At 45.3% G+C, this 57,671-nt stretch carries 52 protein-coding genes (1 of these 52 running past the window's edge); 32 read left to right on the forward strand and 20 right to left on the reverse strand.

Annotated features, from left to right (window positions below):
• Window positions 1–72: 72 nt before the first annotated feature.
• From QUB66_RS13500 to QUB66_RS13510, 3 genes are all read right to left on the reverse strand, one after another.
• Window positions 73–471: a hypothetical protein gene (locus QUB66_RS13500; RefSeq protein WP_332968194.1), complete on the reverse strand. Its 399-nt coding sequence runs from the start codon at window positions 469–471 to the stop codon at window positions 73–75.
• 223 nt (window positions 472–694) lie between these two features.
• Window positions 695–2,614, reverse strand: coding sequence for a response regulator (locus tag QUB66_RS13505; RefSeq protein WP_265233818.1), 1,920 nt, complete (start codon window positions 2,612–2,614; stop codon window positions 695–697).
• A 464-nt stretch (window positions 2,615–3,078) separates the two neighbouring features.
• Window positions 3,079–4,368: a chemotaxis protein gene (locus QUB66_RS13510; protein ID WP_332968197.1), complete on the reverse strand. Its 1,290-nt coding sequence runs from the start codon at window positions 4,366–4,368 to the stop codon at window positions 3,079–3,081.
• Between the two features lie 251 nt (window positions 4,369–4,619).
• Here QUB66_RS13510 and QUB66_RS13515 point away from each other — a divergent pair, with 251 nt between their 5' ends.
• The 3 genes from QUB66_RS13515 to QUB66_RS13525 are packed head-to-tail and all read left to right on the forward strand — an operon-like array spanning window position 4,620 to window position 7,684.
• Window positions 4,620–7,163, forward strand: coding sequence for a hybrid sensor histidine kinase/response regulator (locus QUB66_RS13515; protein ID WP_375339781.1), 2,544 nt, complete (start codon window positions 4,620–4,622; stop codon window positions 7,161–7,163).
• On the forward strand, window positions 7,156–7,338 hold the full coding sequence (locus tag QUB66_RS13520) for a hypothetical protein (RefSeq protein WP_332968200.1): 183 nt from the start codon (window positions 7,156–7,158) through the stop codon (window positions 7,336–7,338). The genes QUB66_RS13515 and QUB66_RS13520 overlap by 8 nt, the downstream gene beginning before the upstream one ends.
• A 19-nt stretch (window positions 7,339–7,357) precedes the next feature.
• Window positions 7,358–7,684: a four helix bundle protein gene (locus QUB66_RS13525; protein ID WP_332968201.1), complete on the forward strand. Its 327-nt coding sequence runs from the start codon at window positions 7,358–7,360 to the stop codon at window positions 7,682–7,684.
• Between the two features lie 40 nt (window positions 7,685–7,724).
• On the opposite strand, the gene QUB66_RS13530 is transcribed toward QUB66_RS13525, so the two are convergent.
• Window positions 7,725–7,862, reverse strand: coding sequence for a hypothetical protein (locus QUB66_RS13530; RefSeq protein WP_332968203.1), 138 nt, complete (start codon window positions 7,860–7,862; stop codon window positions 7,725–7,727).
• Between QUB66_RS13530 and QUB66_RS13535 the strand changes: the two genes are divergently transcribed.
• Together QUB66_RS13535 and mrdA are read left to right on the forward strand one after the other, a co-directional pair.
• Window positions 7,854–8,570 (forward strand): N-acetylmannosamine-6-phosphate 2-epimerase, encoded by a 717-nt coding sequence (locus tag QUB66_RS13535; RefSeq protein WP_442923475.1) that lies wholly within the window; start codon window positions 7,854–7,856, stop codon window positions 8,568–8,570. The genes QUB66_RS13530 and QUB66_RS13535 overlap by 9 nt on opposite strands.
• A gap of 250 nt (window positions 8,571–8,820) precedes the next feature.
• A complete protein-coding gene (gene mrdA, locus QUB66_RS13540; protein ID WP_332968204.1) occupies window positions 8,821–10,635 on the forward strand; it encodes a penicillin-binding protein 2 in 1,815 nt (604 codons plus the stop codon).
• Between the two features lie 91 nt (window positions 10,636–10,726).
• Here mrdA and QUB66_RS13545 read toward each other — a convergent pair whose 3' ends face one another.
• A complete protein-coding gene (locus QUB66_RS13545) occupies window positions 10,727–11,500 on the reverse strand; it encodes a Uma2 family endonuclease (protein WP_332968205.1) in 774 nt (257 codons plus the stop codon).
• Between the two features lie 182 nt (window positions 11,501–11,682).
• Window positions 11,683–12,720: a hypothetical protein gene (locus QUB66_RS13550; RefSeq protein ID WP_332968207.1), complete on the reverse strand. Its 1,038-nt coding sequence runs from the start codon at window positions 12,718–12,720 to the stop codon at window positions 11,683–11,685.
• Window positions 12,721–12,822: 102 nt separating this feature from the next.
• On the opposite strand from QUB66_RS13550, the gene QUB66_RS13555 reads away from it, so the two are divergent.
• Together QUB66_RS13555 and QUB66_RS13560 are read left to right on the forward strand one after the other, a co-directional pair.
• Window positions 12,823–13,758, forward strand: coding sequence for a metallophosphoesterase (locus QUB66_RS13555; protein WP_332968208.1), 936 nt, complete (start codon window positions 12,823–12,825; stop codon window positions 13,756–13,758).
• A 27-nt stretch (window positions 13,759–13,785) separates the two neighbouring features.
• Window positions 13,786–14,268 (forward strand): PD-(D/E)XK nuclease superfamily protein, encoded by a 483-nt coding sequence (locus QUB66_RS13560; protein WP_265233828.1) that lies wholly within the window; start codon window positions 13,786–13,788, stop codon window positions 14,266–14,268.
• A gap of 385 nt (window positions 14,269–14,653) precedes the next feature.
• Here the strand turns inward: QUB66_RS13560 and QUB66_RS13565 are convergent, their stop codons facing one another.
• Window positions 14,654–15,559 (reverse strand): DNA adenine methylase, encoded by a 906-nt coding sequence (locus tag QUB66_RS13565; protein WP_265233830.1) that lies wholly within the window; start codon window positions 15,557–15,559, stop codon window positions 14,654–14,656.
• 281 nt (window positions 15,560–15,840) lie between these two features.
• On the opposite strand from QUB66_RS13565, the gene QUB66_RS13570 reads away from it, so the two are divergent.
• The 4 genes from QUB66_RS13570 (at window position 15,841) to QUB66_RS13585 (ending at window position 17,693) form a co-directional block, all read left to right on the forward strand.
• Window positions 15,841–16,044 carry a DUF751 family protein gene (locus QUB66_RS13570; protein WP_265233831.1) on the forward strand — a complete coding sequence of 68 codons (204 nt, stop codon included), beginning with the start codon at window positions 15,841–15,843 and terminating at the stop codon, window positions 16,042–16,044.
• A gap of 126 nt (window positions 16,045–16,170) precedes the next feature.
• A complete protein-coding gene (locus tag QUB66_RS13575) occupies window positions 16,171–16,368 on the forward strand; it encodes a hypothetical protein (protein ID WP_265233832.1) in 198 nt (65 codons plus the stop codon).
• An 83-nt stretch (window positions 16,369–16,451) separates the two neighbouring features.
• Window positions 16,452–16,844, forward strand: a complete 393-nt coding sequence (locus tag QUB66_RS13580; protein ID WP_265233833.1) for a PadR family transcriptional regulator — start codon at window positions 16,452–16,454, stop codon at window positions 16,842–16,844.
• A 312-nt stretch (window positions 16,845–17,156) separates the two neighbouring features.
• Window positions 17,157–17,693 carry a cofactor assembly of complex C subunit B gene (locus QUB66_RS13585; protein ID WP_265233834.1) on the forward strand — a complete coding sequence of 179 codons (537 nt, stop codon included), beginning with the start codon at window positions 17,157–17,159 and terminating at the stop codon, window positions 17,691–17,693.
• Between the two features lie 454 nt (window positions 17,694–18,147).
• Here the strand turns inward: QUB66_RS13585 and QUB66_RS13590 are convergent, their stop codons facing one another.
• Window positions 18,148–18,471 (reverse strand): DUF3155 domain-containing protein, encoded by a 324-nt coding sequence (locus tag QUB66_RS13590; RefSeq protein ID WP_265233835.1) that lies wholly within the window; start codon window positions 18,469–18,471, stop codon window positions 18,148–18,150.
• Window positions 18,472–19,109: 638 nt separating this feature from the next.
• On the opposite strand from QUB66_RS13590, the gene QUB66_RS13595 reads away from it, so the two are divergent.
• Together QUB66_RS13595 and QUB66_RS13600 are read left to right on the forward strand one after the other, a co-directional pair.
• On the forward strand, window positions 19,110–20,480 hold the full coding sequence (locus QUB66_RS13595) for a GAF domain-containing sensor histidine kinase (protein ID WP_265233836.1): 1,371 nt from the start codon (window positions 19,110–19,112) through the stop codon (window positions 20,478–20,480).
• 231 nt (window positions 20,481–20,711) lie between these two features.
• A complete protein-coding gene (locus tag QUB66_RS13600; protein ID WP_265233837.1) occupies window positions 20,712–21,404 on the forward strand; it encodes a hypothetical protein in 693 nt (230 codons plus the stop codon).
• A gap of 207 nt (window positions 21,405–21,611) precedes the next feature.
• On the opposite strand, the gene QUB66_RS13605 is transcribed toward QUB66_RS13600, so the two are convergent.
• Window positions 21,612–26,486, reverse strand: coding sequence for a CHAT domain-containing protein (locus tag QUB66_RS13605; RefSeq protein ID WP_332968213.1), 4,875 nt, complete (start codon window positions 26,484–26,486; stop codon window positions 21,612–21,614).
• Window positions 26,487–26,923: 437 nt separating this feature from the next.
• Between QUB66_RS13605 and QUB66_RS13610 the strand changes: the two genes are divergently transcribed.
• Window positions 26,924–27,118, forward strand: a complete 195-nt coding sequence (locus QUB66_RS13610) for a hypothetical protein (RefSeq protein WP_265233839.1) — start codon at window positions 26,924–26,926, stop codon at window positions 27,116–27,118.
• A gap of 82 nt (window positions 27,119–27,200) precedes the next feature.
• On the opposite strand, the gene QUB66_RS13615 is transcribed toward QUB66_RS13610, so the two are convergent.
• Window positions 27,201–27,479 (reverse strand): hypothetical protein, encoded by a 279-nt coding sequence (locus QUB66_RS13615; RefSeq protein WP_265233840.1) that lies wholly within the window; start codon window positions 27,477–27,479, stop codon window positions 27,201–27,203.
• A gap of 220 nt (window positions 27,480–27,699) precedes the next feature.
• Here QUB66_RS13615 and QUB66_RS13620 point away from each other — a divergent pair, with 220 nt between their 5' ends.
• A complete protein-coding gene (locus QUB66_RS13620) occupies window positions 27,700–29,274 on the forward strand; it encodes a NupC/NupG family nucleoside CNT transporter (protein ID WP_332968215.1) in 1,575 nt (524 codons plus the stop codon).
• A 434-nt stretch (window positions 29,275–29,708) separates the two neighbouring features.
• Here QUB66_RS13620 and QUB66_RS13625 read toward each other — a convergent pair whose 3' ends face one another.
• The gene (locus QUB66_RS13625; protein ID WP_332968298.1) at window positions 29,709–29,831 is read right to left on the reverse strand and encodes a hypothetical protein; all 123 of its coding nucleotides are present in this window, start codon (window positions 29,829–29,831) and stop codon (window positions 29,709–29,711) included.
• Here QUB66_RS13625 and QUB66_RS13630 point away from each other — a divergent pair.
• On the forward strand, window positions 29,773–30,378 hold the full coding sequence (locus QUB66_RS13630) for a DUF3318 domain-containing protein (protein ID WP_332968217.1): 606 nt from the start codon (window positions 29,773–29,775) through the stop codon (window positions 30,376–30,378). The two genes, QUB66_RS13625 and QUB66_RS13630, sit on opposite strands and share 59 nt — an antisense overlap.
• 386 nt (window positions 30,379–30,764) lie before the next feature.
• Here the strand turns inward: QUB66_RS13630 and QUB66_RS13635 are convergent, their stop codons facing one another.
• Both QUB66_RS13635 and QUB66_RS13640 read right to left on the reverse strand, forming a co-directional pair.
• Window positions 30,765–32,687, reverse strand: a complete 1,923-nt coding sequence (locus tag QUB66_RS13635) for a glycosyltransferase family 39 protein (RefSeq protein WP_332968219.1) — start codon at window positions 32,685–32,687, stop codon at window positions 30,765–30,767.
• 162 nt (window positions 32,688–32,849) lie between these two features.
• On the reverse strand, window positions 32,850–34,067 hold the full coding sequence (locus QUB66_RS13640; protein ID WP_332968220.1) for a glycosyltransferase: 1,218 nt from the start codon (window positions 34,065–34,067) through the stop codon (window positions 32,850–32,852).
• A 142-nt stretch (window positions 34,068–34,209) separates the two neighbouring features.
• Here QUB66_RS13640 and cofH point away from each other — a divergent pair, with 142 nt between their 5' ends.
• Entirely contained in the window at window positions 34,210–35,355 is a 1,146-nt protein-coding gene (gene cofH / locus QUB66_RS13645; protein WP_332968221.1) for a 7,8-didemethyl-8-hydroxy-5-deazariboflavin synthase subunit CofH, read from the forward strand.
• 178 nt (window positions 35,356–35,533) lie between these two features.
• On the opposite strand, the gene QUB66_RS13650 is transcribed toward cofH, so the two are convergent.
• Window positions 35,534–36,181, reverse strand: coding sequence for a Uma2 family endonuclease (locus QUB66_RS13650; RefSeq protein WP_332968223.1), 648 nt, complete (start codon window positions 36,179–36,181; stop codon window positions 35,534–35,536).
• A gap of 145 nt (window positions 36,182–36,326) precedes the next feature.
• Entirely contained in the window at window positions 36,327–36,593 is a 267-nt protein-coding gene (locus QUB66_RS13655) for a hypothetical protein (protein WP_332968225.1), read from the reverse strand.
• 215 nt (window positions 36,594–36,808) lie between these two features.
• On the opposite strand from QUB66_RS13655, the gene QUB66_RS13660 reads away from it, so the two are divergent.
• Window positions 36,809–37,051 (forward strand): helix-turn-helix domain-containing protein, encoded by a 243-nt coding sequence (locus QUB66_RS13660; RefSeq protein ID WP_332968226.1) that lies wholly within the window; start codon window positions 36,809–36,811, stop codon window positions 37,049–37,051.
• Window positions 37,052–37,062: 11 nt separating this feature from the next.
• Here QUB66_RS13660 and QUB66_RS13665 read toward each other — a convergent pair whose 3' ends face one another.
• From QUB66_RS13665 to QUB66_RS13675, 3 genes are all read right to left on the reverse strand, one after another.
• On the reverse strand, window positions 37,063–38,064 hold the full coding sequence (locus QUB66_RS13665) for a hypothetical protein (RefSeq protein WP_332968227.1): 1,002 nt from the start codon (window positions 38,062–38,064) through the stop codon (window positions 37,063–37,065).
• Between the two features lie 8 nt (window positions 38,065–38,072).
• Complete coding sequence (locus QUB66_RS13670) at window positions 38,073–39,218, reverse strand: AAA family ATPase (protein WP_332968228.1); 1,146 nt, start codon at window positions 39,216–39,218, stop codon at window positions 38,073–38,075.
• 207 nt (window positions 39,219–39,425) lie between these two features.
• Complete coding sequence (locus QUB66_RS13675; protein WP_332968229.1) at window positions 39,426–40,664, reverse strand: LL-diaminopimelate aminotransferase; 1,239 nt, start codon at window positions 40,662–40,664, stop codon at window positions 39,426–39,428.
• 114 nt (window positions 40,665–40,778) lie between these two features.
• Between QUB66_RS13675 and QUB66_RS13680 the strand changes: the two genes are divergently transcribed.
• The 8 genes from QUB66_RS13680 (at window position 40,779) to QUB66_RS13715 (ending at window position 49,933) form a co-directional block, all read left to right on the forward strand.
• Window positions 40,779–41,036 (forward strand): hypothetical protein, encoded by a 258-nt coding sequence (locus tag QUB66_RS13680; protein WP_332968231.1) that lies wholly within the window; start codon window positions 40,779–40,781, stop codon window positions 41,034–41,036.
• Window positions 41,037–41,065: 29 nt separating this feature from the next.
• Complete coding sequence (locus QUB66_RS13685) at window positions 41,066–42,157, forward strand: hypothetical protein (RefSeq protein WP_332968233.1); 1,092 nt, start codon at window positions 41,066–41,068, stop codon at window positions 42,155–42,157.
• A gap of 285 nt (window positions 42,158–42,442) precedes the next feature.
• Window positions 42,443–44,197 (forward strand): DUF3352 domain-containing protein, encoded by a 1,755-nt coding sequence (locus QUB66_RS13690; protein WP_332968235.1) that lies wholly within the window; start codon window positions 42,443–42,445, stop codon window positions 44,195–44,197.
• Between the two features lie 975 nt (window positions 44,198–45,172).
• On the forward strand, window positions 45,173–46,495 hold the full coding sequence (locus QUB66_RS13695; RefSeq protein ID WP_321161519.1) for a 3-isopropylmalate dehydratase large subunit: 1,323 nt from the start codon (window positions 45,173–45,175) through the stop codon (window positions 46,493–46,495).
• A 34-nt stretch (window positions 46,496–46,529) separates the two neighbouring features.
• Window positions 46,530–47,438 carry a hypothetical protein gene (locus QUB66_RS13700; RefSeq protein ID WP_332968239.1) on the forward strand — a complete coding sequence of 303 codons (909 nt, stop codon included), beginning with the start codon at window positions 46,530–46,532 and terminating at the stop codon, window positions 47,436–47,438.
• Window positions 47,435–48,214 (forward strand): HIRAN domain-containing protein, encoded by a 780-nt coding sequence (locus tag QUB66_RS13705; RefSeq protein ID WP_332968241.1) that lies wholly within the window; start codon window positions 47,435–47,437, stop codon window positions 48,212–48,214. The genes QUB66_RS13700 and QUB66_RS13705 overlap by 4 nt, the downstream gene beginning before the upstream one ends.
• A gap of 404 nt (window positions 48,215–48,618) precedes the next feature.
• Window positions 48,619–49,317, forward strand: a complete 699-nt coding sequence (aqpZ, locus tag QUB66_RS13710) for an aquaporin Z (protein WP_332968242.1) — start codon at window positions 48,619–48,621, stop codon at window positions 49,315–49,317.
• A 127-nt stretch (window positions 49,318–49,444) separates the two neighbouring features.
• Window positions 49,445–49,933, forward strand: coding sequence for a gluconokinase (locus QUB66_RS13715; RefSeq protein ID WP_332968244.1), 489 nt, complete (start codon window positions 49,445–49,447; stop codon window positions 49,931–49,933).
• Between the two features lie 74 nt (window positions 49,934–50,007).
• On the opposite strand, the gene QUB66_RS13720 is transcribed toward QUB66_RS13715, so the two are convergent.
• On the reverse strand, window positions 50,008–51,003 hold the full coding sequence (locus QUB66_RS13720) for a carbohydrate kinase family protein (RefSeq protein ID WP_332968246.1): 996 nt from the start codon (window positions 51,001–51,003) through the stop codon (window positions 50,008–50,010).
• Window positions 51,004–51,484: 481 nt separating this feature from the next.
• On the opposite strand from QUB66_RS13720, the gene QUB66_RS13725 reads away from it, so the two are divergent.
• The 6 genes from QUB66_RS13725 (at window position 51,485) to QUB66_RS13750 (ending at window position 56,787) form a co-directional block, all read left to right on the forward strand.
• Complete coding sequence (locus tag QUB66_RS13725; RefSeq protein ID WP_265233862.1) at window positions 51,485–51,760, forward strand: helix-turn-helix domain-containing protein; 276 nt, start codon at window positions 51,485–51,487, stop codon at window positions 51,758–51,760.
• A 34-nt stretch (window positions 51,761–51,794) separates the two neighbouring features.
• On the forward strand, window positions 51,795–52,088 hold the full coding sequence (locus tag QUB66_RS13730) for a hypothetical protein (protein WP_332968297.1): 294 nt from the start codon (window positions 51,795–51,797) through the stop codon (window positions 52,086–52,088).
• Between the two features lie 123 nt (window positions 52,089–52,211).
• On the forward strand, window positions 52,212–53,486 hold the full coding sequence (hisS, locus tag QUB66_RS13735) for a histidine--tRNA ligase (RefSeq protein WP_332968248.1): 1,275 nt from the start codon (window positions 52,212–52,214) through the stop codon (window positions 53,484–53,486).
• A gap of 350 nt (window positions 53,487–53,836) precedes the next feature.
• The gene (locus tag QUB66_RS13740; RefSeq protein ID WP_332968249.1) at window positions 53,837–54,649 is read left to right on the forward strand and encodes a Uma2 family endonuclease; all 813 of its coding nucleotides are present in this window, start codon (window positions 53,837–53,839) and stop codon (window positions 54,647–54,649) included.
• Between the two features lie 120 nt (window positions 54,650–54,769).
• Window positions 54,770–55,879 (forward strand): DNA cytosine methyltransferase, encoded by a 1,110-nt coding sequence (locus tag QUB66_RS13745; protein ID WP_332968251.1) that lies wholly within the window; start codon window positions 54,770–54,772, stop codon window positions 55,877–55,879.
• A 260-nt stretch (window positions 55,880–56,139) separates the two neighbouring features.
• A complete protein-coding gene (locus tag QUB66_RS13750) occupies window positions 56,140–56,787 on the forward strand; it encodes a hypothetical protein (protein WP_332968252.1) in 648 nt (215 codons plus the stop codon).
• A gap of 26 nt (window positions 56,788–56,813) precedes the next feature.
• Here QUB66_RS13750 and QUB66_RS13755 read toward each other — a convergent pair whose 3' ends face one another.
• A protein-coding gene (locus QUB66_RS13755; RefSeq protein ID WP_332968253.1) for a class I SAM-dependent methyltransferase crosses the window boundary here: on the reverse strand, window positions 56,814–57,671 show its 3' portion. The gene runs 357 nt beyond the window's last position; 858 of the gene's 1,215 nt are visible here — the last part of the coding sequence; the start codon falls outside the window, past its right edge; the stop codon is at window positions 56,814–56,816.

A 57,671-nucleotide genomic window follows, 5' to 3' on the forward strand; every position in this document is an offset into this window, starting at 1 on the left:
GCTAATTTACAACTCTAAACGCCTACTTTCTTTGAATTCAGTTTAATTCTCTTGATCCTTTCCTTCAGGGCACTACCAAGAATTGAAACAATCGCTACTTTTTGGGGCAACAACCTGTTCTAGTTCCATAATTAATACTGAACTTGATTGATGCAGCGTCCCCTGAAAAAAAGACTTGCGTTTTTGACTTGTGAATGATAAATTGATACTGTCATTTTGATAGCTGTTTTCAAATAAAGCTTTTTCAACAGCCTCAATTTCCTCAGTCACGACAAATTCATGTAAAAACTTGCCTAAAAGTGCTTCGGGGTAAATGCCGATCGCCTCAAAAGTATTGTTGCTAACTTGCAAAATTTTCAACACCGGAGATTCCAGCACCAACAGGATGCCGTGAGGTTGAATCGAAGCGGGATCGTAAATTAATTCGCAGTCACTGTCATTGCGATCGCCTGTGTTTGAGGTTAATACCATTGCTTTCTTGTTATTGTAAATACTTTTCTAAATTAGTCAGTGTTTTTGACGATCGGGCAAATATCAATCAATGCCACCACCTCCGAATTCTAGAATCTAATAATCCCCTGAAAACCTTTGTATCTCTCGTTTACCATCGAGGCCAGATCCCCTAAATCCCCCGAAAGAAAGGGGGACTTTGATCCGCCCTAAATCCCCAGCCTAAAAACTTCGCTGTCAACTGTTAACGCTGTGTCAGAGCAAGTTTGTGCCGGAGTTGAGTCCGCTCCAAACGATTCAGGATGCGAGCAATTAATTCCGGTTCCACGATCGGCTTATTCACGTAGTCATCAGCACCAGCGACAAACATTTGGCGTACTATTTCTGACTCAGAATGAGCGGTCAAAAATAGCACAGGCAGCTTGCTCCACCGCAAATCATTCCGCACCGCCAAACACAGCTCGATCCCGCTGTAACCGGGCATCTCCACATCTAAAATCAGCAAATCTGGACAAGTGGTTTCGAGTACCTCCCAGAACTTTTCGGGCTCATCCAATGTTGTGACTTGCAATCCCCAAGGTTGTAGAATCATGCTCAGTGCAGCCAATAGATGCACGTCATCATCTACCACCATAACTTTGGCTTCAGCAGGGCCTGTCTGGTCGAGGAGTTGGGCGACTGCTTTGAGTATATCTGCTGGGGGGATAGATTTGTGTAAAAAGCCGGAAGCTCCCAAACGAGCAACTTCTATTCGATCGCTCAATTGATTGTTCCCGCTAAAAATCATCACCGGAATATCTGGTTTTTCACTGCGGAGTTCGGCTAGCAGAGTAAGTCCGTTTTCCTGAATTCTGGAAAAGGTCAAATCCAGCAAAATCGCGTCGGGAGGCTGTTGAGAAATCGCATTTCTTGCCGCTTCGGGAGAGTTGGCGACTTCTATCTGGAAGCCGGAACCGGATGCTGCTATTTTTAGTCGATCGCTCTGAACACTATCATCATCCACGATCAAGATGCGGCGCTGTTGCAAAACCGCAGTAACCAGCTCGCTTTCAGGTTCCGGCGGGCGATCGAATATCTGTTTCAGCTTATGCAGCAATCCCTCAATCTGCTGAGCAGTCCCCGGTTTCAAGACGTTTTGGGCCTTGAACAAATCTTCGATTTTACGCGCAACTATCGAACCTTTCGGCAGCCCCAAAGTACCCAAAGAACCCACTAATTTATGAGCTTGCTCCTGGGCTTCCTGCCGCAGTTCGTTGTCCAAGGTTCCGGTTTTCAGTTGGGCGATCGCGCGATCGAATATCACCACCTTTTCGATAAAATTAGCTCTTAACTTGCCCCTAATTTCCGCAACCACATTCAGGACTTGGAGACGGCGCTCATCGTTGCTTAATTCCGGGTTCTGCCCGCTAGATTCAGCAGATAAAGTCTCTTGACTTTTAGCAGTTTCTGCCGTCGCCCTGGCAACTTTTGGACTCTCAATCTCCTCCGGCAGACTTTTCAGCCGATAGCCCAATCCGTACACGGTTTCCACTAAATCTACAGTCATCCCGGCTGCTTTCAGCTTGTGCCGCAGCCCCTTGATATGAGCCGTAACAGCTTCTTCTTGAGGAAATTCGCCGGCAGACCAAATGCGATCGAGCATAGCGCTGCGGCTGAAAATGCGCCGGGGATTTCTCAGGAAAAGTTCCAGCAGATTGTACTCTTTGGGAGTCAAGTGCAGCACTTTTTCGCCATAAGTTACTTCCGTAGTGTCCGGGTTGACTTGCAGTTTTTCCCAAGTCAAACTTGTACTCGACCAAGTTGCCTTACCCCGGCGCAGCAAAGCCCGAATTCGAGCGATTAATTCTTGGAGATTAAAGGGTTTGACCACATAATCGTCTGCACCCGCTTCTAAACCTTGGACTCGATCGCTGCTGCTGTCTAGGGCTGTCAGCAATAAAATCGGCATTTGGCAGCCGGACGATCGCAATTCCCGACACAAACTAATACCGTCGAGTTTAGGAATCAGCACATCCAAAACAATCAGGTCGTAATCGTAGGCTTGCGCCAACTGCAAGGCTGTTTCGCCGTCTGCTGCCGTATTCACATTGTAATTATGAGCGTTCAGCGCTCTAGTCAGCAAATTAATTGTAATTGTGTCATCTTCTACTAGCAGAATCTTCATAAACCTCGCCTGTTATTTGACCACTTCTTGTGATTTAAATAGCCTTTTCTGAGTTTAGTTTGTCTGCCCCCGTTTGAAACAGTATTTATAAAATCTTAAATTTGTTGCTTTTTGATTTTATTTTTTCATACTAAGCATCAAGAATATCATGAAGTTATTGATTACTTAAATACGAGCTTTATCCCTTTCTCTTGCGACCACAACTCAAGCCTTCTTCCTTATCCTATATATAGCGGTTCTCAAAAAAGTGAGGAGAGCCTCATGCCCTATGCCCTATGCCCTATGCCCTATGCCCTATGCCCTATGCCCTATGCCCTATCCCCTATGCCCTATCCCCTATGCCCTATGCCCTATGCCCTATGCCCTATGCCCTATGCCCTATCCCCTATCCCGTTCGCGTACCTCATCTTTTTGAGAAAGGCTATATACATAGCGAAAATTTCCATCAGATGAGCGCTGGAATTTTAGGGCTTTTTCGACTTCAGCGCCTGCTGAATTTTTTGGATCAGATATTGCGATGAATCTTGCTGCTTCACGATCTCTTCCAACTCAGAAGCCACGACTTCGGCGTGTTCTATCTCCTTAACTAAAGAATGAGCGGTAACAGTTTGTCTGACTTCCAAACGTTCTGTGATAGCGGTCAGTGAATTGAAATTTCTTTCCGCTATTAATTCCTCCAACTCTAACAAAGCCATTTCCGCGCGATCGATCTTGATCGTCACGGATTTAGCCACATTAGCACCCGCTCTTGCTGCCTCCGTGAGTTCGTGAACGCGAAGTTTAAACCGACTGGCAATTTGCTCCATTTGAGTCCCCAATTCAAAAGTTTTACTTGCCAGTCTGCCAATTTCCAGACTCACTTGGCTCAGACCGCTTGGCTGATTTCCCATTTGATTGGTAACTACAGCCACCTGTACCGCTAAATGCCTGACTTGTTCGATCGCCTCCCGGATGGTTCGGGAAGTGCGGTTAACCGTTTCTAAATCATTAGCTATGGCTTTGCCAACGCCCAAAATTTTCTCTGTATTGTTGCAAATAGAATTAGCACCTTGAAAAGTAGCTTGAAATGCTTGGCGACCTTCCGAGGAAATCAGCTTCGCAATCCTGACAAATCGCTGATTCATTTGAGCAATTTCTTCGGCTTGTTTAACCAGTGTCACTTGCTGGGGACTGGCAGTATTCTGCAATTTTTGGGCTTCTTGACGTTGTTGGGCTTTTAACAGCTCGTTGCATTGATGAAATTTTGCCTGTTCTTGTTGAATAATTGCCAGATATTTCTGTCTTTCTAGTCGGTATTTTTGAATAAGTTTGTTAGTTTGAGCTAAAATTTTAGACTGGAAAATCACCAGAGTATGAACGTCCAAAAGGCGGAAACTATGGTTGTGCATTACCACAATAATTGGTTCATAAATCAAATCTTTAGGCCTGTTGAGAGATGCTTGCACGGCATCATCAACTTTCCAGTTTTCCTCCATCAATAAAGGCGGAATTCTTATGAAATCTAACAAGGCTCGAATCGGGTGCTTTCCGTAAATTTCTACGCGATTGGGGAGACTCATTTGCTCTCGAAATTTGACGCGAGAAATCATGCCCAATACCTGTGATTCGTGAGTAATAATCACTCCCGGCAGGTCTGGTTCTTGCTCGAATCTTTGGGCCACTACCTGTCCTGGAGTTGCAGCACTCACTTGGAAGTGGTGACACGGCAGATGTCCGATCGTGAAATCGGGGGTGAGTTGAGTTGGATTGCTCATTTACCCGGATAGTGTTAAGTAGAAGTTAACAAATTATATATTAATATTATACTGGATTAAGATAGTTTAAAGTGATAACAACTATAACGAAAAATCAGATATCTGGCTCCTGAGCCTGAAGAGAGCCTGCCTTCTGACTACTTTCATCTCAAGTCTCTTGGAGTGGTCGCGCCTGCTGTCCCCCCTGGTTCTGTCCCCAAAACATGAGCCTTGATATTTTTTTCTTTAAAACAACCGGGAAAATACCTAGATTGAAACCAAAAACCTTAAATCGGACTTTGCCACTAGCAACCTTTGAGGCTGCTTACCAGTTGTTACAGCAAATGGCTGAACTCCCAGGGGCGATTTGGCTGGCCGATGAGGCGATCGCGAATTCTGACAATCGGGAAAACTCGTCCCAAAGGTTTGCAGCAGTGGTATCCGATCGGTTTAGCGCGCTGTTGCGGGGCGAGGTATTAGATGAGTTGGCAACAAACGGACGCCAACACAGCGGGAAAAATCTCAATTCCCAATTAAATGTGGAGTTGACTTTCGATCCAGGGGCGATCGCCAATTTCCTCTCTCCCCTCGCAGACAAACTCGCAGAAATAACGCCCCCACCGCAAAGACAAATTGACATTCACGCCCTCAAACAAGCAATTAAAAATCTCCAGCCAAACTCGGCATTTATGCAAAGCGAATTCACCCTAAATTTGCTGGACATTCTCGCTACCGATGCCAGCAAAAACAGTCACCCGCCGCTACATACGCAAACAGAAATAGAGGGGGATTTCGCGCTCAAACTGATAGCTCCAGAAACGCTACATATCCAGATTTCCGAAACCGCTAATCACGTACAAATTCCCAGTTCCTGTATTTCATTTTGTCAGCCCGTGGAAGATGCTTTGCAGCAGCAACTCCAACAAGAGCGACTTTTAAATCAGGTGACAACTCAAATCCGCCAGAGTTTGGAATTGCCTGTAATTTTGTCAAAAGCAGTTTCGAGAGTGCGAGAGTTTTTGGATGTCGATCGCCTGTTAATTTATCAATTTGAAAAAGTGCCAGCGCCGCATAATGGCGAATTAGGTAAAGAAATACCTACGGCGGTTTCTGGCGAAGTCAAAGAAAATTCCGGTTCTTACTTGTATTTAGGTCGCGTTACCTACGAAGCTTTAGCCAGCGATGCTATCTCGTCGGTACTGAATTTTAGTGAAAGCGCGCAATGTTTCCTCGATGGAGTCATCGACAGAGAGAAATATCGCAAAGGTTTAGCTTTGTGCGTCACTGATGTGGAAAAAACTTACTTTTCGCAGCCTTGTTTTTTAGAGTTGATGCGAGGGGCGAAGGTGCGGGCGAAGTTGCTAGTGCCGATCGTAGTTCAAGACGAATTGTGGGGGCTACTAATTGCCCACCAGTGTAGTGTGTGCGAGTGGGAAGAAAGCAAAAAAACATTTTTGCGGCAAATAGCAGAACATTTGGCGATCGCCATTTACCAAGCCGAACTTTATGCAGAAGTCCAGCAGCAAAAGTGTACCTCAGAACAGCGCGTCATAGAGCGAACCCAAGAACTGCGCGATGCACTGGCCGCCGCCCAGTCTGCTAGCCTCGCCAAGAGCGAATTTTTGGCAGCTATGAGCCACGAATTGCGCACTCCCCTCACCTGCGTCATCGGCATTTCCGACACGCTGCTGCGGTGGTCTTACGGCAAAGTTGGCGCGAAAGAAGTGCCGATACAAAAACAGCGCCAGTACCTGCAAACTATCCGGGACAGCGGTGACCACTTATTAGAATTAATTAACGATATTTTAGATTTATCGCAAGTAGAAGCGGGAAAAGGTGTATTAAAACTTAGTGAATTTTCAATTTCTAAATTAGCTTCTCAGAGCCTGCACGCCCTCAAAGAAAAAGCTCTAGCTAAAGGCGTGGAACTCGTGCAAGAACAGCGGATCAAACAAGAATGCGATCGCTTCACCGCAGACCCGCGCCGTTTGAGACAAATCCTCTTCAATCTTTTAGGAAATGCGATTAAATTTACTCCCGAAGGCGGGCGAGTCATCCTGCGAGTTTGGATAACAGAAGATAAAAATCGAACGCCGGCAGTGCGGCAGCCCGGTACTGCACCAGCAGGTAGCACCGCAGTGTTTCAAATCAAAGATACCGGCATTGGAATACCAGAAAATCAGCGATCGCTCTTGTTTCAAAAATTTCAGCAGTTAGATTCTCCCTACCGCCGCGAATACGGTGGCACAGGTTTGGGATTAGCATTAACTAAACAGTTAGTAGAACTTCATGGCGGCGCGATCGAAGTCAACTCTACAGTTGATGTCGGCTCAACTTTTACTGTTTTCATACCCATCCAAACTAAAAGCAAAGATGAATCCACAAAATTCAAATATGAAAAATCGAATTCATCTTTACCGCTGCATTCTTCCTCCTTGCGGGGCAGCCTCGTCCTCGTCGAAGAAGATGAAGAAACTGCCATGCTGATTTGCGATATCCTGACAGCAGCAGGACTGCAAGTAGTGTGGATGATTGAAGGTTCGGCGGCTGTGGAACAAATTGAACTTTTGCAGCCGAATGCTGTGATTGTCAATATGCGTTTACCTGGGATGAATGGCTGCGAAATAATTCAGCAACTGCGCCAAAAACCCGCTACTAAAAATATCAAGATTTTGGCTTTAAGTGCTCAGGAAATTCCCGCCGATCAGATATCTTTCGTGACAGCGGGAGCTAACGATTGTTTGGCTAAACCGATTCACCCCCAGCAATTGCTAGACAAAATTCTTTCTTTAATGGCCGGAATTGGTAATGGATAATTGGGAATTGGGCATGGGGAATTGGGCATGGGGCATCGGGCATGGGGAATTGGGCGAAGCGAAGCGGAGGGATGGGGCATTGGGCATCGGGCATTGGGCATTGGGCATCGGGCATTGGGCATTGGGCATGGGGAATTGGGCGAAGCGAAGCGGAGGGATGGGGCATTTAATATAATTGAGTTTTTGAGGTAATTATGGGAAGACCTGATTTTGAGGAATTAGAGGTTTATAAGTTGGCGGAAAGTTTGGCGAATCAGATTTGGGACATTGTTAAAAAATGGGATTATTTCACAAAAGATACGATGGGCAAACAGATCGTTCGGTCTGCTGATAGTGTCTGTGCTAATATTGCTGAAGGAAGAGGTCGTTATAATGACCAAGATAATCGGCGTTTTGTAAAAATTGCGAGAGGCTCTTTGTACGAAACAGTAAACTGGTTAAGATTAGCCTATGCTAGACAACTTATCACAAGCGAAGAAGTAAGCAAATTTAAACCAATTGTCGATAAATTACTACCATAACTTAACGCTTATTTGAATTCAATAGGGCACAGGGAATAAATTACAAAAAGCCCGATGCCCCAATGCCCGATGCCCAATGCCCCATGCCCGATGCCCAATGCCCGATGCCCAATGCCCGATGCCCAATGCCCGATGCCCAATGACCTGTTTGCCCAATGCCCAATGCCCAATGCCCCATGCCCAATTATCAATTATCAATCCCCAATTACCCATGATTAATTGTCAAATTCCTACAGGATTAATTGTTTCTTGTCAAGCACCTGCTGATTCGCCCCTGCACGATCCGATCGTGATTGCGGCAATGGCTCGCACCGCTGTGAATCGAGGAGCGGCGGGCGTGCGGATTGACACTCCGACTCACGTTGTGGCGGTGCGACAACAGGTATCCGCTCCTATAATTGGCATTTGGAAGCAGCAATTACCGGGATGCGAGATTTACATTACTCCTCGCTTTGAAGACGCGCGGGCGATCGCACTTGCAGGAGCTGATATCATCGCCATTGACGCGACTCTGCGAAATCGTCCTGCTGGCGAAGACTTAAAAACGTTAATCGATCGCATTCACAACGAATTAGGGAAATTAGTCATGGCGGATGTAGATACCATAGAAGCTGCGATCGTGGCTGCCGAAGCTGGTGCAGATACAGTCGGAACTACTCTTTTTGGCTACACTCCCCAAACTGAAAGTTTCTCGCCGCCCGGATTTGATTTGCTGGCCCAAATGGTAGAAAAGCTTGAGGTTCCCGTTATCTGCGAAGGCGGGATTTCTGCGCCGGAAATGGCTAAAAAAGCATTGGATTTAGGAGCGGCGGCTGTAGTTGTCGGCGCAGATATTACTGGAATTGATATTAAGGTGACAGCCTATACGTCACTGATTGGGAAGTAAGAAGGCAGAAGGCAGAAAGCAGGAGAAATATTTGGCTGGGGATTTAAATCGCTTCTCGGCTGAATTTTTATAAAAAATTCATATTTAAGATCTAGATGAATTGAACTATCTGGCTGATTTGTCTGCCAATCGGCAGAATTTATCTATGTCACTAAACAGTGACAATTTATAGTGGCTGCATCCTCCGCTAAATAATCCGGATGGGAATCAGATATGGCTGTTAATTGCATAAAAGAGCAGATTAATTCATATGGCTAGCGATTTTTCTTTTAACTCTAAAGTCCGATTAAACAAAAATACCTCGGACAATCCTGGACAGCAACGCGGTCGATCGTTCCAAGTGATGATTTTTATGCTCATCGTCACTACCTTGGTAGCGATGCCGATCTTTCGTCTAGCCGAATTGCAACTGGTACAAGGAGACTACAACCGACAGCGGGCGGAAAATAACCGCATTCGCCCTGTGTCAGTCGCAGCCACTCGCGGTCAAATTGTAGACCGCACCGGCCAAGTTTTTGCAGCCAACCGCGTATCTCGATCGGTCTATTTGTGGCCAAAAGAGCGATCGACCAAAGACTGGCAAGAAGTCGCCGCCACACTCGGCCCGATCGTCAAAGTGCCTGCGACCGAAATTATCAAAAAAATCGATGGAGCGGGCTACAAATCAGCCCTACCAGTGCGAATTAGTAAGGATATCGATGTCGGTACTTTCGTCGCTTTGGGAGAACAAGCTAATACTTTGCGGGGAGTTGAAATTCGTGCAGAATCGAGCCGAGACAATCCCAACCAGGAATTAGCAGCTCACCTTTTGGGATACGTCGGCGAAGCTAGCTTAGATCAATTAAAAGCTAATCCTACATATCCGATGGGCATGATCGTCGGTCAAATGGGAGTTGAAAAATTAGTTAATCCAACTTTAGAAGGCGTTTGGGGAAACCGTTTGATCGAGGTGAATGCTAAGGGCGAGGAAATCCAAGACTTAGGTGTAAAAGAGCCTATTCCCGGCAAACCCGTGCAGCTAACTTTAGATTTAGATATGCAAAAAACTGCGGAAAAAGCTTTGGGAAATCGCCTCGGTGCTGTTGTCGCAATCGACGTGAAAACTGGAGCGCTTTTAACAATGGGTAGTTGGCCGACATTTGACCCCAATATTTTCACCCGCAAGGTGACGCAAAAAGAATGGGATCGACTCCAAGGGCCAGACAAACCATTTTTAAATCGGGCAGTTCAAGGCTATCCAGTCGGCAGCACTTTTAAGATTGTAACTTCTGTAGCCGGGATGGAATCGGGCAAGTTTTCTCCTGACTCGACTTTAGTATCATCTTCTTCAATTAATATCGGCGGTATATCTTTCAACGAACACGGCGCCGGTTACGGTGTCATCGGTTTCCGCGATGCTTTAGCCTACAGCAGCAATACATTTTTCTATCAAGTAGGCATGGCAGCCGGGCCGGAAGAAATGGCGAAATGGGCAAAAAAAATGGGCATTGGCGGTACTATTAATTTAGAGATTTTGGGGTTGGACGCCGCCAATCACGGTCAAGTTCCGATACCAGCAGAGAAACAAAAAATGTATGGGGAAGATTGGTACGTTGGCGATACAGTAACAATGGCGATCGGTCAGGGTTTGGTACTTTGCACTCCCCTAGAATTGGCAGTCATGGTGTCAAATATTGCCAACGGTGGTTGGCGAGTGCAGCCGCATTTGTTGGCTTCTCAAACCAATACACCGATCACTCAAAAAATCAAAACTGGTATTAAACCGGCTACTTTAAATGTGATTAAACAAGGATTGATTGACGTGGTGAAAAAAGGTACAGGCCGGGCGATGAATGACGGTACTATTCCTTTGAGTGCTGGTAAGACTGGGACGGTGGAAATGCCCGGACATCCTGACAATTCGATGTATGTAGGTTTTGCTCCGGCTGACAAACCGGAAATTGCGATCGCAGTTATTGTCGAAGGCGGCGGATTTGGTGCGGTTTCGGCGGCACCAATTGCTCAAGAGGTATTTAGAACCTATTTTCAAAAGCAGGGTTTTAAACCTACGAATAAGCCTTTCTAGTCATGAGTTAATTGTTGACTGTTGACTGTTCATATTTGGTTGTATATGGTGCGCGATGCGCACCTTTTTGCTGTCAGTGCGATCAAAAGTTTTACCCTACCAATCGTCTCACTTCCAAGGTCGATAAATTCATCATTTGCGCCACCTGTTCCAGATTCATTCCAGAATTTAAAAGTTGAGTTAAGAGCGATCGCAAAGCTGACTCCGCCGCCAGCCGTGCTTGCTCCGATTGTTGAAAGGCTGACTCCGCCGCCAGCCGTGCTTGCTGTTCTTCCTTGTGAGTCTTCAAAAACTCACCAGTTTCAGGAACTCTAAACCTCAATTCTCCTGAAATTAGATGCAATTCCAGTCCCAGAACCTCACTGAACAACCACAGCGTATCGAAAGCAATATTGTTAGCTGGAATCGGCTCATACTGATTGTTTACTAAACGTACTCCCTGTAAAATTGGATTCAGATAATCTCCCGAAGGATCGTACTGAAAATATTCCCTCACTCCCAAAGCTCGATAAATTTCCGGTTTAGTTTCTTGGTCTTTCGTCTGAGTTGTTGCCGAAGTAATCTCTAACACAAAATCTGGAGTAATTCCCGCTTCTTCCCAAACTTTATAATTATCTCTTTTCCGTTTTACTACTCCAAACACCACATAAAAATCTGGCGCCACCACCGCCTGGTTGTTCCCTTCTTCATAATAGATGAAAGAATTCGCTGACACGTAAACATCAGAACGCCCTTGAAAGTAAAGGTTCGCAGCTTCTACAGTATAAGTCATGTAATCGCGCGTGATATCGCTTTCAGCCATCGGCTCTCCGTCGCTGCTGGGATATTTAATTTCTACTTGTTCGACTTGAGTTAAAATTGTCATTTTTCAATTTTCCTCAATTTTAATTAATTTAATCTTCGGTAAATCAGCCTTTTCAGGTTCGTAGTAAGGACTTCAGTCCTCTCTCATTTGATGAGGACTTCAGTCTTCACTACAAGCCTACAAAATTAGATTTTGCGTCCTGGAATTTTCTGCTAATGTGACTATTGGCAGATACAGAAAATTTAAACTTTATTAATTCCTCTTTCTAAAATAATCATTTCCGAGCCAACAACCGGACTTCTAGCTATTAACTTTCCTTGCAGATTCGCAATTTGTAACTTGCTGAAATCGAGCGAGTTAGCTTCTTTCCACATTTGATTCGCAAGCTGATTTTGCTCTACTTCGCTGAGTTTGTACCAATCTTCAGCGACTTTGACCGTCAAAAGCCCGATCGAGAAATCAGCTTGAACAGACTTAACTAAACCGCCGCCCAGGCGATTCGTAATGTCAGCAACTTGAGTTTGAATCGCAGCAATCAGAGACTGTTCCGGCGTCAGGGGTGGCGGGATGATTTCTACCGATTGCGGTTTTTCTGGTGCTACTAAATCGGGCAACTTGCTTTTGAATTTAGCGGATGTTGGCTGAGAATTTGCGATCGCATCTGACGAGTTCGGCGTTTTCGGCACCACAAAATCGCCAAACGTTGACGGCGACTGCTGCGCTGCCGGAAAGGGCACTTTTGCTACTCTCTCCGACGGTTTTGCCGAGAAACTGTTGAGAGTTAAACCGACTGCAACGATTAGAATTGCGGCTAATCCGGCGTTTAAAATTGGATCTGACAGCTTAGCATTCGCAGATGCCGGCAAGAGCGATCGCACTAAACGCACAATACTTTGCCAAAGTACACCGACTTTCTCTAAAAAACTGCCACCAGTGGGTTTTGATACAGACTTTTTATCGGATTTTACAGCAACTTCTGGCGGGGGAACGCTGTTTACTTGGGCAGCAACAGCCGGAGGAGGAGTTGTTGCTGAGTTAGAAGCGGTGGGTGCGATCGGCTTTTGGGCCTGCAACGGAGGTTCTGCTGTTAAATTTTTCCCCTTTTTTCTCAAATTCCCAATCGAGACAATCAAAGCTTTGATTTTCTGATTTGTGGAAACAGCGCTGCTGGCATTTTGAGCTTGGCTGCGAGTCGCGGCCGACTTTTTCGGCGACTCAACCTCCGGTTTTGGAGATTGAGACGGTTCTGGAGTTGGTTGATTTAGTGGTTTTTCTGACATTTTCTCTGCCTTGGGGCGGTGCAAATATATCTAAACACGATAAATTTTAGTTGAGCCATCCCAGCCTTAATTTATCATTTCATTAGTTGTAACTGAATCAAAATGAGCATCAAACGCCGTCACTTTCTATTTTTAGGCAGTCTCAGCAGCTTAGGTTTTGCCGGAGTCTCGAAAATGCTTCAGCTTCGGACTTCCTGGGGTACAGACGCCAATGCTGCTGAGCCTTCTAATCTTGAGGCACAAAGGGCGATCGTCCAATTGCCAGCCTCACCGCCTATTTTACGCTTTATTTCGGTTGCCGACACCGGCACCGGGGCCCAAGGTCAGTATGCTGTGGCTGAGGCGATGACCCAATATCACGGGGAAAATCCTTTTAATATTGCTGTTCTCGCCGGCGACAATATCTACAATAACGGCGAAATTCAACAAATTAATGCTGTTTTCGAGAAGCCTTATCAGCCATTATTGCAGCAAGGCGTAAAATTTTATGCTTGTCTGGGAAATCACGACATCCGCACTGCTAACGGCGACCCGCAAGTTAAATATGCGGCTTTTAATATGCAAGGTCGCTACTATACTTTTCGGCGCGATTCGGTACAGTTTTTTGCATTAGATACTAATGATAATGCTGATTGGAAAAATCAGCTTATTTGGCTGGAAAAAGAGTTGAGTCAGAGCATCGCACCTTGGAAAGTTGTGTTCGGTCACCACCAGATTTATTCCTCTGGCATCTACGGATTGAATCAACCTTTTATTAAGACTTTGACGCCTTTGTTTCAAAAGTACGGGGTGCAGCTTTATATCAACGGACACGAGCATAGTTACGAACGCACTCGCTCGATTAACGGTACGACTTATTTGATTTGCGGGGCCGGCGGTGGCACTCGTCCGGTGGGGCGTTCTGAGTGGACTGAATATTCTGCTAGTCGGCTGAGTTTTGCGACGTTTGATGTCTATGCAGACCGGATGTTTGTCAGTTCTATCGGTACTGACAAGCGGGTTTTTGACCGGGGAGTGATTGAAGTGCGATCGGCTTAATTCACATTATATTCAGGAGCCAACAAAATGAATAGGGGTTGTAGAGCCAATAAAACTGGTTTTGTTTTAGAAGCAACTGTAGAAGGTACGTTGAGAGGTCACGGATATCTCGAAATATGTCCCCAGTTGCCGAAAAAGCGCAAGCGAGATTGGCTCTTGCTCTCTACGGCAAATCCCAAGCGATATGCTAAACAGGTTTATATCGGTTCTAGCATTTACGAAACTGAAATAAATGTCGATTTTTATATTGTTGATGCCGCTTCGTTTCCTCTGGGTCTAATTGTTGAGTGCAAGTGGCAAGAAGATAAAGGTTCGGTTGATGAAAAGTATCCTTATCTCAATTTAAACATTAAAAGTTGCTATCGAGTCCCGACTATTGTAATCGTGGGCGGTGACGGTATGAGGCAAGGTTCGATCGACTGGTTCAAAAAACAAATTCCCGACAATCAAAATCTGTTGGGAGTTCACAAGCTCGAAGCTTTCATGACTTGGGCTAACAAACATCTCTAATCAGGCATTACCGATCGCGATCGCCCTTTTTACCTTCCCTACAGTTGCATTTTTTGAGGAAACTGCTATTATTTACCCTAACGCAGCATTCAAATATTTTTATTTTATTGAATTTAAAAAAATCGCCCTTTTTTTTGGGTTGAGGGGTTGACTGCGGCAGTTTTTGGAGGTATAATCTAATAATGGGAATAGTGACAAGAATAAAATTTAAGTTACCACTTCTATTATCTAAATAATACCCCAAAAGTCCAGAGAAGTCAATAGGTAATAATTCCTTTTTTTTAGCCGATTTTTTAACCCAGTTTCTACATTTTTTTTGTTTGATAACGATAAATATACAAAAAAACCCGGTTTCCGAGGTAACAGGCTGCCGTACAAAATATATTTAGCCAGAGAGTTGGCAAAGAGTTTTTCTTGAAACTGAACTTATTAACAATTCCTTGACTGGGCCGCGCTTGCAACTCTTAGAGTTAATTCCCCTGGATGCTGATATTTCAATTAGTTTGGGGAACTGCTCTCTTGGAAAAGCTTGAGGAGCGCTGTAGATTTCTTTAATGAAATCGCAGTTAGAATTAGACAGCATAACTTTGACACCACGCTCGGCAAGTTCTCCAAAAACATCTCTTAGTTTAAGTTGTTCGGATTCTTTAAAATTATCTCGGCTGTAAGCAGTGAAGTTACTTGTGGCACTGATCGGATGGTAAGGTGGATCAAAATAAACAAAGTCTTCGCTGCTTGTAGCAAAATCCAAAATTCGATCGAATTTTCTCACTTCTATTTGAGCGGGCGCGATTAGAGATGAGACCGATCGCAATAAATCTGCTTGACAAATGTTAGGATTTTTGTATCTGCCCATCGGAACATTAAATTGACCTTTGGAGTTTTCTCTGTAGAGGCCGTTGTAACAAGTTTTATTTAGGTAGATCAGCCGTGCTGCTTTTTCTGTATCTGTGTTGTAGGAGCGCGATCGCACGGAGTAATAATATTCTTTATTGTCCTTGCTGTGTTCTGAGGCGTGCTCTAACAAAAGCTCAATCAGATCCTCCACTTGATCCCTGACACAGCGATAAGCATTAATCAACTCAGGATTAATATCTGTTAACACAGCTTGCAAAAAAGGGTGCTGCTGTGCTAAGTAAAAAAATACAGCTCCGCCGCCCAAAAAAGGCTCGTAGTAAGTGGTGAACTTTTCAGGAAAACTAGGTTGATATTGTCCAATCAACCTAGTTTTGCCTCCAGCCCATTTCAGAAAGGGACGTGGCAAGATGGAAGAAGGTGCGGAAGCAGACATTTATCTATAAATAACGGCCCTATCATATTTATCACAACTACAACTGAATACAAATACTTCTCAAGTTCTCACGCCCCGTTAGGGTTCCGGGATTGAACAGACTGCGACCCGATCGCTCTTGGAAAAGTTTTCGTTAGAATTATATATGTTAGCATCGCCCTTGAAGAATGCCCGATCGCCCGATCGGGAGATTTAGCTCCGGCTGTGCCAAAATTGTCTAAATCGCTCACAAGTGTTACCAGTCAAAGATCGAGCTGTAACACTTTACCCCACCTGTGCTCATGCAAGATTTCATTAATAACATCTCTCGCTACCCTCGTTTTTTGATTACTGTCTGTCTCGGAATCTTCTTTTTCCTGTTCGAGCGACTCAGACCTCTGCTCGATCGACCGGCAACTGCGATCGCCCTGATTACTTCGATTGTAGCGACTTTTGTCTTTCTAACTTTTACACTGCGCGCCATGTTAGGTCTGAGTCCGGTTTAAAGGCAAAATTTCTGCCCCAAAAAACCGGCTTACTCTGACAAACTGTGGCCCACAAACAAGGCAGGCAGAGGGTTTAGGAAAGTTGTCGCTGCTGAGTTTTAGTTGAAACACTAACCCCCGAAATCAGTGCAACTCTTCCGTGCGATCGCACACGCCGGCAATAGTTGCTGCGATAGATTGGAAGAGGAAGAAAGTTACCCTAGTTATGTGAGCGCTCCTCAACCTTGGCGCAAGCAAACATTACCGCAGTGCAGCACAAGCGTTTCTGACTATCAACACAACAGGGGAAATACTGCATCTCTGTTTCCCCGATTTCCGACTTAATCCTTAGGAAGCGGCACACCCCGCCCCGCTTTCCTCTCCCGTTAACCTGACGGTATCACGAGAGTTTCCAGCGGACAAGACCAATGAAATTTGAACATATCTATCAATTTTTTCAAGACCCCCCTCCTGTTTATCTAAACAAGGAGCTAGCAGTGTGCTACATCCTCTCGGTGTTATTGCGCGGAGATTCCTACGGTACAGAACTCATCGGACAACTAGAGCGGGAATTCCCCATCTACCGACTTTCTGATACCGTCCTCTACAGCGCTCTGAAATTCCTGGAAGATGAAGCCGTAATCACCGGTTACTGGAAAAAAGTAGAAGGACGCGGCCGCCCCCGCCGGATGTATCAAATCCTCCCGGAGTGGCGGCACCAAGCTCAAGACCTGGCTCGTCTGTGGCACGAGTACATCGGTCAGGGAAACAGCGCATCTGGCCGTCGCCCCCGCGCCTTAGAAACTGGTCACACGGGTTAGCCGGCGTTGGAATCGGATGCCTAAACCCTTGAAATGCTGGCGCTACTAGCAAAGCGAATTGTCGGATTGCCTTCGCTTTGCCAGCCTCGCCGCATAGCGATTAGAGCTACACTACGTCAGGACTTACGCAGGGTCAATTAAGAATTTGGTGATGGGGAGATCTCGGAATTTGGTGATGGGGAGAAAAACGCCTTGCTACAAAGCTTTCTGCGAATTTTGTGAAAAAAGTGTCTGCGTAAGTCCTCGATCGCTTTCATCAGTAAACTTATGTAAAGTAATAGTAGATAATTTCACTTACAAAAACTTCTACCGATGGATACTACTGTTCTTTCTTCAACCTTTGTGATGACGCTGCTGCTGGCTGTAGGCTTGTTTTTCTTCATCAAGGCCTCAGTCAAAGATCGCATCGAACAAGTCAAGCTTGCTTCCGAGAGCGCCCAAGAGTCATTGTTAACCCAGCTACAAGAGTATTTTGCTGCTAGGGCTTACCGAGTTGCAGCCGTTGATGCCCCCAACTATAAAGTCACCTTTGAGGGTGTTGTGCGGCCGAGTTGGTTTTTAGCTATCTTTTTAACCCTGTTGAGTGCAGGGGGGGCTCTCTGCTTGGGACTGGTTTTGGGGATGCTAGTACCGCAGCAAGGTCAAATTTTCCTAGGTTTGGTACTGCTGTCGCCGCTGACGGGGATATTTTACTGGAAAAAAGCTGGACGTTCCGAGCAAGTCCTTCTCAAACTCGAATCAGTTGCTGACTCGGAAGGCCCAACTAAAAGCTTTGTTACTGTCAGAGCTCACCGCGATGAACTAGCAACTATGCAAAAAGCTTTAAATTTGAAACCGCTGGAAGATTAAAAGTTTGGCGCGGAACGTTTTTTGATATGCTAGATGGCGTGATTCGACTTCGAGCCGACAAACGGATTGCTGCTTGCAGCTCTCTCGTTGGCCCGAAAGTTCGATCGACTGGCACAGTCAAACGATTTTAGATTGTTAGATTTGAAATTTATTCTACAGATGAATCTGGGAGCTTTAATTTTCGTCTAAAATTTTGGGCAGATCCCTCAGAAGCGTCGGGGCTTGTATCCGTTTTTGGGCAGATTCAAAAAAAACCATTATCCTGAGAGTGCCAATTGTGCCGATCGCCCGCTGCGGTGATCTATCCTGTTGCGATGGCTCCTTATACCCTAACTTCCCAAGGATTTTTCGCGTAAATTTCAGTTGGCACTCTCCAGACAATGAGAACTCTGGCGCTTTTGTTAAAAGAGTTAGAAAAACATTGCTGTCAATGTTTTGAGCTCAACATTTTGAGCTATGCGCGACTGGCCGACACCACAGGAATTTTTTCTGCGGTTGCTTCCAGCATCACCTTTAAGCTAGGAAACAAGAAATGGTTCTCTTCTACGTATTGGGCTCCAAATAAACCTTTTTCAGCCCAGAAGTATCTGTCGGTGGTATGCTCGTTACGCTTGACCAACAGTAAAGCTGGGGGAGCAATGCCTTCGGCATGGATGAACTTGCGAGCCGCTGTTACGGGTTTATCTTCGCCGCTCTCGATGCTATATTGAGGCACACACTCTAAAATTCTGCGTCCTTCTTGTCGGCGGCGACTTTTGCGTTTGCGTCTCCTGGCCAATTTCTTTACCTCCTCTGTGAGCAGACAGTGTGAGTAGACAGTATGAGCAGACAGGTTTTGACATACTCCCCAGCCATAAAAACATGGGGATTCTGGATTCAAACAGCTTTCCTCAAGCACAGCTTGTCTGATATTGCCGAGCATCCTAGGTTGATGCGCCAACCTAAATTTGAGATTTTTTGGATCATAGAGTTGAGACCGAATTTTTAGATCTGGCGACTCAACAATATATGATTAAATCATCAAAGCCGTTCCGAATCGGACGGGGCTTTAGAACCAATTTTTAGGTAATCATAGCTACCAAATCCGAGGCCAGTATATCTCTTCTAGCTCAAAATTTCAACTGTTTTTAATATATCGACATAATCTTAATATTCGTGCCGATCGACAAAAGTGTAGCGGTTGTGCTAATGTGAGCCGCAAGTTCCGGCACCAGCCCAGCTTGAGAATCTGTGGAAACTAGGCAGACGGGGGTTTGAGGCAATTTGTGTTAATGAAAGCCGAATGCTTAGAACCGAGCAGCCTGCCATCAAAGCGCAGACACCAGAAATTTAGAAGTCTCCGATCTGTAATCGGCGACTGAGCAGTTGTAATTTACTGAAAATTCCGTTAAAGATCTTAATGTCGCGCTCATGTTAATGCCAGCCAGTTCAGAATTTGTCAAGCTTTGTCGATCGCAGGTGGCGATCGCCGTCAGTTTGGGCGCGACATTCAGCGCGGTATACCTGACACAAGAGCTGGTATCCGGCAGCGAGGCAAAGTTAGTGCCGATCGCAGTTTACCCAGACACCTCAGTCGAACCAGAAAATCAGGAGTTGAGGCTCGAATCTGCTCCAAGCTCGACAGTGAAACCGATGTCGCGGCGGCTGGCTGCGCCGGCTCAGTCTGTGGAAGCATCAACCGTAGAGGCGATCGCGCCAGAGCCACTTCCAGGTTTTGAAAACAGTTCCAATCAGTGCCAAGGCCCGGAAAATGTCTGGCAGCAACGGAAGCAAATTGTGACGCCTCTGATACACGAGGGATCTGTCATGGGACTCCTGGTCAGCGGTAGGGAAGACAGGGCTTGGAACGAGCGAGAAGAGGCTCAGATGCAACAAATTGCTCGCACCTTGGCGCTTGCCTGTATTTTAGACCAGCGATCGCAGTGGATGCAGCAGGAATTGGGATCTTCTCGGCAAATCCAGGCTCAGGTTTATGACACGATGCACAATTTGCTGCACCAGTTCAAAAGTCCGCTGACAGCGTTGCGAACTTTTGGCAAACTGTTAGCGCGCAGGCTGGTACCAGAAGACAAAAACCGCAATGTGGCTTTTAGTATTGTCCGAGAGAGCGATCGGCTGCAAGAATTGCTCGGCCAGTTCGATCGCACAGTAGACACCGGCGAAGCAAATCTCAGACTCCCATCAGGCACTTCAGAAACAGCAACTTCCAATATGGAATTAATCCAGCATTCTCCTCTGTCGCTGTTACCGGTGGCCAATTTGGACGAATCCTGTTTTGTGGGATTCGTCTTAAAACCACTGTTAATTTCCGCATCTGCGATCGCATCCGAAAGGCATCTGTCATTACTAGCCGACATACCCACGGACTTGCCACCAGTCTGGGCGAATGATCGAGCTTTGCGCGAAGTTTTGAGCAACTTAATTGACAATGCCTTGAAATATACCCCCGCCGGCCGCCAAATTTATATTAAAGTAAGCTACGACGCGAACCACCGCCCCTTACCTGCCATAGCAGTTGCAGTCAGCGACACAGGTTCCGGCATTCCCCCCCAGGATTTAGATCACTTATTTGAGCGGCACTACCGCGGAGAAAAAGCCCAGACAGAAATTCCCGGCACAGGATTGGGTTTGGCTATAGCCCGCGATTTAGTCCGCCAAATGCAAGGAGAAATCCAAGTATTTTCCCCAGTAAATCAGGAATGGCTGCCATCTAGTACAGCTCATTTATATCCAGCAGATCGCGGCACTACATTTGTCGTTTGGCTGCCGGTGAAGAAGGAAGAATGAAGAAGTCTGATGATGGAAGTCGGAAGAAGATCTACACAGCAAGCTTGAGCGCGAACCCTATTTTACGTAAAATCAGGTGGATTTACTTGACATCAGTGTCAAACAAGAATGCAAATCTAAACCCCTCTTCTCAAGCATGATATTCATCAGTTATTGCCAATATAAAATATAAAATATAAAATATAAAATATAAAGAAGTCTAAAAAACTCTATTGTTGGGAGACAACTTTTATGAAGCATCTGCCTTTATCCGAAAAAATTTCCAAGTTTTCAACTTTTTTGCCACTTCTCAAAAAACACTTTTTTACTGTACCATTTTTAGTTATTTTCAACACTCTCACTGTCCTAATTTTGGGCGGGCTGAGCCTATACGCCAAACTCAACAACCAGGGAGATGGAGTTGAACGCCTTTTTAGTGATCCTTTTAATTCTTGGTTCCCTTACGAAGGCCTTTTCACCGGAATTTCCGAAATCCTCTGGTGCATCCCAGTCGCAATTTGTGCATTTACATTCGGAGTGCTGCGTCAAAAAGAGCCGCGCAGTCGATCGGCAATATTCTTATTTTTTAGCGCTGTACTGCTGGGAGTCTTTTTCCTGGATGACAGGTTTCGGATGACGTTGATTCTTTTTCAGTTGGGAATATCTAAGAAATTAATTTATTTGTGTTATGGTAGTGGTGTTTTTTTATACGGAATAAATTTTTGGCGATACATCAAAACCACTCCTTACCTGCCATTAGTCGCCGCATTCCTCTTGTTTGCTATCTCGCGGTTTGAGGACATTATAGACACTCAAAGTCTAGGAGTACACGCCATGTTAGAAGATGGCACTAAGTTATTAGCTCTTCTGAATTTAGCCATGTATTTTTGGCACGTATGTCATCAAGCAATTTGGCAGTATTTGCAGCAGAGGGAAAAACCTTAAGTCAGTTGGCAGTTGACAGTTGGCAGTTGACAGTTGGCAGTTGGCAGTTGACAGTTGGCAGTTGACAGTTGACAGTTGACAGTTGACATTAGTTAGATGGAAAAATCAAGAAATAAGCAAGATAAGCTAATTAGCAATTACCGATTACCGATTACCGATTACCGATTACCGATTACCGATTACCAATTACCAATTACCGATTACCGATTACCAAGGATTGCCAATCATGGTGAAGGCGGCCCAATAATAGGGATGGGAAAGGATTCGATCGCCCCGCGCGGCAATTTCTGGAGGCAAAATTAGAGGCAAAGAAAGCCCTTCGACTCGCAGCAGCCCGTCTTGAATCCGCACGCGCCCTCGCAGCATCTCCAATTGCGCTTGCCGCAAAGCCTCGGCTTTAATAGTCACATTGCCCTCGCGTCTGGGGGCCCGCAACTGCCGGTAAAACCCCGTCATCAGCCCCAAAGTTCCCTCATCGCTGACTTCCCACAAACTCGCTAAAGCCGATCGCGCACCGCTAGCTACCGCCAAACCCGCAAACCCCAACTCCGCCTCTGCGTCGCCCAAAGCGGTACTACACGCGCTTAAAACTAAGAGATTCACTGGCGGTTCATTCCATCGCAACTGCCGCATTTCAGTGATTAGTAATTTAGTATCCCACAATTGAATGTAAGAATTGCTTGGTTGCCCAGGCTGGAATTGGCTGTGAGTGGCTAGGTGAATGATGCCAAAAGGTCGATTTGCCCGCTGATCTTGCAAATTTCTGAGCGTAAAATCTTGATTCAAAAATGATTTTCCGCGATCGGGCGGCGCGATCGACTCTAACTCCACCGGTACCGCCGGTAATGGCGCTTTATCTTCAAATACCGATGCGCCCATCGCCAACACTTCGTCGTCAGCAATATTGTCGTAGCGGGTATCCGTCAAACTCAGACTGGGGATCACACTAATGCTGTATTTTTCTATTAAAAATTCTTTGCCGTCGTGAAGGGCAGCAAACGGCAAGCTTCGCAAACCTGCTGCCGGAATTACAATTAAATTTTCAATCTTTAAAGCTGTTAATTCTGGGGCTATTGGCGCAATTAACCACCGATAAAGTTTTTGAGCAGAATCTAAATAACTGATACTATTTCTTCTTCTGGGATTAGTTATTTCGGTTTGCAGGAATTCGGCTAGTTGCAACACCTGCCAGCGCGTTGTTGCTGGAACTAAAATGCGCATCGGTTGAGCATTGGCTGTGACTAATACTAATTCTAAATGCTCCCCGTTAGGAACATCTGAAGTTTCTTTACCAGCAGGTGGCAAGCTCTCCCCCAACTTTTTTTCTAAGGGGCTAGGGGGCTGCGATCTGAGGTTTTTGAGTACAGGCAATAGATTAGATAAATCCCGACTTGCTACCAGCACTCCTCCATTTTCTTTGGCGGCGGCTGCATCGGCTCCGCTGACCCAATTCATATAAATAATTGCCGATTTGACGCTGGTAATTTGTTCGTTTTTGCGAAGAATTTCGTAAATTACGGACATATTAGTGATCGGGGTTCTGGTGGCCAATTTTAGATGTTTTTCGTACTCGCGAGTGAATGTTTTTTCAAAGGCTAAAACTTCAGAGCCTGCCGGATCGTATTTGCGAGAAGGAGCGAAATTATCCGGGCTAATTGGGGAATTTTTGTCTCGATTTGGCGATCGCAATTCTACTTGCAAAGATGCAGGAAATGACGGCGCACGAGGAGGAGTTGGTGCGGGAGTTGGTGCGGGAGTTGGTGCGGGAGTTGGTGCGGGAGTTGGTGCGGGAGTTGGTGCGGGAGTTGGTGCGGGAATTGGTGCGGGAGTTGGTGCGGGAGTTGGTGTGATTATGGAAATCAGATTTGGTAAACTTCCTTGGGTGTAAGTTTGCCCAAATGCAAGACTGGAGAAAATGGTGTTTCCCTCACCAGCATTAATGCTTCCCTTTGTTCCATTGTCGATCGCGCCGCCAACTACAAAGGGTAGATCAATACCGCCTCCGTGCCGAATTGCGATCGCGCCGCTTCCCGCACCTCCGGCAGTAGAAATACTGCTGGAAAGATTCCCGGATATATCATCGTTGAAAACATTGTTCGATCGAAACAAACCGAGAGTTGTCACATCAACGTTGCCACCTGTGCCGCCTTGCTTGCCACCTCTAGCGTCGATCGATCCCAACTGAATGTTACCAGTCGCTCTCAGGGATACATCCCCGCCGTTGCCCTTGGAAGTGCCGCGGGAGTTGAGATCGAGAGCGGCAATTCCGGCTTGCGAGGTGACAGTAATATTGCCGCCGATCGCCCCCGAAGCATTCAAAGCGCCCGCAGTTAAAGAGCCGGCCTTGCTGTTGAGTGCGATCGCGCCACCTGTTCCCGTTACTGACGAGGAGTCGATCGCGCCCGCAACCACAGTATTCCCCTCAACCTGAATGCTTCCGCCGTTGGAGGTAATATTGCGAGTCCGAATCTCGCGAGTTGCTTGCAGATTCACGCTGCCGCCATCCGTTTTGAAATTACCCTCTAACAGGACATTTCCTGCCTTGAGATGGGCTACCAAAGCAGCCGTCGTATCCCCCCGAAGAGTAGCAGAATTTCGCGCGTTTATGGTCAAACTGCGGACTGCAATTGTTGAAGCAGCCGTCACATTAACAGCGTCAGCCGAGAGCAGGCCCAACCTCTGAGTTTGACCGATGGGGCCCCGAAAATTAATATTACCGCCAGCGCGCAGGGTCAAATTATTGGCGCGGCCCAGGATGCTGTCGAGGGTATTGGCAAAAGCGATATTTCCGGTACTGGTGGCTAGGGTGGCGCTGCGATCGACTGTGACGGCACTGTTAAAAGTGATGTTGCCGGCTGTCGCGATCGCACTGAATAGCTCGGTACTGCGGCCGTTGACAATCAAACTAGCTAGGGGTGTAGCTTGACCGACTGTACCGCCGAACCGCACTCGCTGAGCGTCAAGTCTCAGGGCGTGAGATCCGTCTAGGCTGCCGGAAAACAGAATATTGCCCCTAGCTTGAGTGCTGAAAGCTGCATCAGCAATCAGGGACAGGTTGCCTGTAAAAGTGAGATCTGCGCCGGATGTGGCAATGTTCGCGCCGATCGCACTTTGGGGCGCGTCGAGAGTCAAACTAGCGCTGCCGGTGGTTCTCAGGGGATGGTCGATCGCGATCGAGTTGCCTTGAAGTGTTAGCGGGCTGTTGAAGGTAATGGGTGCGACGATCGCGATCGAGCTGCTGTTGGCGCGCCCGATCGCGATCGAGCCAAAATCCCCCGCCAAAGCGCCGAGATCCGTGTACGTCAAGTCCAAAATGCCCAAAATATCGCCGGTGCCACCAATCCGAATTGCTCGGCTGTCGTTGGGTTGCAAGCGAATTGCTCCCCCCGCACTGCTGACGGAATTGTTGCCACCCCTGAAGTCAATGCCGTTAGCAGTGAGAGCGATGTTACCACCGTTCGCATTCAGCCGCCCCAGAGAGATGCTGCTGGCGAAAATGTTGATGTTGCCGCCTTGAGTCTCGATTAAATCGTTGGGATCATTGACAAAAAACACTCCGCCTGATCTAAATGTTACGCTGTCTCCGGTTCTCGCTTGCAGTGAAAGTTGGTTATCGGGCAAGTCTTGGACGGTGATCTCGCCGGGGGTGTCTAGAACCACGTTGCTGCCGGCCGCCATCTGTTCCAACTGCACTTCTGAGATCGTCGATGTGTCAGATGGTTCTGTTGTCGCTTGGAGTTCTCCGTCGGTCGATCGCACGGTGGTGTCGTCATTACCGCTGACGATCGCAATATTTGCCGGATCGAGCCACAAACTGCCGATCGCCCCGTTAGTCGCGCGGGTATCGACCTCTCCTTGGAAAGTTAGAGCATTTTTGCCCGAAACTTCGACTGTGCCGCCGTTACCTGCGGCGATGCCCCCGCGAGCAGTAATATTGCCGAAGAAGCGAGTTGTATTGTCTGACCAAATTACTGCTGTGCCGCCGTTGCCGCGGTCGATCGCGTTTGCTGCGATCGTAGAATCAGGACTAACATAAGTCACCTGAGCATTTGGTACTGGTTCCATCCCCTGGAAACCGCCTCCGACGCGCACAACACCTCCGCCGTTAGTCCCGGAAGCATTGATATTGGCGCCGAACAGTCCGACTTTTTCGCCTAAAATATTGACTGCGCCGCCTGTTGGGCCAGAAGGGGCAAATACATTTACAGTACCGGAGACGATCGCACTTCCGGCATTTACCTGCACTTTTTGACCATCAGTCAGTACCAATTGACCTTGGGCGTTGGTTGTTAAACCTGTAGCTGAGGCTACTCCTGGGCCCGTCAGCAACTGAGGTAAAGCAGCCGGGGCGATTGCAGATTTTTCTGACGGCAAAAATGGAGTAATTTCTAAACTCAATAAATTCCCAACTTGACTGATGCGAACTGCATTTTGTCCGGGAACAGCAGCCACTGTAATTTGACCTGCTGGCGCGGATAATTCCCCAGTATTAATAACTGTTCCACCCAGCAAAGTTAAATTTTGACCGCTACCAACTGCTAAGTTTCCAGTATTGACAATTGTCCCGGTTTGTGAATTATTAAAATTAAATTGATTGGGATTTCCGAGCAAGGATTTATAATCATTAATTCCGGCAGAATTGAACCAACCATCGCCGAAACCGATACCTGTAGCAGTTGTGGCGAGAAAAGAACCAGGCACGTTTAATCTAGCATTTTGACCGAAAACAATTCCCGCCGGATTCATTAAGAATAAATTTGAGTTCCCGCCACTGACAGAAATCAGACCGTTAATGACGGAAATATTGCTGCCGGAAATCCGCCCTAAGATATTTTGAATATTTGGATTAGTTAGAAAGTTCCCGATTTGCCCTTCGCTGAGATTAAATTGGCGGAAGCTGTGAAAGAGATTTGCGCCGTTTCCTGACAGTTGTCCGCCACTAATGTTTAAGCGATTTTGCTCCTGATTGACAACAGTATTAGTGCCGTCATTCGCCGGAACTACAGATTGCGATCGCACTGCTAGCGGTAGCAGCCAAAAACCTAATGTCAAAATTAGAACAGAGCGAAAAAAATAAGTCATTAGTCATTAGTCATTAGTCGTCAGTCATTAGTCGTCAGTCGTCAGTCATTAGTCAGAGGGAAGTCAGAAAAGCCAATTCCCTATTGCCAATTCTAGTCTCTGGTACTTGAGATTTTGTTTGAGCTGTAATGTTCCGCGAAAGTGCCAGTAAACTTAAAAAGGTCGATCGAGGTTGCGCGCATGGGGCTTTTCTCCTGGGTGTGAATCTGCTGAGTTAGTCGATCGCACTTCCAAACCACCCATTACTAGAATATCGGAAATACGATGCAAATTTAATATTTATCTGTGGCAGGTGTCTTGACAAAGTGTTCGCTTTCGTCCTATAATTTGTAGACTGATTAGATGGAACAGCAGTCAACCCACGAAATAACTAGCTCCTCTGACCAAGTTATCTGACGAAGTTAACAACAAAATATTGATGCTTTTAGAGATCAACCATGCAAACTCAAACTTTCCCATTTTTAAATGAACAAGTAGTTGAGCATATCTTTGCATTAGGCGAACTGACTCGCGATGACAGACAGCGAATTCAGTCAATGTTATTAGATGAGTCGATCGGCGAAAATGAATTGAGGTTAATTGAAAAAGTCATGGAAGGCGTAGTCAAGGGAATACTAGACGTGCTTTATTAGTTGAAAACTTGCGCAGACTTATGTAAAAGTAGGGTGCGCGTTGCGCACCTTACTCTAATTTCAAATAAAATCGAAAATCACTCTAAAAATCATCATCTGAAGCCTCATCGGAGCTCTCATCGCTACGCACAAGTTCAGAAGGAGGCCTATCGCTACTCCAGGCCCACCACACAGCGCCACACCGACAGCGGTAAAATTCTTGCCACTTGCGGCGGTTGGACTCGGTGTATACTGGCGATCGACGATTAATCCAGACTTCATGGGCATCCGTGCAGCTAGCAGCGCACTTGGGACAGCAAAACTCAGTAGCGTGAACCGCCGCCGCAGTCCATTCAGGAGAATGTGGAGCAAAAGCTTCCATGTGTTAGAGTTTCTATCTAAACTGCTGGTAATTACGGCAAATCAAGGGTTGCTAAAGATCCGCAGAACTCGCAATCACATAAGCAACGACATAAATACGCTGTTGAGTGCGTAATTTATCTGCCAGTTATTTTTTTTGGCATTTGCCGTCCGATGAATAGTATAACTGATGTGGTGCAAGCCGTCGATCGGCATTCTCAACTATTTCAAGGACTAGGCTCATGTCTATTTACAACTTTATCTCATTTCTGGGCATTTTTGGCTTATGTGCGATCGCCTGGATTTTCTCAGAAAACCGCCAAGTTCGTTATATACCTTGGCGCGTCATCATCTGGGGCATTGGCCTGCAATTAGTCTTAGGATTTTTAGTATTCCTGTTTCCCCCAACTCGCATCGCCCTAGAGTGGTTTACAGGCTTGCTCGATGGAGTATTCACCGCTGCTGACACCGGAGCGAGATTTGTATTCGGCACAAACATCGTACCAAAACCAGGTCAAGAGCCGCCAATTAATTTAGGATATATTTTCGCCTTTCGAGCTTTACCGACAGTAGTCTTTTTTTCCGGCCTCATGGCCTTACTGTACAACATCGGCGTAATTCAAATTGTCACCGAAGTTTTTGCCAAAATATTTTATAAGACAATGCGGTTGAGTGGCGCGGAAGCCCTCAGCGGCGCAGCCAATATTTTTGTAGGAATAGAAGCAGCAATTGTCGTCAAGCCTTATTTGCCACAAATGACTCGTTCCGAACTTTGTGCAATCCTCTCCTGCTGTTTTGGAACCGCCGCTTCATCAACTTTAGCAATTTACGTCAGCTTTCTCAAGCCTGTATTTCCAAATATTTTAGGACATTTAGTTTCAGCCTCAATTATCGCCATTCCCGCTTGCTTTGTCCTGTCCAAGATTTTAGTGCCGGAGACAGGAGTACCGCTGACAATGGGCGGTATCCCCAAGGAAAATCCTAAGCCCCAAGGCCACGAGTTCATCGGCGACGAAATTAGAGATAATGACGGTGAGATCCGCAAACAAGAGACAGTTGGCGGAGAACCAATCGAACGAGTTAGCCCTTTGGATGCAGCGATAATTGGCGCATTGGACGGTGTGAAAATGTCAGTAGCCATTGCCGCTGTTTTGATTTTAATCTTGGGCTTAGTTTCCTTAATCAATCAATTCTTTGGCTGGCTGGCAGTTTTACCTGCTCCCATCGGCACAATCTTTAGTTTTGTTACCCTGCAAAACATTCAAGGAGTCTTATTTTACCCGCTAACCTTGTTAACCGGAGTTCCCCTTGAAGATTCCTGGGTAGCATCAGTAATCATCGGACGGCGGCTGTTAGAAACCGCGATTCCGCCTTATCAAAGTTTAGCAGAAGCGGCGGCAAAAGGACTAATTAGCGATCGCACAGTTTTGATTGTCAGTTACGCCCTTTCCGGCTTCGCCCACCTAGCATCCGTTGGCATATTTGTCGGCGGCACAATCGCCCTAATTCCCTCCCGCCGCAAAGACATTTCCGAACTCGGTTGGAAAGCATTATTTGTCGGCACTTTAGCAACAATGATGATTGCCTGCATCGCCGGCTTATTTGACACCGGAGACGCGAGCATTTTAGGCGCTAAGGCCGCCCCTGCTGCCCCGATAACTGCCCCCGCTTCCCCGAAACCGCTGGCATCCCCCGCCGCGACTTCCAAGCCGTTAGTTGCTCCAGCAATTGCCAGCCCGAAGCCTTCGCCCAAGGGTGAGAAAGTGGCTCCTAAAGCTCAAGAATCTCCTAAATCTGAATCGAATAAAAGTCCTTAATATCTACCAGGGACTCGTAGGGGCGGGTTCACCCACAATATTTGTCAATTATTGACAATCTCTAAAACCCGCCCTCACCCAGCAGTAAATCCCGGACTACTGTATGAAATAGTTTGACATAGTTGATCAATTATTGACAATCTATAAAATTGGCTATCATTTAACAATAAATCCCAAGTTACAGTTATATTTTTGTATTGGATAGAAATCCAGGTTGATGTAGTTTATTGGTTGTGTGGGGGCGGGTTTATGTAGGTTATTGATGGGAGTTAAATATTGTTGGTGAACCCGCCCCTACGAGTCCGTGATAGATAAGATTGTTTTTTTGCAGATTAACTGGTTCCAAGGCTCTGCCTTGGAACCGATATTCAGAAGCTCTGCCTCGACTGGAAAAAAGGAGGCAGAGCCTCCGGATCTGCGTTACCAGGCAGAGCCTAGTAACGAGTAGTAAATTCCCTCTTCCTTCTTCCCTCTTCCCTCTTCCTTCTTCCTTCAACTATGAATCCCGAACCAGAAATTCGCCGCCTGTTAGATGTGATGCCCGCTTCCGGTCGCATGACGTGTAAAATTATTAATAAGCCTCAACAATCGACGGTGATTGATTGCGATTTTCCTTTACCTTGGCATCAATCTCGCCCGATTTATATTAATTTTGATTTGTGGCGGCTGCTATCTAAGCCGCAGCGGGATTTACTGCTATTGCGAAATGTGAGTTTTTTGGGAAATTTTAAGTGGTTTAAAGCGGATATTTATCAAGGTGCGGCTGTGGCGGGAATTGTCGGCACTGTTGTAGAGTTGTTGCAGGGTGATGCGATCGGAATTGCGATCGCCGGTGGGTTGACTGGATTGGCGATGACTCGAATTTGGCGCGACAATCGCAGTTCGCAAGTAGAGCTAGATGCTGATGAAACGGCGATTAGAGTCGCGGGAAGGCGTGGTTACAGTGAATCTGAAGCGGCGGGACATCTGCTGGGGGCGATCGAAGCTGTGGCTCAAATTGAAGGGCGCAGTTTGGATTTTAATGAGTTGATTCGGTGTCAGAATTTAAGGGCGATATCGGGTATTTCGGCGGTGGGTGTGCCCGATCGCGTGAGGCAAGATTGATAAAAAACATCGCTACTCAACCTAATTAGCCTTGACAGACAAAGGTTCCAGAAGCTTAACGGTTTCATCCAGCACAGCTTCTGGTAATTTTTGCGCGATCGCGATCGCCCTTTGACGAGTTTCTCGATTAATTGCTTATGTCGCAATACGGTTCACTTAAGACTGTTCAGTCTATAAAACTATGTGAAAAATTTATACTGCGATTGCCGCGCGAGGACGCTCGCAATGACAAATAAACCTTAAGTGAACCGTATTGGCTTATGTCGCACGCTGAACAGACAAAACTTGCACTTTCACCGTCTTAACCAGCTTGGCTAATGCACTGATTTTAATCGAAAGTGCGATAAATTTTTTTAGGGATTTTATGCAAGCGACGCACCCTACAACTATAACCGAGAACAATGATAAACTTGATATTCATACCCATCTACCCCAGGCAACTCGCGCGATTCAAGCTGACACTTTTGTGCTGCTAAGTTGACAGGTGCGCGAAAATTTACCAACCACAAATCTAGCGGACGTTCCAATTGACTGAGTGTCTTATCCAGTATTCCCGCGACAATTTCCGGTGCATCCCTTCTCTGCTTAACTAAAAGAAACTGTGGAGAATCAAACGCTTTAACTTCTTCCTTTTTCCTAACATCCGTTACATCCGTTACAAAATCCGCTGCCGAACCCTTCTTCCTAACATCCGTTACATCCGCTACATCCGCTACATCCGCTACATCCGTTACATCCGTTACATCCGCTACATCCGCTACATCCGCTACATCCGCTACATCCGCTACAAAATCCGCTGCCGAACTTCTTTCCCATTCCAATCCTATCCCCATCAACTCTCCTATTTCTACATGAGTATTTTGAGTAGTGGCAATTAACACGGGAACTTTCGAGACTTCGCGGATAATCGGAATTAAAAGGTCTGGTTTGTAATATTTGCGATAGCCGAGATTGGAATTTACTGTGATACCGCTGACAAAACCCATTGCTAAAATTAGCATGACTGCTTTTTTGCCAGAAATTTCTACGGCAGGCAAATTAAACCATTTACTTTTGACTGTAGGTGTGCTATAAATAACTGCTAAGATTGCTCCTAACAATAAGATCGCACCGGGAAAGTAGACGAAATTGTATCGAGGGCCGCGAGTTAGGTCAATTCCTAGAATGTATGCAAAGCTGAAAAATAGGAAAATTGCTCCTAGTACAAATCCGCCGAAAATCACAGTACCTAAATGAGTATTCGGCGTTTTTAAGGAATTATTAAGAGCGTTTTTCAGCAGGGGAAGTGCCCAGACAAAAAATATTGTCATGCCGATCGCAGATCCAGCCACTACTGCCAAATTTGGCGATTCCACCGGAAGCAGCGACACGACAGTAATCCATCCCGCGCAAGCTTGGAAAATCGGCGCGATCCAATCTACGAATGTGCGATCGCCACTGACAAGCCAATTCGTGAGCTCGCTACCGTATTTATTTGACAAAAATACCGGCAGCCAAACTAAACCGCCAGCTAAAGTCCCCAGCGCTACTGCGACAAGCCGCCAGATAATTTGAAATTGCCAAATATTCGGCTGCTGATTATTTGAAGTTGCCAACTTCTGATTAAATTGCAGCCAAATTACAGCAATTAAGGCGATGGCTTCGGCACACAAAGTCAGCACAAAAAAGTAGTGAGAAGCAATTCCCAAACAGTTAACAACTATCCAAAGCAGCACCGCCAAAACAGGCAGTGTAGCGCGCTGTTCCAGCTTTTTTGCAGCTAAGGTCAAGCAAAAAAGAGAGGCAATAACTAATAAGATTCCTAACGTATAATGGCGGGCTTCTTGAGCGAGATAAATGCCGTAGGGAGAAACTGCCATCATCGCGGCCGCACATTGAGCAACTAAACGAGAATTGAATGCAAACTTGCCTAAAAAGTAGATTGCGGGTACTGAAATAACGCCTAATAATGCCGGTAGCGATCGCCCAATCCACACTAAACTATCCTCAGTCGGCCCAAATAATCGCATCCACCAGTGGGCTAGCATAAAATACACTGGCGGATGGTTGCTTTCTAGCAGCAAATGGTTTAGGACATCTGCAATGCCAGCATCGGGACGAAATTGCAGCGGTTGTAGTAGAGTGGGAAGGTCGATCGCGCGATCGATCGGCACACCGCGAAAACTGTTCCCCAAACTAAATACCAGAGTCGAAAACTCGTCCGTCCACAGCGGTTTCGAGTCCAAATTGGCAAAACGCAGCATTAGGGCGATCGCCATCCACAGCAATATTAGCAACAGTTGTTTATTTTTAATCATCAATTCAGTCATTCAAAGGTCTTGGGAAGAACAGTTATTATAGTTGCTAGTTGCTAGTTGTTAACTATCAACTGTTTAAAACCCTCCCGGCCAACTGTCAACTGTCAACTGTCAACTGCCAACTGTCAACTGTCAACTGTCAACTGTCAACTGCCAACTGCCAACTGCCAACTCTCAACTGTCAACTTCCGTCACCCGCCAGCTCAGCTTCATATTAATCCAGAAATTCCACAGAGTCACGACTGCGATCGCAATTAAAGTCGCCAAATATTCATTCATCCCCAAAATATTAAACATCACATTAACCAGCAGCACATTCAAAATCAAACCCATCAAGCAAATTGTATTAAACTTCAACAGCCGTTTCAAGCGCTGCTTCATTCCCGGCTGTCGCTTAGAAATATCCCCAAAAGTCCACAAATCATTCCAAAAAAAGTTACTGATAATTGCCAATTCAGCAGCAAGAATCAGACTGCGAGTCAGCTCCAAATTGAATATCTCGCGCAGCACGTACAAAACCGCCATATTCACAAATACGCCGCTGAAACCCACAAGGCCAAACCGCAGAAACTTACCCATCGGCCAGCGGGCAAACCGCAATATGAGCAAATGCCGCAAATACTCAATATACTGTTTCCCAGTAACTTTGCTCTCGCCTTCCTTCCGCTCCTGAAACACGTAACCAACCTCTCCAATCCAGCGGATATCCCCCCTTCCAAGCACTTCAATCAAAATTTTGTAACCCGCAGGATTCATGGTTTTGCCGGCAACGCAACTGCGGCGCACCATAAAATAGCCACTCATCGGATCGGAAACTCGGCCCACCACTCCCGGTAGTACGATCAATCCGACTATTTGAGCTCCCCGTGACAACAATCGCCTGACAACGCTCCAGTCGCTCACCCCGCCCTTGTCAACGTGGCGGCTCGCAGCGGCCAAATCGGCTCCCCGCTGAATTTCTGCTAAAAGCTGCAACAGCGTCTCCGGCGGATGCTGCAAGTCGGCATCGATCACCCCCAAAACCTCGCCCCTAGAGGCTTGCCACCCGCGAATTACGGCTGTCGAAAGTCCCCGCTCATGTTCCCGCCGCATCACCCACAATTGCGGATATTCGGCTGTCAGGGACTGGGCAACTTCCCAGGTGCGATCGGGGCTATCGTCATCGACTACAATTAATTCGTAGTTGCCGGGAATCATGCCATCAAGCAATTGGCTTAATTGTTCCACAATACTCTTGACATTCTTGCACTCGTTGTAGGTGGGAATGACCAAGGAAAAATAAATGGGCGGTGTGTCTGCGTCTGTAAAAGTTGCAGCGAAAGTCGGTACAGCAGGAATTTGCAAAAGCCCAGAAGGCACTGGTAACAGATGATTTGTTTGGTTGATGCCCATAAATTAAGTTTCACAAATTAAAAGATGCTTTTGTATAAGTTGAGTTTTAGCAGAGCGTTCCTCTATAATTAATTGATTTGTTAAGATATAAAAACGCCTTAATTCTAGGCAGTAATTCTGTAACTGAGCCAAAAATAAAACTGTGGATGCAATTCTAGAGCGCGCTTTACAAGGTTATAACATTTCTGCCGCCGAGGCCTTGGTACTTTTGCAGCCAAGAGATCCAGAGGATCTCGCCAAAATTCAAGCAACCGCTGACTTGCTGCGCCGCCGACAATCAGGGGATACTGTCACCTATGTGATTAATCACAATATTAATTTTACTAACATTTGCGAGCAGCATTGCAGTTTTTGTGCGTTCCGCCGCGACGAGGGAGACGAGGGCGCATTTTGGTTAGATGCAGCCCAAATTCAGGAGAAGGCAACTGATGCAGTGCGACGGGGTGCGACGGAAATTTGTATGCAGGGTGGCTTAAATCTTCAAGCTAAGCAGGAGGGCCAATCTTTGCCTTATTATCTGCAATTGGTAAAAACTATTAAGGATAAGTTTCCGCAGTTGCACTTGCACGCTTTTTCGCCGCAAGAAATAGAATTTATTGCCAGACAAGATAATCTGAGTTTCAGTTATGTAATTTCAGCTTTGCAAGATGCGGGAGTCGGTTCGATGCCGGGTACTGCGGCGGAAGTTCTCGACGATGCGGTGCGGAGGATTATTTGCCCGGAAAAACTAGATTCGGCGACTTGGTTAGAAATTGTAGGAACTGCTCACCGTCTGGGTTTGCCGACAACGAGCACGATGCTTTGCGGGCATATTGAGACGGCTTCTCAGCAGGTTTTGCATTTGGAAAAAGTGCGATCGCTCCAACAAACAGCAATTAACAACAACTATCCAGCGCAGATCACAGAATTCATTTTACTGCCCTTTGTCGGACAGGATGCACCGGCTCCTTTACGCAGTAGAGTCGGCCGCGACCAACCCATTTTAGCAGATACATTGTTGCTCACCGCTGTGTCTAGAATCTTTTTGGGAAATTTGATTTCCAATCATCAGCCAAGCTGGGTAAAATTGGGTTTAGCAGGAGCTACAGAAGCGCTGAAATGGGGCTGCAACGATATCGGCGGCACTTTGATGGAGGAGCACATTACTACGATGGCCGGTGCGGTTGGCGGCAGTTGTCAGTCTGTGGAAGATTTGCAGAATGCGATTCGTTCTTTGGGGCGGGATTATCAGCAACGAGATACAATTTATAGACCTTTGGGGGTTGACAAATTGGCTGTAAGTGTGTAATTTTTGGGAGGCGAAACGGGAAGCAGAATTAGTAGGTACGTCAGACTTTAAGCGATCAATTCTTAAAATCATCTGCGTTTATCTGTGTTTATCTGCTTTGTATCTGCGGTTTACCGCTAGAAGACTTATGCAATTGCTCGTCTCATTAAAGTTAGGCATTCCGGGGCACCTACTCTGTCTAAAAGCCGATCGCACTTTCAAATTCTTCTAGCGCTTGACAACTTCCCACCTGCCAAGCACGTTCCACTGTAGCAGGGATCAGTTGGGCGATCGCAATTCCCGGAAAATTCGGACTAATATCAGATTCCAAATACTCTCCATCTTGTTGTAGCAAATAGATGCGAAGCCTGCCACTATCATAAACCCAGACTTCTGGAACTCCAATGATTTTATAGGCATCGATCGCAGTTTTGGAAGTAACATCCGTCTCAATGGCTAAATCCGGTGGCGGATCGTCCGGTTGCAGTCGGCGGCTGCCGATCATCCGCTGATAATTTAGAATGTAAAAGCAAGCATCAGGTTCAATTCCTGCTTCACCTTCCCGTTTGAAAGTAGTAGAACCAAACGGTTCATATCTTCTGCCCGCCGACTTGAGTAAAATTTTAACAATATCGGAAATTAAATCTTTCGGCCTTTCGTGTTCTGGTAAAGGAACCATGATTTCTAAAGTTTCTTTGCTGTAAGCAACTCGTGCCGATCGCTTTTCTCCCAATTCCTCCAAAATCGACTCAAATTCCAGCCAACTTATATTAGGAATAGTTACGACACTGCCGGGAGCAAGCTCGATTTGACTGACAGGTTTGAGGATGGGAGCGATCACAATCATAAGCTGAATGGAGAGCTAGTTGTTAAGTTTGTGCGAAATAAGAGTTTGTGGAGATATCCGTTGAGTGTAGCACGGGGAAGGAGCGGAGATTTGCGATCGCACTTTCGACTACAATGCTCGAAAGGGCGATCGCACATTTGACACTTCAATCCAACCGAATTAACTTAACTAACAGACTCATGATTTCTCCCTGTTCGGGTGTAATAATGATGCGATTGTCGGGAATGGCGATCGGATGCGTCCAACGAGCAACTTCCGCGTAGCGCAATGCGTGGAGTTGGTGGATAGTGCGCCGTACTCCCAGCGGCGAACCGATGATGACATGACGGATGGATTCGCGATTATCGGCCTCAAAGCTTTGGTTAGTTAAAACTTGGGGCGATGCTTGGTTCGATGCGGAATCTTGCAACATAGTTTTGACAAACAATTTGGGATAGGTTTGATGCTTTGTAACGGTAAAACCGCGTACAATGACAGATTGAAGAAAAGACAACAATTCCCCTACAGCACAAGTTGCGGTTCTGGTGCTGTCTAATCTTTATTGGCTTAAGCCTAAATTAATTTAGGGCAAATGTCAATTATTTTAGGCAGAATCTAAATTTTTTAATATAAGTTAACAAATAGCCTATGGGAATCTCAGAAAGAGCCGATCGATCGCCCTTAATGCGATTGAGAACTCAGCGGTTTATGACTCAAAAGCAGCTAGCAGAAGCACTTGGCGTTACGGAAGCGACGGTAAGCAACTGGGAATCGGGGCGATCTGTACCGAAGCTAACGCCTGTGCAATACAAGAAGTTGCTAGAGATTCTGCAAATTACCTCTGCTGAATTACCAGACCAATTTGGTTATCCCAGCGATGCTGATGGATAGAAAATGGAATATTATAATTGAGGCGTTTTATCTAAATAAACGAACTCATACAATGTTTTGAAAAAAAAAGGAATATGAGACTTAACATCGCTACTTTGCTTTGAATAAAATCTCCCAATTTCTAACGAGAGTCGCTCTCTAAATAATACCCAATATTCCTCCCTATATTTCTCGCTAAAGTCACCGGATGACTTAATTTGATGCCAATAATCCTTAGCTTTTTTAATTGTCAGCAAAGCTACTATTAACTCATGCTTCTGGGTGGCATCAGTCGTATTTTGAAACTGATGTTTCCATGAATCCTGGAATTTGTCTAAGTCTAATTCTGTACAATCCAATTCCGAACAGTAACTAATGCGCTCGAATGCTCTCTTTACGTTAGCCTGTAAATCGCTGTCGCTACTAATTGCATCAGCCATATCACTATAAATATTTTTTAGTGACACTAAATTTCCTTGATATTTATAATACGGAGAATTAGGATAATCATCAAATACTGATTGAAGTTCAGGTGTCAAAAAATATGCTTCTTTGTGGATTAAACCTGTAATCCAGATCCGGTGCTCTCGTGCGTTTTGCTCTTTCACCTGCGATTTTTCGTAAAGATTGCGAAAAATTGCCTCTGTATCTGTAAAAATATAATTGTCGATCGTTTGCAGTTGCAAGTCTAAATCTATCATTGCAAAAAGTCGATCGGGATCTAAATATGAATTCTTCGTATCCTGGGTCTCCTGTTCGTGTAATATTGGAAGAGTAAAGTAGGTGTTTATTACATCTTGGCGATCGCCGCAGATGAAAAATTCCGGTCGCTTCTGTCTCCACCATGTCGGAACGCAAGCCTTATAAAAGTTTGCATCAGGCATTCTCTCCATTGCTCCATAAGTTTGAGGTGACTCTTTACCCTGCGTCTTCCGAATATCACCTTCGCACAATACCACAATTTTGTTTTGAATTCTGCGAGATTGAAGAATTGCATGGCAATGTTTTTCTAACTCTTCTGGATTAAGACTCATTTCTAGTATTAGGATTCTTGTTTGATTAGTTTTGGCTCAATTTCTTTAACGTGAGCTGGTGTCAGAGCTTCACACAATGCGTAGGAGTGAGTTGCCAGAATATATTGATTGCTGGGAGCCCACTCTTTGAGGTCTGAGATAATTTGATATTGCCAATCTGGATGAAAAGCAATTTCAACTTCATCCATCAAAACAATTGCATCTTCTATGTTCCGGGACTTGAGCCATATATAAATGCTGAGTCTTTTGAGTTCGCCGTGACTTAAATCTTCTGGATATAGTTCTATAGTTTCACCATTATTATCCAATTGAAAGTTGACACCAGCAAAATCTTCATCTAAATTTATCTTTTTATTTCCCAACAGCAAATGTAAGTCCTCAATTAGAGTTTGATAGTTGTTGCCGTAGCTACCTGTTTTTATTTTTTCTCTAAAATCGCGATCGCGAGCACCTTTAAAAGATTCAATAAGTAGCTCTACAACAAGGAAGTCATAGGTAAACAAGCCTTGTAATTCAGATCGTGCTGATTCGAGTATACCATAATAATTATTGTCTCTGCTACTGGATTTTTTAAATAATAGTTCCCTCGATTTTTGCGGGAGAAATAAAAAAACCTGTGTCGCAGGAGCTGCTAGAAAAATTTTCTGCGCTATCTTCTCTAGGAATGATTTTACTTGCTCCTGGCTTTGATTGTTAAAACGACATTTTAACTCTGTACTTGCTATGGTTGTCATATCATCTTCATCTTTAAACTTCTCAAGAGAACATATATATATGATATTATTTTCCTCATTGATATTTTCATCGTCGCCTCTATAATCATACTCTGGGTAGCGTTTTTCTTCTTCCAAATCATTCTGACCATAAAATTCAAGTTTTACAATTTTTTTTCCATCCCAAATATCAATGATTGCTAGTTTTTTTTCTTCCCAGCCCAAAATTTTAAATCCCTGAAGCAGATTCTGTATGAACGGTTTTTTATCCTCATCGACAGAACAGTGCAGCAACACAAAAATCAACTGCAACAGGGTACTTTTACCGCCGCCATTTTGACTGCCAAGCGGAAAAATACTAGGAACAAAATCCTTTTCAAAAGTGATGTCTATATTTTTCAAACCGCGAAAATCAGGAACTTGAACTCGTAGCAAGTGCATAAAAAACTCCTCGTGTTGGGTTGCATTTTTTATTGAAACGCTGAGCCACAATCATTTGAGATTATAACTCACATCTTTTACTATTTTCATGAACAGGCTTTCCGGCCTGTTCCACAACATATTAAATTAATGCTTTTTCGCGCTTGTCCGGGAGTCCGCCAGGGAATGAATTCCCTGGCGGCCATTCGGTTTCAGCAGAACAGGAGATTAAACCTTAAACTCTTCCCCAATCCGTCGCATCGCTTCCTCGACATTTTCCCGACTGTTAAATGCCGAAATGCGGAAATAACCCTCACCCGCCGCGCCGAAACCAGAACCCGGTGTCCCCACCACATTTACAGTTTGCAGCAACTTATCGAAAAACTCCCAACTCGTCAAACCGTGAGGCGTTTTCACCCACACATAAGGCGCATTTTCGCCACCGTAAACCTCGATTCCCGCCGCTGTCAATTTCTCGCGAATAATCGCCGCATTTTCCATGTAAAAATTGACTAATGCCTGAATTTCAGCCTTGCCTTTCTCAGAATAAACCGCTTCTGCACCGCGCTGCACGATGTAAGAAACGCCGTTAAACTTAGTAGATTGGCGGCGATTCCACAATTTCCAAATTTCGACATCGGAACCGTCTGCTGCTTTTCCTGTTAAAGTCTTCGGTACTACTGTAAAGGCGCAGCGAGTACCGGTGAAACCAGCATTTTTTGAGAACGAACGAAATTCGATCGCACAATCGCGCGCACCTTCAATTTCGTAGATAGAATGCGGTAAACTCGGATCGGTAATGTATGCTTCGTAGGCTGCATCGAAGAAAATAATCGAACCGTTCGCCTTAGCATAATTTACCCAAGCTTGCAAGTGTTCCTTCGTTGCAGTTGCGCCCGTCGGATTGTTCGGGAAACACAGGTAAATTAAATCGACTTTTTTGTCTGTGGGAATTTGGGCGGTAAAGTTGTTTTCTGCTGTAATTGGCAGGTAAACAAAGCCTTCGTACTCGCCTTTATCGTTCGCATCTCCCGTGTGTCCGGCCATCACGTTTGTGTCTACATACACCGGATACACTGGGTCTGTAACTGCGATCGTGTTATTGTTGCCAAAGATATCGAGAATGTTGCCGCAATCGCACTTAGAACCATCAGAAATAAAGATTTCTGAAGCATCAATCTCGCATCCCCGCGACTTGAAATCGTGCTCGGCAATTTTCTCGCGCAGCCATTCATAACCTTGTTCCGGGCCGTATCCTTTGAAGGTATCCCGCGAACCCATTTCTGCTACCGCCGCCACCATCGCCTCGCGACAAGCTGCTGGTAGCGGTTCCGTCACGTCGCCAATCCCCAGCCGGATGATGGGCGCTTGGGGATTCGCATCTGCATAGGCTTTCACTCTGCGGCCAATTTCGGGAAACAGGTAGCCGGCTTTGAGTTTGAGGTAGTTGTCGTTGATTGTTGCCATTTTTGCGATCGCTCTAAATGTCGTACAATAGCTTATACCATTTTAGATTTTAGATTTTACATTTTAGATTTGAAGAATTGAAGAGTTGAAGAATTGAAGAATTGGGAATGACTGATGACTATAGGGGTTGGCAGCTTGCAGGCAGTTGTATTCTGTTTTGAAACTGGTATTACTACTAATCGTCTCTCTCAAGCAGAAGGAAGTTCGGCAACGGATTTTATAACGGATTTAACGGATTTAACGGATGGATGTTCAGGGAAGAGGAAGATTTTTCCCACTCGGACACTCGAACACTCGCCCACTCCGCCATCACAGGCAATCTGCCTACCAGCTCACAAGCCATTGACAAAAAAATCAAATATACTTGTATAATTAGAATAGTGTGCAGTGCAGAAGCAATTATGGATGAGATTGAGTACGCCAAACTCTATCAAGAACTGGCGACAATTCTGAATGAGTTTAAATTGGATTGGGTCGTTCAACAAGTAGCGGATACTGTAGAGATAGGCAAAGTAATTCAAGAGCGATCGCTCAAAAGAAAAACACCCCTGCTGAAGATAGAAGATTATACCGCAAAAGAACAACTTTTGCTGTTAATTGCTGCTGTCGAACAAGTGACGGTGAACACTTCCGAAATGGAAGACGAAATTGCTTATTTCTTGAAAGTAGAATCGGAAACCTCTCCTCTGGGCACAAAAATTATCTTTGCCAATTCAGGTGCAGAAACAGCCAAAACAATCGAGTTCACCTCCAGCGTGACAGCCCCACGCCACAAACAGGCGATCGCTCTCCAGCAATTACTCGAAAAACTGCCATCCGCGCCGAGCAACTGCGCCGTCAATTCCGAAATTAAGAGCAAATTAAAAAGCTCGATCGATCCAGATTTCAACGGAGTGCTAGAACAAGCAAGAATTTTTGATGCTTACCTTTTTACCATCCTGCTCAAAGCAGTTGCCAATGAAAGTGGCAATATCTATTATAACAATGTTTTAGACGACGAAACACCGAAAAATTTAACATTTAGAAAAACAGCGGGAACAATCCACGGAATCGCACATCCATACACTCATGCTGTGGTGGAATTTCCCGACAAACCAGCCCTAGAAATTCACCTCGGAGTCAAAGTCCAAGGTAGAGCCGGAGTTCTGCACAATTGCAACGTTTTAATCTTGTACCAAAAAGAAGCAAATATTTGTCGCTTGCTCAACCGCGAGCCTCGACACTCCCAGGTGATTTTAGCAGTAAAAGCTGAACATAGTACCTCGGAACTTCAACTAGAAATGGCTGGTGCTTTTATTGGATTAGCGTCAGATATTCGCTACGAAGGCGGCAGCTATTTCATTTCTAATAGTTACTCACAACCCGTGGCAAAACTGCTAACTACGGCTCGCAAAAAATGGGAACTCAATATTTTTCCTAGAGCCACAAATGATGTCCATCGGTTGATGTACTCGTTTCAAACTATCTTTAAAGACTTTAAGGCTAGAAACTAATATTAGGGCATTGGGCATTGGGCATTGGGCATTGGGAATAGTTAGTGTAGGAATTCGCGTAAATACGAAATAAACCGGGTTTTTCACCAGTATTAAAGGCGAAAATGCACTGTTTAGTAAAAAAACGGTTTCCGTATCTAGGACTATAGTGGTTAGTGGTTACTTGTTAGTAGTTTTTCTAATAACAAATAACAAATAACAAATTACCAATGCCCGATGCCCGATGCCCGATGCCCGATGCCCGATATAATTTATGATGTTGCGAGCACCCGAACCTTACGAATAATGTTTAAGAAAGATAAATCTTCCCTACTGTTTACGATCGGAGCCGCCACACTTCTGATCGGTTTAGGTATCCTCGTGTACTCGATCGTCATTTCCCGTGGCCCCGCCAAAGATTTGCCAGCGGGAGCAACGGTTGTTCCACAAGATGCGATGATGGCTCTATCCATCACTACCGATGAATCGCAGTGGAATAGACTGCGAGAATTTGGCACGCCGGAGTCCAAAGCTTCGTTTGAAAGGTTTTTAAGCGAATTGCGCGATCGCCTCCTGACAAGCAACGGTTACGCCTATCAGCAAGACATTCAGCCTTGGGTGGGTAACACCGCAATGGTAGCCTTTCTGCGCAACAAAACAGCCATACCAGTCCCCCCGCGCGCACCCAACGCGCCCCCGCCTCAGCCAATTCAGCAGTCAGTAGCAATTATCCTGCCCATCTCTAACCCGATCAAAGCCAAAGAATTATTAGCAAAACCCAGACCCCTCAACCAAGGAAAAATGGTGGAGCGCAATTATAAAGGGGTGCAAGTTACAGAAACTCAAGGTATACCCGATCGCAATTTCTCAGTCGCGGTACTCGGCACAAACTATCTAGTAGTCACCACAGATCCCACCGCCACAGACAGAATAATTGACACCTACAAAGGCGAACCATCCCTCGCCAAAACCCCCGGCTATGCAGACGCCATCCAACAAATCAAAGATGCCGGTACCTTCGGTCAAATCTACGTGAATATGCCCGTTGCAGCAGCCTTTACAGCCGCCAACTCATCCCGCGAAATTTCGGCGGAAAACCTCGAAAAACTGCAACAAAATCAAGGATTTGCCACCACAGCGACGCTGGATACAGACGGAATTGGATTCAAATCAATCTCTTGGCTAAAACCTGATTCTACCATTCGTATAGCAGTAGAAAACAATGCTCTCAAAATGGCTAACCGCCTGCCAAACAATACAATCATGATGGTATCCGGCGGGAACTTGCAGCGTTTGTGGCAAGACTACGTATTGGGAGCCGATGCTAACCCGCTGGCCCCGATTAATCCCCAAGTTTTACGCACAGGTTTAAAATCGACTACCGGCCAGGATTTAGATAAAGACTTCATCAACTGGATGGCGGGAGAATTTTCTCTATCATTAATACCAGCCCCCACGCAGAATCCGAAAGACAAATTTGCTGCGGGATTTGTATTTATGGTGGAAACAAACAACCGCAGCGCCGCGAATAAATCCCTGAAACAGCTTGATGAAACGATGAAAACTAAAGGGTTTAGAGTTGAAGAAATTCAAGTGGGCGGGCAACCTGCGACTAAATGGACATCGGCGTTTGGAGGGATTACTGTAACTCGCGGCTGGATGAATGATGTGGCATTTATTACAGTAGGAGCTCCCGTGGTTGACGCGATTGTTCCGGCGCCGAAAAGTCCGCTTTTAAGTAGCGAATTGTTCCAAAAAACTGTACGATCGCAACTTAAGCCTCACAACGGCAATTTCTTCATCGACACCGAGAGTGCGTTTAACCCGAAAAACCTAGCTTTACCGGAGTTTCCTCCCAGCCAAAAAATCTGGATAGATGCCACGCGGTCGATCGGCATTACAGCGGCCATCATTGGCGATCGTACCACCCGCTACGACGCTTTTGTCGGACTCAAAAAATCCGACTCATCCACTCCTTCACCAAAGCTCTCACCGAATCCATCTTCACCGAGTTCATCTTCACCGAGTCCTTCGCCCACCGTCCAAACTTCACCCAATTAACTCTTAAATCCTGCCAAAAATCCGCCATCACAATCCCTTAAACAGCAACGCCGTGCGATCGATTAAAACCGAAAAGCAGCAGGATGTCGCACGTCTGGGAATCTGCAATTAAAAAAGTCTTCTAGTCATCTAGAAGACTTCGATTACTTATTCGACCTCTTGCAAAAATAATTAGGACGGGCAAGATGCCCATCCCACAAAAACATTTTTCCTTGTGGAACGGGCATCTTGCCCGTTCCAAAATTTGATTAAAAGGATTTTTGCAAGAGGTCTAATGTGTGTCAATATGTTCGTAATTTTGAGATTCAGCTTTTGCTGCTGGGAGTTGATCAAGATTTTGAGATGTCAAAATAACGTCGCGCTGGCGACTTTGTTTCTGTGAATTCACTGGAAAATCTCCATTTGCATAAACGGTGAGAATGGCGAAACTAGATAGCCGTCACCTCCGGCTATCTCGCTCATTTCACTATCATTAATTTCTACAGCCGTAGAAATGCACTCTGAGATTTTTTTGACTGTGAACGATTTAAGTTTCTTTTTTAATTGATAACACTGGCTAGCTGTGAGTTACCAGTCGCACGTTCGAGTGACTTGCAGTTTTTTGGTGTTTGTGTTAAGAGCATTCTCTAATTTGAGCAAGACTAACGCTCGACCTCAAAGGATTTACAATCAGGACAAAAATTGAATTTTATATAGATCGGGCTGCTTAAATTAATTGTTTTAATTTATGCTTTAAAAAATAATTTTCAAGTTGGTTGCTTGGTCGGCAAACTCGCGATTGAGTGGGTTGAATCCTTGGAAGAATTCAAAATAATTCACTTGAATTGATGTTAATTTAATCATTCTGCGATATGGCACGGACACCGAGACTAAAACCGAAATTTTTCTATTTCTTTAACTTGTATCTTCGGTAACAGGGAATGTTTCGCTTACAATACAGTTATGTAGCATCTAAATTAAAAGAGCGATCGCACTATGGGAATGACCCTGACCGAAAAAATCTTAGCCAAAGCATCAGGCCGCACTAAAGTCGAGCCCGGAGAAAACATTTGGGTAGAAACAGACGTGTTGATGACCCACGATGTCTGCGGGCCCGGCACTATCGGCGTTTTCAAACGCGAATTCGGCGAAAATGCTAAAGTCTGGAATCCCGACAGCATCGTCTTAATTCCTGACCACTATATTTTCACCAACGATGAACGCGCTAACCGCAACGTCGATATTCTCCGCGATTTTGCCAAGGAACAAGGGATAAAATACTTTTACGACATCACAGATCGATCGGACTTTAAAGCAAATCCCGACTACAAAGGAGTTTGCCACATCGCCCTAGCACAAGAAGGCCACACGCGGCCCGGCGAAGTGCTATTCGGCACAGATTCCCACACCTGCAATGCCGGCGCTTTCGGACAATTTGCGACCGGTATCGGTAATACGGATGCTGCTTTTATTATGGGAACCGGCAAACTGTTAATCAAAGTGCCGGCAACTATGCGCTTTGTGCTCAACGGGGAACTGCCGGATTATTTGTTAGCAAAAGACCTGATTTTGCAAATTATTGGCGATATCAGCGTTGCCGGTGCTAACTACCGGACAATGGAATTTGCGGGCGATACAGTCGATCGTTTGACGATGGAAGAACGGATGACGCTATGCAATATGGTGATTGAAGCTGGCGGCAAAAACGGCACGGTGGCTGCGGACAAAACCACGTTTGATTACGTTAATCCTCGTACAAATGTGCCCTTTGAAGCATTTTACACCGATGCTGATGCTACGTTTTATAGCGATCGCACCTACGATGTCAGCAAATTAGAACCTGTCGTCGCCAAACCGCACTCCCCCGACAACCGCGAATTGGCCCGCAACTGTCGCGATGTCAAGATCGATCGCGTTTACATCGGTTCCTGTACCGGCGGAAAAACCTCCGACTTTTTGAATGCAGCCCGCATTCTCAAAGGAAATCAAGTCAAAGTTCCGACATATTTAGTACCGGCTACTCAGAAAGTTTACGAAGATTTGTTTGTCACAAAATACGACGGTCAAACGCTGTCGGAAATCTTCTTAGCCGCCGGCTGCATCGAACCCGCAGCGCCTTCTTGCGCCGCTTGTTTGGGTGGCCCGAAAGATACTTTTGGACGGATGAATGAACCCGAAATTTGCGTGTCTACAACTAATCGGAATTTTCCCGGCCGGATGGGTAACAAAGAAGCGCAAGTTTATCTAGCTTCGCCTTACACGGCGGCGGCTTCGGCGCTAACTGGATATGTCACTGATCCGCGCGAATTCCTGCGTTAGACAGTAGTTTTTAGTGTTTTTCAAGGTTGACACAATGCCTGAAGAGTTCCCTATTATTGTAGTTCCAGAAGCAGCCTATGAGCTATCTGAAACTGAGACTATGGGAACTAAGTACAAGTTCTGGTTTGACCATCAAAATTTAGGGCGTTGCTTGTACAAACAGTCTCGACAAAATACAGGTGAAGATTGGGCGGAAAAAATTGCAGCCGAGTTGTGCAAACTGCTCGGGCTGCCCCATGCTCAATATGAACTGGCTACTTGGAAAAGTCAACGCGGAACTGTCTCACCATCATTTTTGCCCGATGGTGGCAGTTTCATTCCTGGGAATCAAGTTTTGTCTGCGAACGCACGGCACACAGTTAATATTGTGTTGAATGCGATCGCAGACAATTCTGTTAATTTGCCCCTCGATTGGGTTGCGCCAGTTGGGATAGAAACAGCAGTAGAAACTTTTATCGGATATTTGCTATTAGATGCCTGGATTGGCAATACAGACCGTCACTCAGAGAATTGGGGTGTATTAGATAAACCCGAAAGCGATCCTACTTTAAATATCGCCAGATATCTAGCACCAACTCACGACCATGCCTCTAGTTTGGCAGTGCGGATATCTGATGAAGAACGGCAAAAGAGATTGATTACAAAAGATACTGGCTATTCAGTCCAAGCTTATGCTAAAAGATGCTGTTCTCAGTTATATGCTAGCGATAATAGACCCAAGCCTCTCAAGACTTTTGAGGCCTTCCACGAAGCAGCGCTAGACTATCCCCAAGCAGCCAAAATTTGGCTCAATTGCCTTGCGAGGATTTCAGCTAATGATACGCTAGCCATTTTTAACCGGATACCGCGCGATCGCATTTCACCAATTACCATTGATTTTTCTCAACAAATACTTAAATTTAACAGAGAAAGGCTACTTGAATTGACAGGAGATTTGCTTTGAAAACACTATTTTTGGCTTGGCAAGACCCCGGCAGCAGTTCTTGGTTTCCGATCGCAAAATTGACATTTAACGGTAAAGAATACCAGTTCAATTATACAAATGGTGTTCTAGAAGCTCAACATAAGTACAGGTTTGAACCCTTGCCATCTTTCCCTGATTTCAATAAGGTTTACACTTCACAGAAACTGTTTCCCTTGTTTTCCAATCGAGTGATGCCACGATCGCGCCCTGACTACCCTGAATTTGTACAGTGGTTGAATATCCCTCAACACGAAGATGACCCAATTGCTTTATTGGCCCGCAGCGGAGGGAAACGGGTAACTGATAAATTTGAGGTATTCCCCTGTCCCGAACCGGATGAAAATGGACGTTACCGCATCCATTTTTTTGCACATGGACTGCGACACCTTCCCAAGCCGGCAATTGAACGGATTAATGAGCTTCAAGTGGGCGAACTTTTGTATTTAGCCCACGAATTTCAAAATCCGCACGATTCCTCTGCTTTGCTTCTGTGTACTAAAGATCGCTGGATTGTAGGCTATTGTCCGCGCTATCTTTTGGATGATATTTTTAATATTATCTCGCAGCATCGAGAATTGGTTCGCGTAGAAGTCGATCGCCTCAATCAACCCCCAACGCCGCTACAGTTCCGCTTGCTGTGCAAGATGACCGCCGATTGGCGAGACTTTCGCCCCTTCCAAGGCCCGATGTACCAGCCGGTTAGCAGTGATGTTTTAGCTGCAAGTGCGATCGCCCTTACAGCCAACAAGCAGTAAAATTGCGATCGTCAAGTTAGCCAAAAACCCAAATTAATTATTTTGAAATAAATTACTAATAGCTTACCAAAGTTATACAAAAAATAGGCTGACTATTGACAATTTAATTCCACAATCATATAAAAATCAGTTAAGTATTTGTGATTGATTCGCACAATTTATATTAAAAAACCGCTAATGCTTGACATTTTTTTCATAAAATAGTAAGCTCTGAGCTAATTTGTTAAATTCAAATTCCACAATTTCAGTTGAGACAATATACATTCTATAAATTAAAGTTACAGATCCTTGTAAGGTTTTCCTTGGTATTGTAGTGCTGGCGAAAAAAAATGTAGCTCTAATTTTGAGAATGTCAGATCATAACAGGGTGCATAATTAACCTATCAAAAATAGAGAGGGTGAGCATGGACACAAAAATAAAAATAGGAGTTGCTGAAGCCTTCGGTACTTTTGTACTGGTATTAGGTGGATGCGGCAGTGCGGTTTTAGCTGGAGACAAAATCGGCTTTTTGGGAGTGGCGATCGCCTTTGGCTTATCCCTCTTAGTTATGGCTTATACGATCGGGCCGATCTCTGGATGCCACATCAATCCAGCGGTAAGCATCGGTTTAGTAGTTGCTAAACTGATCGATGCTGTTTTGCTTCCTTATTATATAGGAGGTCAGATTTTAGGCGGAATTTTAGGCGGTCTTGTTTTGTATCTGATAGCATCAGGAAAACCGGGTTTTGATGCGGCTGCTTCGGGATTTGCTTCCAACGGTTTTGGAGAACATTCTCCCACAGGTTACGGGCTTTTAGCAGCAGCTTTGACGGAAATTGTACTGACGGCTTTTCTGTTATTTACCATCATGGGTACTACCGATCCCCATTATCCCGTGGGTTTGGGCGGAATTCCGATCGGCTTGGTGCTGGTGTTGATTCACTTAGTCGGAATTCCCGTAACTAATACATCAGTTAACCCCGCTAGAAGTATCGGTGTGGCTATCTTTCAAGGCACCTGGGCAATCCAACAGTTGTGGGCGTTTATTATATTCCCCATCATTGGTGGAATTATCGGGGTATTCGCTTATAATTTAATTAGAAACACGAGGGAAGAAGTTTGAGCGATAATTAGAAATAGACTGAGTTTCTTAATTTTTTTCTGGTGTATGATTTATGAAAATTTTTAAGAAACTCGGTTTGTCTCACGCCCAACTCGATCGAATTACAAATATTTAGTAAATAAGAGCGATGATTGCGATCGTGATGGGAGTCTCCGGTTCGGGAAAAACTACTGTTGGCAAGTTGCTGGCGCAATCTCTCCATTGGGATTTCAGCGATGCCGACGATTTTCACCCGCCAGCAAACATCGAGAAAATGAGTCGAGGAATTGCTTTAGAAGATGCCGATCGCCTGCCTTGGCTGTTGCACTTGCAAGCTACAATCGACAGGTGGCTGTTGGAAAATAAAAATGTCGTATTAGCTTGTTCTGCCTTAAAAGCATCTTACCGCGAAATGCTCTGCCGAGACCAGCAGCAAATGAAAATAGTTTATCTCAAAGCTTCTTTTCAGCTATTAGCATCTCGGTTAAATGCTCGCGAAAATCACTATATGAAAGTAGACTTGCTGTCAAGTCAGTTCGCTACTCTCGAAGAACCAGAAACTGCAATTATTATAGATGCTTCGCAGCCGCTAGAGGTAATGGTGCGCCAGATTAAAAATAATCTAATTGGCGGTTAATCTCCCACAAAAAACAGGTTTGATAGTGAGGACTTTAGTCCTTCTTTATGCGGACTAAAGTCCTCACTACGAACCTATGGATGTTTGGCGGGATGATTTTTGTACAAATACAAGAAAGCTTCTACTTCAGTGGCGGTTGGTTGAGCTGCAATTGCTCCAGGCTTCATCGCTGTCATCGCACCCACCGCACTTGCATAGGTAACAATTTTTTTTGCTATTTCTGAATCTGCTAAATTCTTAATTCCCTGCTTGCACAACTGTTGCACAAAACCAGCGACAAATCCGTCGCCCGCACCTGTTGTATCCTCAACATCTACTGCAAAGACGGGGATTTTTCCTTCATTTTCCGACAGACAGTAGGAGCAACCTTTATCGCCCGCTGTCACCAAAACGCCTTCTACAGAATCGAGGCGGTAGGTAATAGCTCCAGCATCGGTAGTTGCAAACAACCATTCGGCTTCTTCGTCAGATACTTTGAGAAAATCTACTTTTTTTAAGAGTTTTATGATGTGCGCTTTTGCTTCGTCGGGATTTGGCCAAAACACGGGACGCCAATTGATATCAACTATAATTTTAACGTCGTAACGTTCTGCTAGTTCGATCGCTCTTTCGATCGCCTCTCTACTTTCAGGATAAGCTAATTCTAAAGTGCCTAGCACTAAAAATTCGGCATTTTCAAACAGCACCTCGGGTATTTGGGCGGCCTGGAGGCGGGTGTCAGCAAACTCCGCAGTATCCAATTTACCAAAACCTGCAAAAGATCGATCGCCCGCTTCATTCCGCAACACATAAACTTGTCGCGTCGGCGCACTCGGATGGCGCTGCACTCCAGCGGTATCAACCCCTACTTCTTGCAACACCTGCACGAGGGAATTCCCCAACTCATCCCCCCCCACAGCACCGATAAATGCCGCCTCAGTCCCCAATTTAGACACAGCACAGGCAACATTTGCAGGAGCGCCACCGGGATACGCCGTCCAAGATTCTACCTCTTCTAGAGATGCTCCTGGTTTGTCTGCTAAACAATCAAATAAAATTTCACCCAGACATAGAACGCGAGGATAAGTCATATTGATTTTAGATTTTAGATTTTAGATTTCGGTGTGAGCGCGAGCGTCGAACGATTTTAGATTTTAGAGCCGCAGCAGACAAGTCAATAATTATTTTTAACCCATCCCATAAAAATTGTCAGCTATTTTTTAATGGCTGCTCCCTATAATATCAGACTTGCTGATACCGGCAGTTACAGGCTCAACGCACAAGTGCAGTGCGGGCGTATCAGCAGTTTTACTTACCAACATCTCCGGGTTTGTGGGCCCGGATGTCAGGTGCATTCAGGGAAAGCTAGCATCCGCCACCCCATGCGCCTGCTGTGCTGCTGGTGCGTCTTGCGGTGTCCCCGACTTCTTTTCCACGAAGCCGCGATTATGCAAGCGAGTTGGTGCTTGCACTGTGAAAAAGCAGCCGCAGCAGATTTAATTTTCTCTTCATACTCGCTCCCTCATCCTCTAGAATTGTATATAGGTAAATATGCACACATAGGAAAAATTTATGAACGGGAGCGTCTCCAGCACCCCTGTCACCCTTTCGGACAGAGAATTGCAAGTGGTAGAGTTAGTAGCGGCGGGATTGACCAATGAGAAAATCGCTGAAAAGTTAGAGATTAGCAAGCGTACTGTTGACAACCACATTAGTAATATCTTGAACAAGACGCCCGCTGACAATCGAGTTTCGCTGGTACGTTGGGCGTTGCAGTGGGGGAAGGTATGTTTGGACGATATTAACTGTTGCGCTCTACCAGGGCCGATCAATAAAGAAGTATCTTAAATAGGGATTTTGGTTGGGGACAGGCAAAGTAATGATGCAAACGGCACAAGAAAAACAACTCCGCTATCAAATTCAATGCCCTGGATTGCCGCTGGCGGTGTATCGCGAAGTGGCAGCCCATTTGCGTCAAGTTGAAGGGGTGGAAACTGGTTTAATTCCGCAGCAGTCGCAGCGGTTTGATTACAACGACAGCCAAGTTGGGGGTTTGTGGATACAGTATCCTGATGGGTTCGATTTGGTCGATCGCCAGCGGGTCGATCGCATTTTGGCTTATTATGGCGATCGTTACGGAGCTTGGGAATTATTAGTTATTGGGAATAGGGCATAGGGCATAGGGCATAGGGCATAGGGCATAGGGCATAGGGCATAGGGCATAGGGCATAGGTAATTGTTAACTGTTAACTGTTGACAACTACAACTTACAACTGACTAATGACAACTGACTAACAAAATGAGTGCAATTAAAACTTTACCGGGAACGCGGGATATTTTGCCCGCAGAAATTCAATATTGGCAAAATATAGAAGAAGTCGCTAGAACAATTTTGAAAAAAGCGGCTTATCGAGAAATTAGGACGCCAATTTTTGAACAAACATCTTTATTTGAACGCGGTATCGGCGAAGCTACGGATGTTGTGGGCAAAGAAATGTACACTTTTAAAGATAAGGGCGATCGATCGACTACTTTGCGCCCAGAAGGAACCGCCGGAGTCGTGCGAGCTTTTATTCAAAACAGTTTGTACGCGGCCGGAGACGTGCAGCGTCTGTGGTATACTGGGCCGATGTTTCGCTACGAACGCGCCCAAGAAGGTAGACAGCGGCAATTCAATCAAATTGGCGTGGAAGTCTTGGGGAGTGCCAATCCACGGGCGGATGTGGAGGTAATTGCGATCGCCTGTGACATCCTGCAAGCGATCGGTTTAACCAATTTGCGCCTCGATATCAATTCAGTCGGAAACAAGCAAGACAGACAAAATTATCGGCAAGCATTGATCGATTATTTTACACCGCACAAAGAAGAATTAGACGCGGATTCCCAAGACCGTTTGACTCGCAATCCGCTGCGGATTTTGGATAGCAAAAATCAGCGCACTCAAGAAATTGTCGCTGGTGCTCCCAGTATTTTAGAATATTTGGGTGAAGAATCGCGATCGCACTTCGAGCGAGTGCAGGAAATGCTCACAAATTTAGGAATTAGCTATCAGTTAAATCCCCGATTAGTGCGCGGTTTAGATTACTATACCTACACCGCATTTGAAATTGTCTCCGACGATTTGGGAGCGCAAGCCACAGTTTGTGGAGGCGGCCGCTACGACGGTTTAGTCAAGGAATTGGGCGGCCCAGATACCGCGGCAGTCGGTTGGGCTATGGGTGTAGAACGGTTAATTATCCTGCTGCAAAAGTTGCAACCTTTGCCCGCGCCGAAGTTAGATTTCTATTTGGTATCTAGGGGCGATAAAGCCGAACAACAATCAATATTGTTAGCTCAAAAATTGCGGAGTGTTGGCTTTAGTGTAGAGATAGATTTGAGCGCTAGTGCTTTCGGGAAACAGTTTAAAAGAGCCGACAGAAGCGGTGCGGTTGCGTGTTTGGTTTTGGGTGATGCGGAAGCTGAAAATGAGACTGTACAATTGAAGTGGTTGGCCAGTGGTGAACAAAGTGCGATCGCCCAATCTGAACTGCTAGCCATGACAGACGAGCTAAAACAGAAGATAAAAGCTGTGTAGGGCGATCGAATTCCCAAATGACATCTCCCCGTTCGTAGAGAACCGGGCGGTTGAAACCGCTTCTATACAAGCAAAACCCGGATGGTGCGCGGGTTGAAGAAGACCGGGCAGTTGAAATTACCTGATTTTCTTCAGTCCGCGGAGGCGGACTTTGTTTTTGTAGGCGCGGTTTCAACCGCCGTCTACATCTTCAGTTTTTGTAGGCGCGGTTTCAACCGCCGTCTACATCTTCAGTTTTTGTAGGCGCGGTTTCAACCGCCGTCTGCATCCACAGAAAACGGCAATCAAAATTAATCTCAAAAACAAAAAGATATAATAAAAAAATCAACCCCTACAACATCTGATAAACTATGTTAGTAGCTACTAAAAACCCTCCAGTCAAACTAATAGTAACCTGGCCATTACTACCAGACGATTTTCAACTACCGGACGACCCCGTGGAAGACGAAACCCAACCCTTAATAGCCGCCGCATTGCGCCAACCTCTAACCGCAATTCCCGAATTAATGCAGGATGCCTTAATAGTTTCTAATTTTGCCCTTTGTGCCGGAATTAGTTTCCCATCCTCCACCAGTGACGAACAGCGGACTATTTGCAAAGCACCCGATTGGATGTACGTAAAACCCGTCAATCCTCAAAATGTCTCGCAAGTCCGCCGCAGTTACACGCCGCACACCGAAGGAACTATCCCTCAAATTGTGATGGAATTCCTCTCGGAAACTTACGGGGAAGAATACTCCGTTGAGTTTAAGCAGCGAGTGGGTAAATGGTTCTTTTATGAGCAAATTATTAAAGTACCAAGATACGTTATTTTTCGAGCAACTACCGCTCATTTAGAAGTTTATGCTTTAGAATCGGAGCATTATGAAGCGGAAGAACCGGATAATAACGGACGTTTTTGGATACCTGGATTAAACTTGTTTTTGGGTATTTGGGAAGGAACGCACGAATCTAGAACTGGTTATTGGTTGAGGTGGTGGAATGCCCAAGGTGAGTTATTGTTATGGTCAGAGGAGCGGGCTGAGCAAGAACGGCTACGCGCTGAAGAGGAACGGCTACGCGCTGAAGAGGAACGGCTACGGGCCGATCGCGAAAGTCTCCGCGCTGAAAGACTAGCAGAAAAATTGCGTCAAGCGGGGATCGAGTTAGATGATGAAGAGTGAAAGATTAAAGGCGATCGACTATTAGTACGGTTGACACAGCGCACCTGACGACTATTTGGTATAATCACACTCTTCTGTGTTGCAGGCATTCAGCCGGCTATTGTCCCACTGCGAACTAATATGTCACTCGAACGCCTCAAAGACGTAAGCTGGAAAACCAAACCAAAACTGATATCCTTGTTTTCAGGTTGTGGTGGCATGGATTTGCCATTCCACAAAGCCGGGTTTGATGTAGTTTGGGCGATCGACTCCAATAAATACGCCTGCAAAACTTTCAGCAAAAACATTGCCAATGTCATCATCAACGACAGCATAGAAAATATAGATATTGCACAAGTTCCCGCAGCCGAAATATGTATAGGAGGCTTCCCCTGTCAAGACTTCTCCCTAATTTGGAAGCGCCCCGGACTTGAAGGAACCAGAGGCAATTTATATACATATTTTCTCGATTTTGTTAACAAAAAAAAACCCAAAGCTTTTGTCGCAGAAAATGTCAAAGGCTTATTAAGTGCCAATAATTATCAAGCAATTAAACAAATAATTTCCGACTTTGAAAGTATCGCACCGGGTTATTTAGTCAAACCCAAACTTTACAATTTTGCCGATTACGGAGTGCCGCAATTTCGGCAAAGAGTGTTGTTAGTTGGCATTCGGATGGATACAGGATTTGATTTCGTGCATCCTCAAGCAGAATACGGCCTTAATCGTCAAAATCCTTATCGCACAGCGGGCGAAGCACTCCAAGATGTCGATCGAGTTATTGACAATAACCAAAATCATCAAATTCGCGATCGCACCGTTGAAATTTTGAATCGAATTAAAGCCGGAGGGAATTTTTCTGATATTCCCAAAGACAGTCCATACTATGTCAAAGGCATGATCAGTCACGTTTATCGACGAATTCATCCCGATAAACCGTCATCTACAATCATTGCTGGCGGAGGCGGCGGAACCTGGGGTTATCATTATCCAGAACCCCGTGCACTGACAAATCGGGAGAGGGCGAGGCTGCAAACTTTCCCCGATGATTTTGTATTTGAAGGTTCTGTTACCGAAGTGCGCCGCCAGATTGGAAATGCAGTACCGCCAGAGGGAATTGCTGCTGTTGTTGAATCTCTAATTCCGCTATTTAAGGGCGATTATGATAAAGTTGATTTATATGAAATGAGTGAAAAGTTGCAGGGAATGTCAATTCAGGAGCGCTTAAAACACGCAGAATTAGAAATATAATTGTAGGGTGCGTCGCTATAAAAAATTCCAAAAAATATCGACAATCTCACGGCGACGCACCTGACAAAATAAACAAGATTGCATAAATCTTTGATAGAGCCAGTCAACCGCAGATTTAAGGCAGATTAACGCAGATTAACGCAGATAATTTCAAGATAGTCTGGGAATGAGTGCAAAAATTCTAATAGTTCAAAAAACAACCTCAACACTTATTTTGTAGCAATATTTTTCATAAATGGTACTATAAGGAGGGAAAGTCAATGATAAAGTTTGCTCTAGGTCACTACACCGATTTTAAATTGCCCAGCAACTTAACTATTCCAGAAAAATTAAAGGAAACACTTCAGGATGTTTGGGAAAGAAAGTATCGTGATTTATACGAACGAGGTGGAAAGTGCAATGTAGAAGAAGCTTTTGTAGAAGTAATGACGGCTTTTGGAATGCCTGATGATGCAATATCCCATCAGCGATACGTCTATATGGCTTATGGAATAGCATTAGCAGCTAAACCGACCATTAAACATTACTTTCCTGAAGAACACAAGGCTGATATCGTTGAAGGAATTGTATCTTGTTGGCTGAAGGATGGTTGTGAAATCCCAGAAACTTGGGCAGATACCTTGTTTCCTAATATCAACAAAATAGGAAAATATCAAGCTACTGACGAAGCTTATAATATTTTCTACGGCTTGCTGCAAACACTCAACAGCAAAACAGCCTATAATGCCATCTTAGATATTATGTATGATGCCATTACTGGTGATGCCATTTCTGGTTTTACTGAAGCCCGACGAGATATGTTTAATTGGTGGTTGATTGAGGTGATTCCTGCTGCCTATTGTTTAAAGTTGCCATCTACTTTATATTCAGGGAAATGGGATTTTCCGCCGCTGAGTAAGCTTGCGTAATTAATGTGCATAAATCAACCAAATAATCAATCAGGCACTCTCAAACCTTTGACTTTTTGGCCTTTCTCCTCCTCCTTCAACCCCTTACACTGCACCAAAACCCCAAATCCTCCCAAACCCATCGGATCTATCAATTGGTGCAACGCTTCCCGGCGGCGCAAAAACGTTGTCAAATCCAATACTTCTGCATTATTTGCAGACAGAGAAGCAATTCTATCGCCCACACCCAATATCATCAAAAACAAAGCCTGTTGAGTAAAACCCATTACCTCCAAACCACACAATTCCCCTTGTTTTTCCAGCGCTGTAAAATCAGCATTGGCAGTTAAATCCTGCCGCCCAATATTAATATAAGGGTTGCTGTGATAGCGGTGGCGGTAATAACATTGCAGCGTGCCATCTGTGCGTCTCGGATTGTAATAGCGGTGCGCCGGATGGCCGTAATCAATTGTTAATAGATAACCGCGCTGCAATTTTTTGGCAACTGTTTTAATCCAGTCTAAAGCTGCTAAATTGACTTCGCTGCGATAACCATCTGCATAGACAGTCGCGGACAAATCTATTCCGACTAAATCAAAATATTCGGCAATTTTAGGGGTTGAAAGTTCTCCCGCTACTTCAATAAACTTGCTTCCAGATTCTTTGTTTTGTTCTTCGGCTGCGGCAACATAAATCTCCCTAATTTCCCCTTTTTCTACAATAAACTGATGCACTGGAAAAGCATCGACTAATTCGTTAGAAAAAAAGCAGCCGACGATAGAGTTATTAGCTATTTCATCCCAATTGCACCACTTTACTATTTTGAATTCGGCTAATTGTCGCTGCTGTTGTGCAAGCAAAACGGGCGAAATTTCAACAATAATGTATTCTAAGCTTTTAAATAA

It is taken from the genome of Microcoleus sp. A2-C3, from assembly GCF_036706065.1.
Classification (GTDB): domain Bacteria; phylum Cyanobacteriota; class Cyanobacteriia; order Cyanobacteriales; family Microcoleaceae; genus Microcoleus.

Coding starts and splice junctions, on each gene's coding strand:
- QUB66_RS13500 (WP_332968194.1), bottom strand. CDS start 471: ATGGTATTAACCTCAAACACAGGCGATCGCAATGACAGTGACTGCGAA.
- QUB66_RS13505 (WP_265233818.1), bottom strand. CDS start 2,614: ATGAAGATTCTGCTAGTAGAAGATGACACAATTACAATTAATTTGCTG.
- QUB66_RS13510 (WP_332968197.1), bottom strand. CDS start 4,368: ATGAGCAATCCAACTCAACTCACCCCCGATTTCACGATCGGACATCTG.
- QUB66_RS13520 (WP_332968200.1), top strand. CDS start 7,156: ATGGATAATTGGGAATTGGGCATGGGGAATTGGGCATGGGGCATCGGG.
- QUB66_RS13525 (WP_332968201.1), top strand. CDS start 7,358: ATGGGAAGACCTGATTTTGAGGAATTAGAGGTTTATAAGTTGGCGGAA.
- QUB66_RS13535 (WP_442923475.1), top strand. CDS start 7,854: ATGCCCCATGCCCAATTATCAATTATCAATCCCCAATTACCCATGATT.
- QUB66_RS13530 (WP_332968203.1), bottom strand. CDS start 7,862: ATGGGGCATTGGGCATTGGGCATTGGGCAAACAGGTCATTGGGCATCG.
- mrdA (WP_332968204.1), top strand. CDS start 8,821: ATGGCTAGCGATTTTTCTTTTAACTCTAAAGTCCGATTAAACAAAAAT.
- QUB66_RS13545 (WP_332968205.1), bottom strand. CDS start 11,500: ATGACAATTTTAACTCAAGTCGAACAAGTAGAAATTAAATATCCCAGC.
- QUB66_RS13550 (WP_332968207.1), bottom strand. CDS start 12,720: ATGTCAGAAAAACCACTAAATCAACCAACTCCAGAACCGTCTCAATCT.
- QUB66_RS13555 (WP_332968208.1), top strand. CDS start 12,823: ATGAGCATCAAACGCCGTCACTTTCTATTTTTAGGCAGTCTCAGCAGC.
- QUB66_RS13560 (WP_265233828.1), top strand. CDS start 13,786: ATGAATAGGGGTTGTAGAGCCAATAAAACTGGTTTTGTTTTAGAAGCA.
- QUB66_RS13565 (WP_265233830.1), bottom strand. CDS start 15,559: ATGTCTGCTTCCGCACCTTCTTCCATCTTGCCACGTCCCTTTCTGAAA.
- QUB66_RS13570 (WP_265233831.1), top strand. CDS start 15,841: ATGCAAGATTTCATTAATAACATCTCTCGCTACCCTCGTTTTTTGATT.
- QUB66_RS13580 (WP_265233833.1), top strand. CDS start 16,452: ATGAAATTTGAACATATCTATCAATTTTTTCAAGACCCCCCTCCTGTT.
- QUB66_RS13585 (WP_265233834.1), top strand. CDS start 17,157: ATGGATACTACTGTTCTTTCTTCAACCTTTGTGATGACGCTGCTGCTG.
- QUB66_RS13595 (WP_265233836.1), top strand. CDS start 19,110: ATGCCAGCCAGTTCAGAATTTGTCAAGCTTTGTCGATCGCAGGTGGCG.
- QUB66_RS13600 (WP_265233837.1), top strand. CDS start 20,712: ATGAAGCATCTGCCTTTATCCGAAAAAATTTCCAAGTTTTCAACTTTT.
- QUB66_RS13605 (WP_332968213.1), bottom strand. CDS start 26,486: ATGACTTATTTTTTTCGCTCTGTTCTAATTTTGACATTAGGTTTTTGG.
- QUB66_RS13610 (WP_265233839.1), top strand. CDS start 26,924: ATGCAAACTCAAACTTTCCCATTTTTAAATGAACAAGTAGTTGAGCAT.
- QUB66_RS13615 (WP_265233840.1), bottom strand. CDS start 27,479: ATGGAAGCTTTTGCTCCACATTCTCCTGAATGGACTGCGGCGGCGGTT.
- QUB66_RS13620 (WP_332968215.1), top strand. CDS start 27,700: ATGTCTATTTACAACTTTATCTCATTTCTGGGCATTTTTGGCTTATGT.
- QUB66_RS13630 (WP_332968217.1), top strand. CDS start 29,773: ATGAATCCCGAACCAGAAATTCGCCGCCTGTTAGATGTGATGCCCGCT.
- QUB66_RS13625 (WP_332968298.1), bottom strand. CDS start 29,831: ATGCGACCGGAAGCGGGCATCACATCTAACAGGCGGCGAATTTCTGGT.
- QUB66_RS13635 (WP_332968219.1), bottom strand. CDS start 32,687: ATGACTGAATTGATGATTAAAAATAAACAACTGTTGCTAATATTGCTG.
- QUB66_RS13640 (WP_332968220.1), bottom strand. CDS start 34,067: ATGGGCATCAACCAAACAAATCATCTGTTACCAGTGCCTTCTGGGCTT.
- QUB66_RS13650 (WP_332968223.1), bottom strand. CDS start 36,181: ATGATTGTGATCGCTCCCATCCTCAAACCTGTCAGTCAAATCGAGCTT.
- QUB66_RS13655 (WP_332968225.1), bottom strand. CDS start 36,593: ATGTTGCAAGATTCCGCATCGAACCAAGCATCGCCCCAAGTTTTAACT.
- QUB66_RS13660 (WP_332968226.1), top strand. CDS start 36,809: ATGGGAATCTCAGAAAGAGCCGATCGATCGCCCTTAATGCGATTGAGA.
- QUB66_RS13665 (WP_332968227.1), bottom strand. CDS start 38,064: ATGAGTCTTAATCCAGAAGAGTTAGAAAAACATTGCCATGCAATTCTT.
- QUB66_RS13670 (WP_332968228.1), bottom strand. CDS start 39,218: ATGCACTTGCTACGAGTTCAAGTTCCTGATTTTCGCGGTTTGAAAAAT.
- QUB66_RS13675 (WP_332968229.1), bottom strand. CDS start 40,664: ATGGCAACAATCAACGACAACTACCTCAAACTCAAAGCCGGCTACCTG.
- QUB66_RS13680 (WP_332968231.1), top strand. CDS start 40,779: ATGACTATAGGGGTTGGCAGCTTGCAGGCAGTTGTATTCTGTTTTGAA.
- QUB66_RS13685 (WP_332968233.1), top strand. CDS start 41,066: ATGGATGAGATTGAGTACGCCAAACTCTATCAAGAACTGGCGACAATT.
- QUB66_RS13690 (WP_332968235.1), top strand. CDS start 42,443: ATGTTTAAGAAAGATAAATCTTCCCTACTGTTTACGATCGGAGCCGCC.
- QUB66_RS13695 (WP_321161519.1), top strand. CDS start 45,173: ATGGGAATGACCCTGACCGAAAAAATCTTAGCCAAAGCATCAGGCCGC.
- QUB66_RS13700 (WP_332968239.1), top strand. CDS start 46,530: ATGCCTGAAGAGTTCCCTATTATTGTAGTTCCAGAAGCAGCCTATGAG.
- aqpZ (WP_332968242.1), top strand. CDS start 48,619: ATGGACACAAAAATAAAAATAGGAGTTGCTGAAGCCTTCGGTACTTTT.
- QUB66_RS13715 (WP_332968244.1), top strand. CDS start 49,445: ATGATTGCGATCGTGATGGGAGTCTCCGGTTCGGGAAAAACTACTGTT.
- QUB66_RS13720 (WP_332968246.1), bottom strand. CDS start 51,003: ATGACTTATCCTCGCGTTCTATGTCTGGGTGAAATTTTATTTGATTGT.
- QUB66_RS13725 (WP_265233862.1), top strand. CDS start 51,485: ATGAACGGGAGCGTCTCCAGCACCCCTGTCACCCTTTCGGACAGAGAA.
- QUB66_RS13730 (WP_332968297.1), top strand. CDS start 51,795: ATGCAAACGGCACAAGAAAAACAACTCCGCTATCAAATTCAATGCCCT.
- hisS (WP_332968248.1), top strand. CDS start 52,212: ATGAGTGCAATTAAAACTTTACCGGGAACGCGGGATATTTTGCCCGCA.
- QUB66_RS13740 (WP_332968249.1), top strand. CDS start 53,837: ATGTTAGTAGCTACTAAAAACCCTCCAGTCAAACTAATAGTAACCTGG.
- QUB66_RS13745 (WP_332968251.1), top strand. CDS start 54,770: ATGTCACTCGAACGCCTCAAAGACGTAAGCTGGAAAACCAAACCAAAA.
- QUB66_RS13750 (WP_332968252.1), top strand. CDS start 56,140: ATGATAAAGTTTGCTCTAGGTCACTACACCGATTTTAAATTGCCCAGC.